This is a genomic window from Nocardiopsis sp. JB363, from assembly GCF_900143625.1.
In the GTDB taxonomy this organism is placed as follows: domain Bacteria; phylum Actinomycetota; class Actinomycetes; order Streptosporangiales; family Streptosporangiaceae; genus Nocardiopsis.
Window position 1 is genome coordinate 1 of record NZ_FRFF01000043.1, and the last position, 48,514, is coordinate 48,514.

Below are 48,514 nucleotides of genomic sequence, written 5' to 3' on the forward strand. Positions count from 1 at the left end.
CCCCGCCCAACAACCCCAAGGAACACGACCTCAGGCGCACCACCACAGGCCTACGAGACGCCCGACAACCCCAAGGACTCCCTCCTCAGGCGCCCCACGCACTCCACACAGCTCCACGCGCCTACCCGCGAGGCGCCCACCCGCGAGCGCCCAACAAGCCCGACTGCCTGAGACCTGATCCGGAAGTTCCTCCGGCTCTGGGACCAAGGGCAGCGCCAGCCACCGGTGCAGCAACCGGAGCTCCCCTCGCCCCCCGAACCCTCAACCCTCCGAACCCTCAACCTTTCGTGCCCTCGCCCCTCCAAACCCTCAGCCCTCCGAACCCTCGCCCCTCCGAACCCTCAACCCTGCTCCTCCAAAGGCGGGACGTGCTCGCCTTCCGGGGTGGGGCCTGGCGGAGTACCGTCCCCGAACGGACGACCGCCCAGCTCCTCCCGACGGTGCGGGGTGAGCCAGCCCTGGGGGTCCGGGCCGACGGCCACGATCCCGGTGGGGTTGATGGCGGTGTGCACCGCGTAGTAGTGGACCCGGATGTGCTCCAGGTTGGTGGTGTCGCCGAACCCGGGGGTCTGGAACAGGTCGCGGGCGTAGGCCCACAGGGCCGGGTATTCGATGAGTTTGCGCCGATTGCACTTGAAGTGGCCGTGATAGGCGGCGTCGAAGCGCACCAGGGTGGCCCACAGGCGCAGGTCGGCCAGGGTGATGTGATCGCCGACCAGGTAGCGGCGTTCGGTCAGGCGTTCCTCCAGGGCGTCCAGACGGGCGAACACACCTTGTACCGCCGCGTCGTAGCGCTTCTGGTCGGGGGCGAAACCGGAGCGGTAGACACCGTTGTTGAGGTCCTGGTACACCTCGGCGCTGACCGTGTCGATCTCCTCGCGCAGCTCCTCCGGGTACAACGGTGGCGCGCCGGCGCGGGCCAGGCCGCCCCACTCGGTGGCCATGTCCACACTGATCTGGTCGTAGTCGTTGGAGACCAGGTGGCCGGATGCGACGTCCACGAGCCCGGGCACACTCACGCCGCCGTCGTAGGCGGGATCGCGAGCGAGGTAGGCCTCGCGCAGGGCGTGGATGCCCAGCACCGGGTCCTTGTCGTCGGGGCTGCCGGTGCGTTCGGTGAACACCCAGTGCGGGTCGCCTTCGATGATCTCCTGCACCGGGTCGGTGATGGCCAGCGAGACCACCTGTTCCAGTCCCATGAGACGGCGGGTCATCACCACCCGGTGCGCCCAGGGGCAGGCCCGGTTGATCACCAGCCGGTACCGCCCTGGTTCGGCGGTGCGTCCGAAGCGCCCGTCGGAGGTGACCCGGTCGGCGAAGGCCGCGGCGTCGCGCTTGATCTCCTCGGTCGGCATTCGGTTGGCCCGCATGTCACACCCTCCGTGTTCTGGGAACCTGTCTCTCCCCCGATCCTAGATCGACCCCACGCCGCGAGGCCGGTTGTCCACAGGCCGAATTCGTGTGGGTTCACTCGCGTAGGGCGGCCACGGACTCGATCTCCACCAGTTGGTCCTGGTAACCCAGGACCGTGACGCCCAGCAGGGTGCTGGGAACGTCGTGCTCACCGAAGGCGTCCCGGACCACTTCCCAGGCCGTCACCAGATCCTCCTGGGACGTGGAGGCGACCAGTACCCGGGTGCTGACCACGTCGGTCAGTGCGGCGCCGGCGTCCGCGAGGGCGGTCTTCAGGTTGGCCACGCACACCGCGGCCTGCCCGGCGTAATCGCCCACGGCGGCGGTGGTGCCGTCATCGTTCAGCGGGCACGCGCCGGCGGTGAAGACCAGGCGCACCCCCGGCGGGACCGTGGCGGCGTAGGCGTACTCCGCGACGTCGGACAGGGCGGCGGAGCGGATGAGGGTGACGGCGCTGTTCATCGGGTTCCTTCGTGGTGGTGGTGGGGGGGGAATCGTCGGACACCGGGCACACTAGCGCCGGCCCGAAGGTCCCCCCAACGGGTTTTCGCGGCGGGCCGGTCGCACGGCAAGGTTCTGGCAAATCACAAGGACAGCGGCAAAGAGGACGTTTCGCCCCCCGCGTCGAACGAGCAGGGGACCCATAAGCCGGATGGAGGGAATCTCATGGCCTACGCGACCACGAACCCCTACACGAACGAGACCTTGGCGACGTTCCAAGGCATCGGGGACGAGGAACTGGACCAGGCCGTCCACACCGCGCAGAGGACCTTCGAGTCCTGGCGCACCAAGTCCTTCGACGAGCGCAAGGAGGTGGTCGGACGCGCCGCGAGCATCCTGCGCGAGCGGCCCGACGAGTTCGCTCGTCTCCTCACCTTGGAGATGGGCAAGCTGTACAGCGAGAGCATGGGCGAGGTCGACCTGGCCGCCTCGATCCTCGACTACTACGCGGACAACGCCGAGGAGTTCCTCGCCCCCGAGCGGGTGGCCACCGAACACCCGGACGCGGGAGAGGCCGTCGTCGTCAGCGACCCGATCGGGGTGCTGCTCGGGGTCCAACCATGGAATTTCCCCTACTACCAACTGGCCCGGTTCGCGGGCCCCAACCTCATGGCGGGGAACGTGGTGATGGTCAAGCACGCGTCGATCGTCCCGCAGTCCGCCGCGGCCTTCGAGCGGCTCTTCCGCGAGGCCGGCGCGCCGGAGGGCGCCTACACCAACGTCTACGCGAGCAAGGATCAGGTGAGTCGGACGATCCGGGACTCCCGGATCCGCGGGGTCGCGCTCACCGGCAGCGAGGGCGCGGGCGCCAGTGTCGCGGCGCACGCGGGCGAGGAGTTGAAGAAGAGCACCCTGGAACTCGGCGGCAGCGACGCCCTGATCGTGCTCGCCGACGCCGACCTCGACCTGAGCGTCGAGCGGGCACTCTGGGGCCGGCTCAACAACGCCGGTCAGAGCTGCGTCGCCGCCAAGCGGATCATCGTCGTGGAAGAGGTCGCGGACGAGTTCCTGCGGCGGTTCAGCGAGGGGTTCGCCCGGCTCAAGGCGGGTGACCCGTTCGACTCCGACACGACCCTGCCGCCGCTGTCCTCGCAGAGCGCCGCCGACGACCTCGACGCGCTGGTGGACGAGGCCGTCGACCACGGCGCCTTGATGATCACCCCGGGCGATCCCGTGCCGGAGGAGGGCGCGTTCGTCCAGCCCAGGATCCTCACCGGCGTCTCCCGGGACAACCCGGTCTACGACAAGGAGTTCTTCGGCCCCGTCGCCCTCTTCTTCCGCGCGGCGGACGAGGACGAGGCGGTGCGGATCGCCAACGACTCCACCTTCGGGCTGGGAGGGTCGGTGTTCACCGAGGACACCGCCCATGGTGTGGAGGTCGCCAAGAGGATCGAGACCGGGATGGTCTTCGTGAACCACCCGACCTGGACCAGGCCGGACCTTCCATTCGGTGGCACCAAGAGGTCCGGCTACGGGCAGGAACTCTCCGAGGCGGGGATCCAGGAGTTCGTCAACAAGAAGCTGATCAACGTGATGCCGACCGGTTAGGGAGCGCGTCCCTCACCTGACGGGCGACGGCACGCCCGGCCCGGTTGGCGCCGATGGTGCTGGCCTGTGGTCCGTAACCGGCCATGAACAAACCCGGTCTACGGACCGCTCGGCCGTCCTCCACCCACAGCCCTCCCTCGGGTTCACGCAGGCGCAACGGGGCCAGGTGGGAGAGTTCGGCGCGGAAACCGGTGGCCCAGATGATGGCGTCCACCGGTTCGAACGTGCCGTCCGCCCAGCGCACTCCGTCGGGTTCGATCGCGGTGAACATCGGCCGCTCCACCAGCAGGCCGCGGTCGCGACCGGCCAGGTTGGCGGGGGTCGCGGGCAGCCCGGTACCGCTGATGATGCTGGGCAGCCGCCGCCCCGCCCGCGCCGCCTCGTCGGCGGCCCGTACCGCGTTGATCGGGCCCTGGGGATCGTTCACGAAGGTGACCGGTCGCCGGGTGGTCCAGACCGTGCTCGCGGCGACCCCCTCCAGTTCGCGCAGGAATCCCACCGCGGAGGTGCCGCCGCCCACCACCAGGACGCGTTTGCCGGCGAAGTCCTCGGCGGACCGGTACTCGGGGGTGGAGACCTGGATTCCGCGGAAGTCCACGGCGCCCGCGAAGTAGGGCCGGAACGGGCGCGCCCAGGTGCCACTGGCGTTGACCACGACCCGCGAGACGACCTCGCCCCGGTCGGTCACGACCCGGAACCCCTCGTCGTGGTCGTGTACCCCTCGTACCCGGACCGGGCGGACCACCCGCAGATCGAAGGCGTCCTCGTAGCGGCGGTAGTAGTCGCGGACCACGTCGCGGGCGGGGCGTTCGGGGTCGGCGGTCTCGAAGCTCAGCTCCAGTTCCCGCATGCCGGGCAGGTCGTCGACCTTGTGGGCGTCGTCCAACCGCAGCGCCTCCCAGCGGAACTGCCAGGCCCCGCCGGCGTCCGGGCCCCGGTCCAGGATCACGAAGTCGACCCCGGGTTCCAGTCCGAGCCGGCGCAGGTGCCAGGCCGCCGAGAGCCCGGCCTGCCCGGCGCCGATGACGACCACGTCGGTCTCCTCGGGCAACCCCACCACGTCCGTCATCGTCTCTCCAGTCCTCATGCCGGCCTTCGAGCATGCCAGGCGTCGACCAACAGCGCCTCGACACCCTCCCGTTCCGGTGCGCGCGGGTTGGGGTAGGGCCGCGCGGTGGCGAGCTCGGCGGCCCGCGCCAGGTCTGCCTCGGCCATGCCGAGGTCGCGCAGCGATGTGGGGCCCCCGACGCTCACGACGAGGTCGTGGACGCCGCGCGCGGCGTCGTCGGTCCCCATCGCCTCCGCGACGCGGCGCATCACCTCGGGAGCGGCGGGCGCGTTGTAGGCCATCACGTGCGGCAGGACGACCGTGTGGGTCGCGGCGTGCGGCATCGCGAACGACCCGCCCAGGGTGTGGCAGAGCTTGTGGTGCAGTCCCATGCCGACGGCTTCGAGGCACGTCCCGGCGAGCCAGGCCGCGCGCAGCAGGTCCCCTCGGGCCGCCACGTCGGCCGGCGAGCCGGCGACCACGGGAAGGGCCCGGGTGATCAGCGTGATCGCCTCCAGCGCCTTCTCCTCGGTCGCCGGGTCGACCTCCGGTGCGTACAGGGCCTCCACGGCGTGCGCCATGGCGTTGACCGCGCTGGTCACCGACACCGCCACCGGCAGGTCCAGGGTGAGGTCGACGTCGTAGACCACCGTGTCCGGAAGGATCTCCGGTCCGGATCGGGTGGTCTTGCGTCCGTCCACGGTCTCTCCGAGAACGGACGTGACCTCGGATCCGGCGTAGGTGGTGGGGACGATGACCTGCGGCAGCCCGGCGCGTACCGCCAGGGCCTTGGCGAGTCCGGTCGTCGATCCGCCACCGATGGCGACCAGGCAGTCGACGGAGTGCTCGCGCACGAGTCGAAGCGCGCGCTCGGTCACCTCGACCGGGGTGTGCGGAGCCGCCCCCGCGAACTCCGCAGCCAGAAGCGGACCGAGGGCCGCACGCATCCGGTCCACCGCACGCCCCGAGGGTGAGGAGAGCAGGAGCGCCCGGGACGCACCAAGCCGCTCGACCTCCTCCCCCACCCTGTTCACCGCGCCCGCGCCGAAGACCACCATGGAGCTCACACCTTCTGTGCTTCGGGGTTGTTCTCGGCGGGCAGGTTCAGCTGCGGAAGCGCTCTCTGGATCTGCTCGCGTCGGGGCTCCAGCCACGGCGGTAGCTTCAGGGCACGGCCGAGTTCGAGCAGGGGCTCATCGACGTCGAAACCGATGTCGTCGGTGGCGATCTCGAACAGGGTGCCGCCCGGTTCCCGGAAGTAGATCGAGTGGAAGTACTCCCGGTCCAGGATCTCGGTGACGTTCATGCCCTTGTCGATGAGCTCGTCCCGCCACGCGCGCTGGGTGGCGTCGTCGGGCACCCGCCAGGCGACATGGTGGACCGTGCCGCCCGCGACCAGGCCCTGTGGAGCGTTCGGGGTGACCAGGACGTCGACCAGGGTGCCCGGGCCACCGTCACCGGCCGCGAAGCGGAGTTTGTCACCGTGTTCGCCGATGTAGCGCAGGCCCAGACCGTCGGTCAGCATGTCGACGGAGGCGTCCTCCTTCGCGACCTGCATGGTCACCGAGTGGAGCCCGCGGATCGCGTATTCGGCGGGAACCAACGGGGTGTCCCACGGGTTGCGCGGGTCTCCCTGAGGGTGCGCGACCAGGGACAGGCGCAGCCCATCGGGGTCGAGGAAGGTCAGGGCCTCCTCCTCGCCGGGGATTCCGCTCCGTGTGCTCTCGACGCCGACCTTCTTCAGGTGCTCCTCCCACCAGCCCAGGGAGAGCTCGGGGTTGGAGAAGGACGTGGTGGTGGCCTGCCCGGTGCCATGGCGGCCGGGGGTCACCCCCTCCCAGGGAAAGAGGGTCATGAGCGTGCCGGGTGTTCCCTCGGCGTCACCGTAGTAGAGGTGGTAGACGCCGGGATCGTCGAAGTTCACGGTGGTCTTGACCAGGCGCAGACCCAGCGTTCGCGCGTAGAAGTCGACGTTGCGCCGGGGGCTCCCCCCGATCGCGGTCACGTGGTGCAGCCCGTCGGTCTTGATCGCCATGCCCTCACTCCTCAGATTGCCTCGCTAAGATGAATCTATCTCAGAAATTTCTTCCTAGCAAGACATTTGCACAGGAGTCACCTCTGCGCACTCGTGAAAACACGAAAGGGCCCACCTCATGGTGAGCCCTTCGTCGAACCGCTATTTCGCTGTCGGGACGGCGGGATTTGAACCCACGACCCCTTGACCCCCAGTCAAGTGCGCTACCAAACTGCGCTACGTCCCGGCCGTCGGACCGGCACCGTCTCCGGTGCGGCCAACGGAGTCGACTCTATCGCATCCCCCGGACCGTTCACGCCACCCGCCAAGCTGCGCAAGATCGGTCAAGCGCATCCGAGGGCCGGGTGAACATACTGGGCACATGACCGACCCCACCACCGGGCGCGACCGGCTGCGTGAGCTGCTCGACGCCGTCCTGGACGAGGACAACGCCCGCCTGAGCGACATGGCCGGGCAGGCACACGCCTCACCGTTCCACTTCAGCCGCACCTTCGCCCGTGACACCGGAGAATCACCCGTGGCGCTGCGCCGCAGGGTGTTGTTGGAGAGGGCCGCCTGGCAGATCGGCCAGGGCAGCGGTGTCACCGACGCCGCGTTCGCCGCCGGATACGAGTCCGTCGAGGGGTTCACCCGCGCGTTCGCACGCGCGTTCGGTCACCCGCCCAGCGCCACCACGGCCGGCAGTGGCCGGTGGCTGACCGCACCCAACGGGGTCCACTTCCATCCGCCGTTCCACCTGTGGGTGGAGGAGAACCCGAAGGGACGACCCGGCATGGACCTCACCACCTTCCAGGTGCACCACGACATCGACGACACGGCACTGCTCATCGACCTGGCCGCCGGCCTGTCCGAGGAGGAGTACCGGAAGGTGCGCTCCCCCGGTCGGACCGTACTGATCTGGGACGGGCCGGAGGAGTCGATCGCGCAAGGGCTGGAGTGCCTGGTGCGGTCCAAGGAGATGTGGCTGGCCTCCATCGAGGGGGCCGACTTCCCCGAACACGGGGACGACGACCCGGCGTCGCTGCGGGAACGGCACCGTGAGGCGGGGGCACGGTGGATCGCCACCATCGGTGACATCGGCCGCCGGGGCGCCTGGAGCGACCGGTTGATCGACGCGCTGTGCGATCCACCGGAGAGCTTCGTCCTGGGCAGCGTGGTCGTGCACGTGCTCACCTTCGCCGCGCACCGGAGGCAGTCGGCACGGCACATGCTGCGCGAGGCGGGCGTGGAGGTGGGCCACGGGGATCCCATCGAATGGCTACAGGACCGATACGGAGGAACGACATGACCAGGACCGTCTACGAGACCGCCACCAGCTTGGACGGGTTCATCGCCGACCAGGACAACTCTTTGGAGTGGCTGTTCGCGGTGGAGGGCGCTCAGGAAGGTGAGGCGATCGACTCCACCGCCGAGTTCATCAACGGCGCGGGCGCGATCCTCACCGGGGCGACCACCTACGAGTGGATCCTCCAGGAACAGGGGCACAAGCCCTGGCCGTACCAGACCCCCACCTGGGTGCTGACCCATCGCGACCTGCCCCGGGTCGAGGGGGACCTGCGGTTCCTCAGCGCCGACACCGACGAGGAACTGCGCGCACTGCACGAGGAGATGGTGAGGACCGCCGACGGCAAGGACATCTGGGTGGTCGGCGGTGGACGCGTCGCCGCCGAATTGGCCAGGTTGGGGCTGCTCGACGAGGTACGGGTGTCGGTGGCCCCGGTCAGTCTGGGCGGCGGAGCACCCCTGTTGGACGGCCGGGTCCGGCTGCGACCATTGTCGGCCCGGCTCGCGGGCGCGTTCGCCTGCCTGAACTACGCGGTGATCAAGGACTGACCTCTAAGGTGCGTCCAGCAGGGTCGCCGCCTCCGCCACCTGCTCCTCGTCCAGCACGGGGATCCCGTGTTCGCGAAGCAGGTGCGCGGTGACCCCCTCCCCCGGGACCTTGCGCCCGGCGAAGGTGCCGTCGTAGACCACGCGCGAACCACAGGAGGGGCTGGACTGCTTGAGCAGCGCCACGGCCACACCGTGCGCCTGCGCGGTGGCCAGCGCCGCGCGGGCGCCGGAGACGAAGTGGTCGGTCACGTCCACGCCCTCGGGGGTGAGGATGCGGGCGCGACCGGCGAGGACGTCGGCGGCGTCGGCGCCCGGTTCGATCTCGGCCGGTGGCCGGGGCACGGGCAGCCCGCCGGCGATCTCGGGGCAGTGCACGACCAGACGCCCCTCGCCGCGCCAGCGTTCGACCGTGGTGTCGTCCACCGGTTTGGCCCGCCCGTCATAGCGGACCCTGCGGCCCATCAGACAGGCGCTCACCAGCACTTTGCGCATACGACCACGCTACCGGGCCGTCGGCACGTCCACGTCCCACGCTTTGGTCACTCATGGTGCTTACCTGGGTGCTTCAGGTGAGCACTTGGAGGGGAAGACGTGAGCGAGACACCATCCGAGAGCGGGGCGGACCCCAAGGGAACCCGGGTACTGGAGACCGACCACCGCACCACGCGCAAGGCCGTCACCGCCGCGGCCATCGGCAACGCGACCGAGTGGTTCGACTTCGGTGTCTACAGCTATCTGGCCACCACGATCGGTCTGGTGTTCTATCCGTCGCAGTCGGGCGGAGTCCAGTTGATCGCCACCTTCACCACCTTCGCCGCGGCGTTCCTCGTCCGACCGCTCGGCGGCATGTTCTTCGGCCCGCTCGGCGACCGTGTCGGCCGTAAGCGGGTACTCGCCTTCACCATGCTGCTCATGGCGGTGAGCACCTTCGCGATCGGGCTCATCCCCTCGGCCGAGACGATCGGCGTCGCCGCCCCGATCCTGCTTCTGGTCGCACGCATGTCCCAGGGCTTCTCCACCGGCGGCGAATACGGTGGCGCGACCACCTTCATCGCGGAGTACTCGCCCGACAAACGTCGAGGGTTCCTGGCCTCCTGGCTGGAGTTCGGCACCATCAGCGGCTACGTCGCCGGCGCCTCCATCGTCACGCTGATGACGATGGCCTTGGGCGACCAGGCCATGCTGGAGTGGGGTTGGCGGGTCCCGTTCCTGTTGGCGCTTCCGCTGGGCGCCATCGGCCTCTACCTGCGCGTCAAACTGGAGGACACCCCGATCTTCGAGGGCTCGACCGAAGGCTTCGCCAAGGATTCCGCCGGTGGGCGCCGCAAGGGTCAGCTCCGTGAGACCTTCGTCGGACAGTGGCGCGCCATGGTGCTGTGCATGGGGCTGATCCTGGTCTTCAACGTCAACAACTACATGGTGACGGCCTACCTGCCCACCTACCTGGAGACCGAACTCGGCTATGGCGCCTCCACGGGGCTGGTGGTCACCCTGGGCGGCATGGTGTTCATCCTCGCCACGGTCGCTCTGGTCGGGCATCTCAGCGACCGGGTGGGCCGCAGGCCGGTGTTGTTCTCCGGAAGCCTGCTCTCGATCGTGCTGTCGTTGCCGGCCTTCTGGCTGATGCAACAGGGCAACCTGTGGGCGGTCGCCTTCGGCGTGGTGGTCCTGGCGATCACCCTGGTGCACTTCTCCGGCGCGGGGCCCGGTGCCCTACCGGCGTTCTTCCCCACCAAGGTCCGCTATGGCGCACTGGCCGTCAGCTTCAACGTCTCGGTGGCGCTGTTCGGTGGTACCACCCCGCTGGTCTCCGAGTCGCTCATCCAGGCCACCGGCAACCTCTACGCCCCCGCGTGGCTGCTCATGGCCGCGGGCGTGGTGGGCGTCCTCGTGGTGTGGCGGATGCGGGAGAGCGCCGGCCGGCCGTTGCCGGGCGCACCGGCCATCCCGGTTCCGAGTCCACGGAGGAGCGGGGAGTCGGGCCCGAGGGTGCGTAACAGTAACGTCCGTCGGCTGCCCTCGGACTCCTGACCGAAAAACGAGGAGAGGGCTCCCCGCCTTCGGGGAGCCCTCCTTCGTTCACGCTCGGACCATCAGCGGCGGCCGCCGCCGGACTTGCGGTCGGGGCGCACACTGCCCTTGGAGGCACGACCCGGGGCCATGCCCTTCTTCTCCCGGATGCGCATGCTGATGTGCACCGGGGTGCCCTGGAAACCGAAGTCCTCGCGCAGACGCCGCTCGATGAAGCGGCGGTAGTTGTCCTCCAGGAACCCGGTCGTGAACAGGATGAAGTGCGGCGGACGCGAGCCCGCCTGGGTCCCGAACAGGATCTTGGGCTGCTTGCCACCGCGCGCCGGCGGCGGGGTGGCCGCCACCAACTCCTTCAGCCAGTTGTTGAGCTGACCAGTGGTGATGCGCTGGTTCCATCCCTGAAGGCTGGTCTCGATCGCCGGAACCAACCGCTCCATGTGGCGACCGGTGGTCGCGGAGATGTTCACCCGGGGCGCCCACGCCACCCGCGACAGCTGCCGGTCGATCTCCTTCTCCAGGTAGGTCCGGCGCTCATCGTCCAGGATGTCCCACTTGTTGAAGGCCAGGACCAGACCGCGCCCGGCCTCGACGACCTGCTCGATCACCCGGATGTCCTGCTCGGCGAGCGGCTCGCTGACGTCCATCAGCACCACCGCCACCTCGGCCCGCTCCAGGGCGCTGCCGGTGCGCATGGTCGCGTAGTAGTCGGCGCCCTGCAGCGCGCGGAACCGGCGACGGATACCTGCGGTGTCGATGAACTTCCAGGTCTGACCGCCCAGCTCGATGAGTTCGTCGACCGCGTCACGGGTGGTACCCGCGACGGAGTCCACGACCACCCGGTCCTCACCGGCCACCCGGTTGAGCAGGCTGGACTTGCCGACGTTGGGCCGACCCAACAGGGCCACCCGAGGCGGACCGTCCTCGCCGTCGCTCTCGTCGTCGCCCTGGGGCGTCTCTGGGAAGGCCTCCACCACGGCGTCGAGCAGGTCGCCGGTACCGCGACCGTGCAGGGCACTGATCGGGAACGGCTGCCCCACACCGAGGTTCCACAGGTTGAGGGCGTCGGCCTCCTGCTGACCACCGTCGACCTTGTTGGCGGCCAGGATCACGGGACGCTTGGTGGCGCGCAGTACCCGGGTGACGGCCGCGTCGGCGTCGGTGATGCCGACCGTGGCGTCCACCACGAACATGATCACGTCGGCGGTCTGCGCCGCGTACTCGGCCTGGCGGGCGACCATGGCGGCCAGCCCACTGACGCTGGTCTCCCAGCCACCGGTGTCCACCAGGGTGAATCGGCGGTTCTGCCACTCGGCGTCGTAGGCGACCCGGTCGCGGGTCACGCCCGGGACGTCCTCGACCACGGCCGCGCGGCGACCGATGATCCGGTTCACCAGACTGGACTTACCGACGTTGGGTCGACCGACCACCGCCACGACGGGCAGGACCGACTCGGTGTCCTCGGACTCGTGTCCTACATCGGACACGTCGAACTCACTCATTGCTCACTACTCCCGGTTCGAGGTCCTCGCGCGCCCAGGATGCGTGCCGCGAGGATGCTGAAGGATTCGACGCGATCGCCACGTGAATCACTGCGGGCGCCCCTGGTGAGGCGCCCGTACTGCCACAGGGGGCAACCCCCGTGGTGGGTTCGATGTTCCCCCGAAGGGGAGGGTGTGACCGGCGCTACCCGACCTTGGCCTCGTCGGCCAGCTGGACCACCAGGGCGACGACCTCGACCAGGGTCAGGCCGGTGGTGTCGAGCTCGGTGGCGTCGGCGGTCTGGGTCAACGGCGAGTGGGCGCGGCTGGAGTCCAGCTTGTCGCGGCGGACCAGGTCGGCCTGGGTGGCGGCGATGTCGCCGGTCCGGACCTCCTTGCTGCGCCGCTGCGCGCGGGTCTCGGCGCTGGCGGTGATGAACAGCTTCACCGGGGCGTCGGGGGCGACCACCGTGGTGATGTCCCGGCCCTCGACGACGATGCCGGTCGACTCCGCCCTGGCCGTCTCGATGACCTCGCGCTGGGTGCGCACCAGCAGTGCGCGCGCCTCGGGCACCGCCGAGACCGCACTGACGTTGGTGGTGACGTCCTTGCCGCGGATGTCGGTGGCCACGTCACGACCGTCGACCGCCACCGTGGGCGCGTCCGGGTCGGTTCCCATGGAGATCACGGGACGCTCGACGTTGGCGGCCACCGCGGCGGCGTCGTGCACGTCCACCCCGTGGTGCAGCATCCACCAGGTCAGGGCCCGGTACATGGCCCCGGTGTCGAGGTAGCGCAGCCCACGCGCCTTGGCCACACCCTTGGCCGTGCTCGACTTGCCCGACCCGGAGGGACCGTCGATGGCGATGACGATTCCTGTGCCCTGCGCACTCACTACTGCTGTCTCCCTCGACCGATCCACTGCTTGCCGACGCCCCAGCCTACCTTCGCGCGGCTCGCCCCCGGACCATGCGCCGGGTGGTCTCACACCCCCGGGTGGACCGACCATCCGTCGGCCGACAGCGCCTCGGCGAGGGTGTCCACCGCCTCGGGCAGCACGTACAACTCGGCCACACCCAGCGGCAGGCCCGGACTGTGTTCGATCCGCACGTCCTCGATGTTGACCCCGGCGGTGGCGGCCGCCGCGAACAGGCGACCCAACGAGCCGGGTTCGTCGGGGATGACCACGGGGATGACGGTGTACTCCGGGCGACGGACCGAACCGTGCTTGCCGGGGAGGCGACCGTGCCCGGAACGGCCGCGCTCCAACAGGTCCCGGACCGGTTCGATCGGTGCGCCGTCCGCGTCGTCGGCGGCGTCGATGACGGCCCGCGCGCGCAGCGCCTCGGCGGTGGCCGCCAGGTCCGCGGCCACCTCGCCCAGCACCCGCGCCACCGGGGCGGCGTTGTGCGTGAGGATCTCCTCCCACATGAGGGGGTCCCCACCGGCGATGCGGGTGACGTCGCGTACGCCCTGCCCGGCCAACGCCAACGCGGTCTCGTCCCCGCCCAGCAGCCGCGCGGCCACCGCTGAAGAGGCCACGTGCGGAACGTGCGAGACCAGCGCCACCGCCCGGTCGTGCGCGTCACCGTCCAACACCAGCGGGTCTGCGCCGCAGAGCCGGGCCAGTTCGATCACCGCCGCCACCGATCCGGGGTCGGCCTTGCCGGTGGGACACAGCGCCCAGGAGCGGCCCAGGAACAGGTCGGCACGGGCCGCGCCGGGTCCGTGCTTCTCCCGCCCGCCCATGGGGTGCCCGGGCACGAACGTGGCCATGTCACAGCCCGACCGTTCGGCCTCGCGCAACACGCTCGCCTTCACGCTGGCCACGTCGGTGTACACCTGGGCCAGTCCGCGGTTCTGGGCGTCGCGCAACACCGAGGGGATGACGGCCGGAGGGGCGGCGATCACCGCGAGGTCCGCCGGGGCGGTCTCCGTCGCCTCGTCCAAAGGGCGTCCGGCGCCCAGATCACAGGCCAGGCGAAGGGACGCCGCGTCGGGGTCGGACAGCGTGACGTCGACACCGCGCCCACGGAGGGCCAACGCGATCGACGTACCGATCAGACCGGTGCCGACCACGATCACCCGACGTAGGTCGGTCCGCCGTTCCCCGGCCGTGCCGATGCTCACTCGCCTGTCCCCCGACTTCGACTTCGTCCCGAAAACCCCAGGGTACGGCCTCGCGCCTACTGGGCGATGTCCAAGCGCAACGCCTGGGCGCCGCGAAGATAGACGTGCTGGACCTCCGAGCGGGGAAGGTCGGTCTCCACGTGCGCCATGAGCCGCACCACCCGAGGCAGGGCGTGCGGCACGGCGATCTCGGTGGCGCACATCAGCGGCACATCGGCGAACCCGAGACCACGCGCCGCCAACGCCGGGAACTCACTGGTGAGATCGGGTGTGGCGGTGAACACCACACTGATCACGTCGTCCGTGGTGAGATCGTTGCGCCGCATCACCTCCGAGACCAACTCGGTCGTGGCCTCCAACACCTGCTCACGTTCGTCCGCGTCGACCTGCACCGCTCCACGGATGGCCCGTACCGCCACGTTCTTCCCGCCTCGTCCTCGTGCCCGCGCCGCCCGCGTACACGGGTCCGTGTACGCGTGACGGCGGCCACCCCGGTTCGGGGCGACCGCCGTCAACTGTATCGACAGCGCTCGGTTACAGCGCCGCCTCCTTGTACAGTGCGCCGACCTCACGCTGGCTGAGCGCGCGCATGGTGCCCAGCTTGAGGGTGTTCAGGTCGATCGGACCGACCTGGGTGCGAGCCAGGTCCGCGACCGGGTGACCCACGGCCTCCATGAGACGACGCACGATGTGCTTGCGCCCCTCGTGCAGGCGGATCTCCACCATGGCCTGGTGGTCGTCGTTGTCGACCACACGGAAGGAGTGGACCTGTACGGGGCCGTCCTCCAGGTCCACGCCCTTCTCCAGCTCGCGCACCACCCGGTGCGGCACCGGACCGGCCACCTTGGCCACGTAGGTCTTGATGACCTTGTAGCGCGGGTGCGTGAGCCGGTTGGCGAGTTCCCCGTCGTTGGTCAGCAGGATGAGACCCTCGGTCTCGGTGTCCAGCCGACCGACGTGGAAGATGCGCTCGGAGGTCTGACCGGCGTAGTCGGCCAGGGTCGGGCGCCCCTGCGGGTCCCACATGGTGCTGACCACGCCACGGGGCTTGTTCAGCGCGAAGTAGAGCTTGTCCGGGGCGGTGACCACACGCATGTCGTCCACGCGGATCTCGGAGGCATCCGGGTCCACGCGCGCACCGAACCTGCGGACGATCTCCCCGTCGACGCTGACGCGACCGGCGGCGATCATCTCCTCGCTGGCGCGGCGGCTGGCGACACCGGCCGCGGCGAGCGCCTTCTGTAGGCGGATGCCATCGGGCACGTCGGTGTAGGAGTCACGGTCACCGGTGGGACGGTCATCGTCGCGCGGGTCGTAGTCGGCGCGCAGCGCGTTGAGGCGCTCACGGGCCGCCTTGGAGAGCTCGTTCTCGCTCTTGCCCCCGACGGCCGGGGCGGGGCCACGGTGGTCGGGGCGCCCGCCGGACCGGTTGTCGCGGCGCGGACGGTCGTCACGTCGGTCCTGGGAACGGCCACCGCCGCCACGCCGGTCGTCGCGCCGGTCCCGGTCGTTCCGGAACCCGCCACGGTCGTCGCGGCGCTCGAAGGAACGACCACCACGGTCGTCCCGACGGTCGTCACGAGCCTGAGGACGACGATCGTCACGGCCACGGAAACCACCGCGGTCGCGGTCGTCCCGACGCGGACGGTCATCACGGTCGTAGCGTCCGCCACCACCACGGTCATCACGAGCCTGGGGACGACGGTCGTCACGGTCATAACGGCCACCGCCGCCACGCCGATCATCGCGGCGTTCGAAGGAACGACCACCACGGTCATCGCGACGGTCATCACGGGCCTGAGGACGACGGTCGTCACGGCCACGGAAACCACCGCGGTCGCGGTCGTCCCGACGCGGACGGTCATCACGGTCGTAGCGCCCGCCACCACCGCCACCGCCGCGGTCGTCACGGCGGTCCCGGTCGCCCCGGAACCCGCCACGGTCACGGTCTCGGTCGTCGCGCTGGAAACGTCCGCCGCCCCGGCGGTCGTCGCGACGGTCACGGTCGTAGCGTCCGCCACCTCGGCGGTCGTCTTGTTGCTGGGGGCGGCGGCCTCGGCCACCGCGGTCGTCATGGTCGCCGCGCTCACCGCGCGGGGCGTGTCCGTCGCGCCGCTCACCGCGGGGACGTTCGTTATCAGTTGTGCTCACCGGTGTCGTCAAGACCTTCGATGTCGTCGGGGAGGAACGGCGCCAGATCAGGCAGCTCGTCGAGGCCGCGAAGGCCCAACCGTTCCAGGAAATAGGAAGTCGTCCGGTACAACATGGCACCGGACTCGGGGTCGTGACCGGCCTCTTCGATCAGGCCCCTCAGTACGAGGGTACGCATGACTCCGTCGCAGTTGACCCCGCGTACGGCGGAGACCCTGCCCCGGGAGACCGGTTGTCGGTAGGCGACCACCGCCATCGTCTCGAGTGCGGCCTGGGTCAGGCGCACTTCCTGCCCTTCCTTGAGGAAGTGCTCGACGATGTCGGCGCTTTCGGGGCGCGTGTAAACACGCCATCCCTCGGCCACCGCCCGTAGGTCGAAACCACGGCCCTGGTCGGTGTATTCCCGGGACAGGTCCTCAAGGGTTCGGGTGACGATGTCGAGGGGGACGTCCAAGGCGCGCGCCAGGTCGAACTCGGACACCGGCTGGTCGATGACCATCAGGACGGCCTCCAGGTCACGGCGCAGCGTGGGCGGCGCCTTCTCCTGGTGGGCGGTGTGTTCCGCGGTCATGTGCCCTCCCCCGTGTCGGCGGTGTGTTCCGCCTCGTCGTAGTCGCTGTCCACCTCGACCTCGCCTCCGCCGCCGGTCCAGGTGACAAGAAGCTCACCGAGCGGTTCGGGTTGGTCGAACCCCACGTTGGAGGCCCGGTACAGCTCCAGCAGTGCCAGGAAGCGCGCGACGATCTCGAAGGTACCGGTACAGGCGACCGTCAGCTGCGCGAACGTGAGGCGCCCGTGCTCGCGCAGTTCCGTGACCATCAGTTCACCCTGTTCCTTGACCGAGGTCTTGGTCTGGTGGATGTGGGTGACGGGGACGCTCGGCGGTTCCTTGGGAGTGAAGACCATCCCGGCCAGGGCCGCGAACTCCTCGGGGCCGAGTTTGAACAGCACGTCCGGGCGCATGCCGGCGAACCGTTCCTCCAACGGCACCGCACGGGCGTAACGGCGCCCTTGGGAGGCCAACCGCTCGCGCAGGTAGGAGGCGACCTCCTTGTAGGCGCGGTACTGCAACAACCGGGCGAACAGCAGGTCACGGGCCTCCAGCAACGCCAGGTCCGCTTCGTCCTCCACGTCGCCGCGCGGCAGCAGCCGGGCCGCCTTCAGGTCCAGCAGCGTGGCGGCCACCAGTAGGAAGTTGCTGGCCTGGTCCAGGTCCCACGCGTCCCCGTGGGCGCGGATGTGCGCGATGAACTCGTCGGTGACCTTGGACAGCGACACCTCGGTGATGTCGAGCTTGTGCTTCGAGATAAGCCCGAGGAGCAGGTCGAAGGGCCCCTCGAAGTTGTCCAGGTGCACCTGGAAGGCGTTCTCGTCGACCTCGTCGACGTCCGCTGCGGGCGGGGCCGTCCCCTTTCGGTCAGCCGCCATGGTCGGCCCACGTCGTTTCGCACATGCGACAAGGGTGCCACCAGCGCGGACCCTCCGGTGACAGGACGGGCCCGGGCCGCCCGCTCCCCCAGCGTTCGACCCGGGTCCTGCGTGTCATTCCTCGTTCAGCCGACGTACCAGCATGCTGCTCGATCCGTGCTCCTCGAAGTCGGCGAGCAGTACCGCCACCGCTTCACGGACGAGTCGGCCCCGGTCGGCCGACAGGCCGTGTTCGGCCCGCAGCGACAGCCTGGTCTGTTCCAGGGCCAGCAGTTCGGGTCCGGAGACATAGACGGTGATCTTCTCGTCGTGGCGCTGGCGACCGCTGGGCTTGGGCGCCCGGCGGTCGTTCTTGGAACCGCGCCCGGTCTCCTTGGACCTGTCGGCGTCGTCGGATCCGTTGGCCTTGCGCGCGGTGCGCTTCGACGAGCCCTCGGCCGCTTCGTGTCGTGTCTGTTCCGGTACCTGGTGCCGGTCGTCGGTCTCCGGCTGTTCCGGCGCGGGACCGGTGGGGCGGAAGAACATCTCGTCCGCCCCTGGTAGCGTCACGCGCCGTGAACGCTGAGAGGCCACCTCGCCAGCACCTCCTTGGCCAGAGCCCGGTAGGCATTGGCCCCGGCCGAGGACGAGTCGAACCTGGTGATGGGTTCGCCCGCCACGGTGGCGTCCGGGAAGCGCACGGTGCGGTTGATCACCGTTCCGTAGACCTTGTCGCCGAACCCGTCCACGATCGTGGAGAGCACCTCGCGTGCGTGCAGGGTGCGCGGGTCGTACATGGTCCCGAGGAAACCGTCGATGACGAGGTCCTCGTTGAGACGCTCCTGGACCTTCTGGATGGTGTCCATCAGCAACGCCACACCGCGCAAAGCGAAGAACTCGCACTCCAGTGGCACGATGACACCGTCGGCGGCGGTCAGCGCGTTCACGGTGAGCAGGCCCAGCGACGGCTGGCAGTCGATCAGGATGACGTCGTAGTCGTTGATGACCGGGCGCAGTACGCGCCCCAGCATCTGCTCGCGGGCCACCTCGCCGACCAGCTGCACCTCGGCGGCCGACAGGTCGATGTTGCTCGGAATGAGGTCCAGACCCTCGATGTCCGTCTTGAGCAGTACGTCCTCGACCGCCACGTCCCGCTGCATGAGCAGGTTGTACACGGTCAGGTCCAGCTCACGCGGATCCAGGCGGCCCAGCCCCACCGACAGCGCGCCCTGCGGGTCGAAGTCGACCAGCAGCACCCGCCTGCCGTACTCGGCGATGGCGGCGCCGAGGTTGATGGTGGTGGTGGTCTTACCGACCCCACCCTTCTGATTACAGAGTGCTACAATCCGTGCCGGGCCGTGTTCGTCCAACGGCTCGGGCTCCGGATATGTGCGCACCGGTCTCTTGGTGTGCAGATCGGCCCCCGTGTTGCGTGTCGTCCCCCACGGGTTGTTCACCGGGTCGGCGAGTTTCCCCTCGCCGACGGGTGCGGTGTTCGCCGCCTCGTCGTACTCCGACCAGTTCACAACCCTTGACCTCCCCTACGGACCGGCCACGGCCCGTGGGACGCTTGATGTCTCCCACGACTGGCCGCCGTCGGAAACTCAATATGTCGACAGCAACGTACCTTCGTGCGGCGACTCTAGAACGGCGACACGGCGCACTTCAACATGATCCGATGAGTATTCGTCGCCGTGCGTATCCAGGAGGTCCGACCGCACGTATCCTTCCTTCTCGTAGAAGAAGGGTACACACCAGGCACCCTCCTCTCACCCCGAACGACGGGCCTTCCGGCCCCACCTGCCCCGATCCTCCGCCTCGCCGGCGATCACCGTCGCGCCCTCGGATGGCTGGAGGCGTACACCTCCCGCAGCCGCTCCACCGTCACCAGTGTGTACACCTGGGTCGTGGTGACCGAACTGTGCCCCAGCAGCTCCTGCACCACCCGGATGTCGGCGCCGCCGTCGAGCAGGTGCGTGGCGAAGGAATGGCGCAGGGTGTGCGGAGAGATCCCCTCGACCCCGGCCCGCTCGGCCACCGCCGACAACAGCGCCCACCCGCCCTGTCGGGTCAGCCGCCCCCCGCGCGCGTTGACGAACAGTGCCGGACCACCACGGCCGGAAGCGGCCAAGGTCGGCCGTGCCCTGGTCAGGTACCCGCCCAGAGCGCGCCGAGCGTGCGAGCCGAGGGGCACCAGACGTTCGCGCCCGCCCTTGCCACGGAAACGCACCAGCCCGACCTGTGAGCTCTCCCTCACCGCCTCGGCCACATCGTCCGCGTCCAGCCCCACCGCCTCCGACACCCGGGCTCCGGTGCCGTAGAGCAGCTCCAACAGGGCCCGGTCGCGCAGAGCCAGCAGATCCGATCGGGCATCGGAGGCCGGGGCCTCCTCCGGCCCGGACGCCGCCAACAACCGCTCGACCGTGTCCAGGGGGATCGCCTTGGGCAGACGCATCGGCGACGCGGGCGGCGCCACCTCCGCGGCCGGGTCGGTGGCCGCCCATCCCTCGCGCACCGCGAACCTGTGCAGCCCGCGCACCGCCGCCAGTGTGCGCCCGGCCGAGGCGGCACCCAACGGAGCGTGCTCCTCGTCCCCCTCGCGCAGCGCCGTGAGGAAACAGCCCACCTGCCCCGAGGTCACCCCGCCCAGGTCGGCCACACCGAAGGCGTCCAGGTACTCCACGTACCGACGCAGGTCACGCCGGTACGCGGACAGGGTGTTGACGGCCAGCGCCCGCTCGGCGCTCAGATGATCCAGGAAGGCGGCGCGGGCCCGTCCCAGCGGCCCACCCGCGAGTTCGTCCTCAAGGTCACCCGGGCGATCGGTCAACGAACCTCCCCGACTCAGTGCTCGCCGGCCACGGGCAGCGACGCGAACCCGTCACCCGCCGCCGCGTGCGCCGCGAGGATCCCGATGACCGTCGCACCGTTGTGCAGCCGTCCGGAGAGCACGGCGCGCACCGCCTCCTCCAACGGCAGCCACTCGGCGGCCAGGTCGGTCTCCTCGTGCTCGCGCACGAAGTCGATCTCCTCCTCTGGCACCTCGGACAGGTCCCGGGCGAGGAAGAGATGGATGCGTTCGTTGGAGAACCCGGTGCTGGGGAAGAAGTCCGGCAACCGGTGCCAGGTGGCGGCACGCAGGCCCGCCTCCTCCACCAGCTCACGGCGGGCGGTGGCCAGCGGCCCCTCCCCAGCCACGTCCAGCACACCGGCGGGCAGCTCCCACAGGGTGTGTCCGACGGCATGCCGGTACTGGCGCTGCAACAGCACCCGACCACGCTCGTCCAGGGCCAGGATCGCCGCCGCACCCGGATGGTCCATGTAGTCGCGGGCCGCCACGGTACGTCCCTCACCGTTGGCGCCGGGCATCTCCACCCAGTCCGTGCGCATCCCGCACTTGGCTCCGCGGAATCGCTCCTCGGAGCGTTCCACCGGCCACGACTCGGGGGCGTCCGCGACCCTCGCGTACGCCCCCGTCGTCTCTTCTGCGACCCGGTCGGTCATTCGGCCCCTCTCACGGCTCGGGCCCCACCGACCGACCGCCTCAGGACTCCTTGTACTCCAGCGCGGCGGAGATCAGCCCGCGGAAGAGCGGATTGGCGTTGGTCGGGCGGGACCGCAGCTCCGGGTGCGCCTGCGTCGCGATGAAGAACGGGTGGACGTCCCGGGGCAGTTCCACGTACTCCACCAGCTTGCCATCAGGGGAGAGTCCGGAGAACACCAGGCCCGCCTCCTCCAGCTTGGGCCGGTAGGAGTTGTTGACCTCGAACCGGTGACGGTGACGCTCGGAGACCTGCGCCTGCCCCTCGTACAGGTCACGGGCCAGGGTGCCCTCGCCCAAGGCGGCCGGGTACAGGCCCAGCCGCATCGTGCCGCCCATGTCACGGTCACCGGCGACCACGTCCTCCTGGTCCGCCATGGTGGCGATGACCGGGTCGACGGCCTTGTCGTCGAACTCCAGGCTGTTGGCGCCCTCCAGCCCGAGCACGTTGCGGGCGAACTCGATGACCATGCCCTGCAGGCCCAGGCAGATGCCCAGCAGCGGGATCCCGTTCTCACGGGCGTAGCGGATGGCGCCGAGCTTGCCCTCGATGCCGCGCACCCCGAAACCGCCGGGGATGAGGACGCCGTCGGCTCCGTCGAGCTCGGCCGCCGCACCCGAGGGGCTGGCGCAGTTGTCGCTCGCGACCCAGCGGATGTTCACCCGGGTGTCGGTGGCGAAACCACCGGCGCGCAGCGCCTCGCTGACCGACAGGTAGGCGTCGGGCAGGTCGATGTACTTGCCCACCATGGCGACGGTGACCTCGTGGTCGGGCTGGTGGACGCGGCGCAGCAGTTCGTCCCACTCCGTCCAGTCCACGTCCCGGAAGGGCATGCCCAGGCGGCGCACGACGTAGGCGTCCAGGCCCTCGCGGTGCAGCACCTTGGGAATGTCGTAGATGGAGGGGGCGTCGGGGGTGGAGACCACACCGGCCTCGTCCACGTCGCACATGAGGCTGATCTTGGCCTTGAGGCTCTGGGTGATGGGCCGGTCCGAACGGCACACGATGGCGTCGGGCTGGATACCGATGCTGCGCAGCGCCGCGACCGAGTGCTGGGTCGGCTTGGTCTTCATCTCGCCGGCGGGGCCCAGGAACGGGATGAGGGACACGTGCAGGAAGAAGCAGTTCTCCCGGCCGATCTCGTGGCGGATCTGACGGACCGCTTCGAGGAAGGGCTGCGACTCGATGTCGCCGACCGTGCCACCGATCTCGGTGATGACGATGTCGACGTCGGGTGCGTCCATCGCGTAGATGCGCGACTTGATCTCGTTGGTGATGTGCGGGATGACCTGCACGGTGTCACCGAGGTAGGCGCCCTGCCGTTCCTTGGCGATGACGCTGGAGTAGATCTGACCGGTGGTGACGTTGGCGGACGCGGACAGCTCCACGTCCAGGAAACGCTCGTAGTGGCCAACGTCCAGGTCGGTCTCGGCACCGTCGTCGGTGACGAAGACCTCGCCGTGCTGGAAGGGGTTCATCGTCCCCGGGTCGACGTTGAGGTAGGGGTCCAGCTTCTGCATGGTGACCCGCAGGCCTCGCGACTTCAGGAGTCGACCCAGGCTGGAGGCGGTGAGGCCCTTACCAAGACTGGAGGCGACGCCGCCAGTAACGAAAAGGTGCTTGGTACTCGCGGCGGATGCCAAAGTGTTGCTCCCGTGGTGTGAGTGGCTACGGCGGGCTCAAACGAGCCGAGCGGCCGTGCGGCGGTCCGGGTCCGAGCGGCGGCCATGCCGTTCCAACACGTCGGACTCCACGGGGCACCAGAATAACAGGCCCCCCGTTCGCCCACACCGGGCAACCTACCCCCACCGCGCCCGGTTCGCCGCACCCACCCGGACGCTCTCCCCCAAAGACCGCTGCGGCGGCACTTTCGCGCTTCGCCACCACCGGAGTGGTGGCGAAGGCAACACCGATCAGGTGGGAAAGTTGCCGGCGCGACCCAGGTAGGCGGGCGGGGACTTGTCGAGCCGCTCTCCCATCCAGTCACCCAGGGCCGCGGCCTCCGACAGGCTCACCCCGGTGCGCAGGCCACTGCGGTGCAGCAGGTAGAGCAGGTCCTCGGTGCCGATGTTGCCGGTGGCGGCCGGGGCGAAGGGGCACCCACCGAAGCCGCCGAGGCTGGAGTCCAGCACCCGCACACCCTCCTCGACCGCCGCCAGCGCGTTGGCGTAACCGGTGTTACGGGTGTTGTGGAAGTGACAGCGCAGGGTCCGCCCGGGCGCGGCCTCGGCGGTCAGCCGCAGTAGTTCCCGGACCTGGGCGGGGACACCCACGCCGATGGTGTCGGCCAGCGCGATCTCCACCGCGCTCGTCTCGGCGATCCGGCGCACCACCTCGGCGACCCGCTCGGGGGCGACCTCGCCGTCGAAGGGGCAGCCGAAGGCGGTGGAGACGGTGACGCTCAACGGCACCCCGGTGCCCTGGAGGGCCTGGTCCATGTCGACCAGGGCGTCGAGCATCTCCTCGACCGTGCACCCCTGGTTGCGCACACAGAACCCGTCGGTGGCCGGCACCGCGACGTTGACCTCCGAAACCCCGGCCGACAGGGCCCGGTCCAGGCCGCGCCGATTGAGCGCCAACCCGATGAAGGACACCCCCGGCTCCCGCCGGACCCCGGCCATGATCTCCTCGGCCCCGGCCATCTGCGGCACCCGCTTGGGGTTGACGAAGCTGACGGCCTCGATCCGCCGCACCCCGGCGGCGACCGCCCGGTCGATCAGCTCGATCCGGTCCTCGACCGACAACACGGTGGACTCGTTCTGCAGGCCGTCTCGCGGCCCCACCTCGATGATCTCCACGTGCTCGCCGCCCTCGGGCCCACGGTCGTTCGCGGTCATCAGGTCCACCTCTCCACGCTCCGTCGCGTCCGTCGCCCCCAGGCTAGGGGAGGACGAACGTGACCCCCCTCACCGGGGCTCGGAGTGCGGCCCTTCCCGCGGATCAGCGCAGGGCGAGGGCGGGTCGGACCTCCCAGGTGGTCCACACCGGGCGATAGCCCATGCGGTGCCAGAACGGCCCCGACAGCGGATTCATCGCCGCGTAGTTGAGCACCGACACACCCACCCCGTGGCTGTCCAGCGCTTGGTGGGCCTGACTGACCAGAGCGGTGCCGATTCCGTGACCGCGCTCGGCGGCGGTCACCACCCCGTAGCCGATGTGGGCGATCGGGCGGGCCCTCACCAAGGACTTGGCCCAACGGGAGCGTTCGGGTGGCGAGACCCACAGCAGACCGACGGCGCGGCCGCGACGCTCGGCCAACCAGATCCACGAACGCGACCGGTTCAGCGCACGCGCCGCCACCTTGCGGGTCTGCTCGGCGGTGTCGGGTTGGAGGAACACCCCACCGAAGTTCTGTTCGTAGCGGTGCTCCTCCATCAGCAGGCCCACCACCTGGGTCAGGTCACTGATGTCGGCGAGCCGGATGGCCACGTCGCGCGGGGGCAACGACGGCGGCACTCCGCGTCGGCGCCGGCGGGCCGCGAGCACGGTGTAGGGCTGGAGGCCGTGACGTTGCAGCGGGATGATGCCGCTGACGTCGCGGGCGGGCCAGCTGACCAGGGCCGCCGACTCCGATCCGGTACCGGTGGGCAGGTCTTCCAGCTGGTCGCGCCAACTGGTGAGCAGTGAGTCCAGGGCACGGGCGGGCTCGGGCCCACCGACGATGGGTGTGAGCCAGTGCTGGTCGGGCACGCCCCAGATCCGGCCGACCTCCCCCGGCTGGTACCAGGTGTAGTGCATGCTGCCGGCGGCGACGGGGAGACCGTCCTCGTCGCTGACGGTCAGAAGTGGATAGGAATCAGGGGCGAACCCCACGGGTTCGGGCAACAGGGGGTCGGATTCCGCCCATCGCTGTACGGCCGAACGCACCAACGGGTCGAGTCCGACGTCGCCCCCGGGCGACTCATCATGTCGCACCCGTGCGACATAACCGCTCATCCACCCCTCCCCTAGCGGGTTCTTCCCAAGTGAACACCCACGATCCTGGCGCGGATCGATCCGCGGTCGCCCTCGCGCCGCGTCGCGTCTCGGTCGTCGTAGCCACATCGCGGACATACCGGCGTCATAAGGGACCAGAACGACCGTACCGCCTCATCGCGGCACCGGCACACGGAATCGACGAAATGGGCGGCGATCCGGCCTCTCCCGCCCCGGAACCGTCCTTCTCGTACTCCCATACCGCGCGCGGGAGGACGGGGTCCACGGTAACGGATCGAAGGTCACTCTCCGGTGGCGGGTCGGTGTATCGATCGATACGAAGTCGCCCGTGACACAGGGGCTCCCGTCGAAGGTCAGTCCTCGGTGTCGCCCGCCGCGTTGACGGTGGTGTTGCGCCCCTGGTTGATCACCTCGGGATCGCCTTCGGCGAAAGTGATCTCGTTGTCCACTCCCACCAGCACGATCTTCTCGGCGCTGCCGACCTCGACCACGGAACCCCGCCCCGTGGCGCGCACCACCCCGCAGGCACCGGCCAGGACGACGGTGGCGCGGTCGGCGGAGACCACGACCTCCCGCTCATCGCAGTCCCCGCGCACGTCGGCCTCGTCGTCGACCACCAGGATCACCTCGTCGTCGATGACATTGCCCTCGGGTTCGGTCGCGGTCTCCTGGCCCTGCTCGGCTCCTGGCGAGGGGGCGGTCTCCTCGGGGGCCGCCCGGCCCATGCCGCACCCGGCCAGTAGGGAGCCCAGCAGCACCACACCCCCCATACCTCTGAGCACACGACCGAGCATGGAACTCCCCCACCAGAAAACGGCAATCACGACATACCTCTTGAGCAAGGCCCAAGACTATGTCACGCGAAGGTAACTGCGCGACCCAAGCGTTCTGCGATCGTTTCCGATTCGATACACATCAGGTGGGATTTCCGGGCCGCACAGGCGTTGTCACTTCACCCCGGCCGCGTCCATGCCGCGAAGCTCACGCTTCAACTCACCGATCTCATCGCGCAACCTCGCCGCCAACTCGAAATGCAGATCCATGGCGGCCTGGTGCATCTGCTCACCGAGCTGCTCGACGAGAGCGGCCAGTTCGGCCCGCGGCATGTTCGCCACATCGGCCTTCTCGCCCAACGCGGGCACCGGCGCCTTCGCGGACTTGCCGCCCTGGCGGTACCCGGTCGCCATGAGCTCCTCGGTGTCCACGTCCTCCCGGTTGAGGGTGTCGAGGATGTCCGCGATCTGCTTGCGCAGCGGGGTCGGGTCGATGCCGTGCTCGGCGTTGTACGCCAACTGCTTCTCCCGACGACGGTCGGTCTCGTCGAGCGCCGCACGCATGGAGTCGGTCACGTTGTCGGCGTACATGTGCACCTGACCGGCCACGTTACGAGCAGCACGACCGATGGTCTGGATCAACGAGGTCTCCGAACGCAGGAAACCCTCCTTGTCCGCGTCCAGGATCGCCACCAGCGACACCTCCGGCAGGTCCAGCCCCTCACGCAGCAGGTTGATGCCGACCAGCACGTCGAACTCACCCACGCGCAGCTCGCGCAACAGCTCCACACGCCGCAGTGTGTCCACCTCGCTGTGCAGGTACCGGACCCGGATCCCCAGCTCCGCGAAGTAGTCGGTGAGGTCCTCGGCCATCTTCTTGGTCAACGTGGTCACCAGCACCCGCTCGGAGCGTTCGGCCCGCTCCCGGATCTCGTGCACCAGGTCGTCGATCTGCCCCTCGGTCTCCTTGACCAGTACCTGAGGGTCCACCAGCCCGGTCGGACGGATCACCTGCTCGACGACCTCGCCACCGCCCTGGCGCAGCTCGTACTTGCCCGGCGTCGCCGACAGGTACACCGACTGGTCGATCCGCTCGGTGAACTCCTCCCACCTCAACGGCCGGTTGTCCATCGCCGAGGGCAACCGGAACCCGTGGTCCACCAGGGTGCGCTTGCGAGCCGCGTCGCCCTCGTACATCGCACCGATCTGCGGGACCGTCACGTGCGACTCGTCCAGGACCAGCAGGAAGTCCTCGGGGAAGTAGTCCAGCAAGGTGTTGGGGGCGCTGCCCGGCTCACGATCGTCGAAGTGCCGCGAGTAGTTCTCGATCCCCGAACAGGTCCCCAGCTGGCGCATCATCTCCAGGTCGTGGGTGGTGCGCATGCGCAGCCGCTGTGCCTCCAGCAGCTTGCCCTGCCCCTCCAACTCGGCGAGGCGCTCCCCCAGCTCCGTCTCGATCGTGCCGATGGCGCGCTCGGTCCGCTCCTCACCGGCCACGTAGTGCGACGCGGGGAAGATGAACATCTCCTCGCTCTCCCCCAACACCTCACCGGTGAGCGGGTGCAGCGTCATCAACCGCTCGATCTCGTCACCGAACATCTCGATGCGGATCGCCAGCTCCTCGTAGACCGGGATGATCTCGATGGTGTCCCCGCGCACCCGGAACGTGCCCCGCGTGAAGGCGGTGTCGTTGCGCGAGTACTGCATCTCCACCAGCCGGCGCAGCAGATCGTCCCGGTCGACCTCCATGCCGACCGCCAACTGCGCCATCCGGTCCACGTACTCCTGCGGCGTGCCCAGACCGTAGATGCACGACACCGACGCCACCACGATGGTGTCGCGCCGGGTGAGCAACGAGTTGGTCGCCGAATGCCGCAACCGCTCCACCTCGTCGTTGATCGACGAGTCCTTCTCGATGTAGGTGTCGCTCTGCGGAACGTAGGCCTCGGGTTGGTAGTAGTCGTAATACGAGACGAAGTACTCGATCGCGTTGTTCGGCATCATCTGCCGCAACTCGTTGGCGAACTGCGCGGCCAGGGTCTTGTTCGGCTGCATCACCAGAGTGGGCCGCTGGAGCTGCTCCACCGTCCACGCCACCGTCGCCGTCTTACCGGTACCGGTCGCGCCCAGAAGCACCGTGTGCTCCCGCCCGTCCCGTACCCGTTCACTGATCTCCTCGATCGCGCGCGGCTGGTCGCCCGCGGGGGTCATCTCCGAGACGACCTCGAACGGGGCCTCACTGCGTTTGATGTCGCTGACCGGTCTCACTAGCCCTCAATCTCCCGTCGAACCACGGATCGACCTTCCGTCCCCTCATCCCAACGCTACAGACGGCCTCGGACATCCCTGGCCGAACGGAACCGCCGAGTTACCATCAAGAGAGCGATAAGTGCCCCGAAAAGTGAGGTACGCGCCGTGTCCCACCCCTCCAGACCCACTTTCGATCCGGCACTCCCCGACAGGACCATCGAACGGCTGCGCGCCCACACCGACCGGCTCATCCCCGCCGCCAAGGGTCCGCCGCGCCGCCCCACCTGGCGTGAGAGCGCCCTGGGCCTGCTCCTGGGAGGCACCTCCGCCGCCGCCCTCGCCCTCCTCGTGGACTCCCTCCTCGTCCCCCTGACGCTCCTGTTGTGTCTGGGCGGGACCATCCTCCTACTCGGACTGGTCTCCCGTCGGGGCAGCATCACCGACGACTGGCCCGACCTGATCATGCACGCGTTCTGGGCGCTGCCCACCTCGCTCGCCGGGGTCCTCGGCGCGCACTGGATCGCCTCCGAGGTGCTGGGCACCGCCCTGCCGGGCGACCCGGCCCTGGCCGCGCTCTACCTCACCGCCGGCGCGGCAGGCAGCGCCGCCATCATGCGCCCGGGCATGCATGCCCGCCTGGCCGCCGAACACCACGACTCGTACGTGCTGCCCGAGGACTTCGGTCGTCCCTCCTCCTTCGCCACCCGCCGGGAGGAACCCGAGTCGCACCTGTTCGCGCGCCTGCAACAGGCCACCGACCGGGTCGAGGAGGGTCGCCACGTCCTCGGCCATTCCTTCGACGCCTCCCACACCCTGCCCCTGTTACGCCAGGAGGAGTGGCGGCTGTCCCAGGAGCTGCTCCGGCTGCGCTCCCTGCGCCGCGAACTCGTCCAACGACGCAAGGACGCCGTCTCTGACCAGGTCACCCGCGCCCTGGCTCCACAGAACGAGGCCGTCGCCCGCGCCCACAGGGCGCTCTCGCACCGGGTCGACGAACTCGCCGCCTACGGCGAACGCGTCCACGCCGCCGTCATCGCCCACCACGAATGGGAACAGTGCCAGGAGATCGCCGACCGGGCCGCCGACTACGCCGACCTGGCTCTCACCTCCGGGCAGGACCCCGCCCCCACCGAGGAACTCGACTCCAGCCTGCTGAGCGTGCGCGCCGCGCACAGCGTGCGGGAGGAACTGGTCCGCGAAGCCGTGACGGCCGGCACCACGCTGTCCGACGCCCTGGACAAGGACCCCGAAGCCTAGAGGTCACGCGGCCCGGAAGGCCGCCTGCACGGTCTCGCCGATCCGTCGTTGAATCGGATCGGCGCCGGCACCGAACAGCTGTTCGTCGACGCTACCGACCGCTTTCATCGCCTCGCCCAGGACCCGCCGCCCCTCGTCGGTGAGCGTGATCCTGGACGCGGCACCGGCACGGGCCGTGTCGTCCTGTACCAGGCCGGCGGTCTTGAGCGCCTTCACCGCGGTGTGCGTGCTCTGGACCGTGATGCCCGACATCCGGGCCAGGTCACTGAACGAAGCGCCCGGAACACCCGCGATGTGCCCGAGCAGCCCGAGCCGACCCACCGTCAGCCCGAGTTCCGAGAGGGCATCGCTCAGCTCCGACTCGATCGTCCGGGCCAGTGTGAGCAGCAGCACCGACGTGCTCGTCACAGGGGCGCCGGGCCACACTTCTTCGTCCGCCATGGCCTCATTCTCCTCCAGGGGAAACCCCGGTCGTCTCCGATGAGCGGCGCACTGTTATCCTTCAGCATGCCTGAAGGTGGGGGGATGGCCAACGCGCCGGCCCCGGTTTTCGGCCCCGCCCCTCTCTACCGAACGGAACTCGTGTCCATGCTCGAAATCATCCAGTCGTGTCTCCTGACCGCTCACCTGTTCGGCATGGCCGCGATCGTCGGCACGTTCTTCGTGCAGATGCGCCGAAGCACCGGCTTCGCCACCGGCCTCATGCTCGGAGGAGCGATCGTCCAGGTCGCCACCGGCATGGCAATGGTCGGCGTCGGCTACGCGACGGGCACCGAGGTGAACCACGTCAAGATCGCCGTGAAGCTCGGTATCGGGGTCACCGTGCTCGTCACGGCCCTCCTGGCCGCACGCGCTCGGAGCCGCGAAGGCAGGGTCAAGCCCCTGTTCCACACCGCGGGAGGACTGGCGACCGTGAACGTCCTGGTCGCCGCGCTCTGGCAGTGATCCCTACCTGAGTCAGGGCGCGCGTTCCAGGAGCTCACGCCACAGTTCGGCGACACGGTCGGACAGGTCCTCGCGGGTTCCGGAGTTGTCCACGACGAAGTCGGCGGCGGCCAGGCGCGTCTCACGGTCGGCTTGGGCGGCCATGCGTGCCCGCACCTGCTCACGCGGCATACCGCGGTCACCGGACACCCGCTCCACCCGCACCTCGTCGGGGGTGTCGACCACGACCACCACGTCGTAGAGGGACTCCAGACCGTTCTCCACCAGCAGCGGGACGTCGTAGACCACGACCTCGGCGTCGGAGGCCACGGCCTCCTCCATCAACCGGCCGCTGCGCTCGCCGACCTTCGGGTGGACGATGGCGTTGAGTCTGGCCAGCCGGGCCTCGTCGGCGAACACCAGCTCACCCAGCCTGGGTCGGTCCAGACGACCGTCGGGGGTGAGCACCCCTTCCCCGAACTCGGCGATGATCTCGGACAGCCCGGGCGTTCCCGGTTCCACCACCTCGCGGGCGATGGCGTCGGCGTCGACGACCACCGCCCCGTAGCCGGCCAACGCGGCCGAGACCGCGCTCTTGCCCGAACCGATCCCGCCGGTGAGTCCCACTTTCAGCATGCGCCAAACCCTAGAGGTCGAACCGCGCCGTCGTCACACCGACCCCGCCGTCACCTGCTCCAATTCCTTGCGCATGTGCACCATCACCCGGTGGTCGGCGACGCGCTCCCGGTGTGTCTCGGCGAACCCCAGCCTCCGGTACAGACGCTGCTCGGTGGTGTTCTGCGCCCCCGCGAACAAGGTCAACGCCGCCAACCCCGGGCGACGGCTCCGCAGGTCCTCCTCCAGCCGCTCCATCAACGCCCGGGCGATCCCGCGCCCGCGAACGTCGGGGGCCACGACCAGCCGGCTCACGATCCCGGTCGTGTCGGTGGTCACCGCGCGCACCGCACCCACCAGGCGGTGCCCCACCACCGCCTTGAGCACCAAGGCGTCGCCCGAGGCCAACAGTCCCTCGATCCGGGACAGCCCCTCGGTGAGCGGCAGGATGAACGGGTCGCCGTAGGTCTGTGCCTCGTCGACGTAGGCGGCACGCTGAAGGGTGAACAGCTCCCCCGCGTCCGCCACGGTGACCGGGTGGATGTCGAACAAAATCGCCTCCTCGGACACGGCGAGGGGCCGCCCCCACGAAGTGGGGACGGCCCCTCGAACAACCGTCACTCGGGCAGAAGCCCGGCGGAAGAGGCCTAGGCCTCGCCGCCCGCGAGCTTCTCGCGCAGAGCGGCCAGGGCCTCGTCGGAGGCCAGGGCACCGCTGCTGGAGTCGGAGGTGCCGGCGGAACCGGTGCTCGGGGCACTGTCGCCGTCGGTGTACTCCTCCTCTTCCTCCGGAGCAGGAGCGTTGGCGGCGTCGGCCTCGGCCGCGAGCGCCTCCTCGACCTGCTTGCGGTGAGCCTCGAAGCGAGCCTGCGCCTCGGCGTAGCTGCGCTCCCAGTCGTCCCGCTGAGCCTCGAAGCCCTCAAGCCATTCGCCGGACTCGGAGTCGAAGCCCTCGGGGTACTTGTAGTTCCCCTGCTCGTCGTAGTCCGCGGCCATGCCGTACAGGGTGGGGTCGAAGTCCACCTGGTCGGGCGAGACGGCCTCGTTGGCCTGCTTCAGCGAGAGGCTGATGCGACGACGCTCCAGGTCGATGTCGATGATCTTGACGAAGATCTCGGTACCGACCTGAACGACCTGCTCGGGCACCTCCACGTGGCGCTCGGCCAGCTCGGAGATGTGGACCAGGCCCTCGATGCCCTCTTCGACACGCACGAACGCACCGAACGGAACCAGCTTGGTGACCTTGCCGGGAACGACCTGGCCGATCTGGTGGGTCCGGGCGAACTGCTGCCACGGGTCTTCCTGGGTCGCCTTGAGCGACAGGGAGACGCGCTCGCGCTCCATGTCCACGTCGAGAACCTCGACGGTGACCTCCTGGCCGACCTCGACAACCTCGCTCGGGTGGTCGATGTGCTTCCAGGAAAGCTCGGAGACGTGAACCAGACCGTCGACGCCGCCCAGGTCCACGAAGGCACCGAAGTTGACGATCGAAGAGACGACGCCCTTGCGGATCTGGCCCTTCTGCAGGGTGTTGAGGAACGTCTGGCGAACCTCGGACTGAGTCTGCTCAAGCCAGGCACGGCGGGACAGGACCACGTTGTTGCGGTTCTTGTCCAGCTCGATGATCTTGGCTTCGAGCTCACGGCCCACGTAGGGCTGGAGGTCACGGACTCGGCGCATCTCGACCAGGGAGGCCGGCAGGAAGCCGCGGAGGCCGATGTCGAGGATGAGACCACCCTTGACGACCTCGATGACGGTGCCGGTGACGACGCCGTCCTCTTCCTTGATCTTCTCGATCGTGCCCCAGGCCCGCTCGTACTGAGCGCGCTTCTTGGACAGGATCAGACGGCCTTCCTTGTCCTCCTTCTGGAGAACGAGGGCTTCGACCTGGTCGCCGACGGCAACTACTTCACCGGGGTCGACGTCGTGCTTGATCGACAGTTCCCGAGAGGGGATGACACCCTCGGTCTTGTAGCCGATGTCGAGCAAGACCTCGTCTCGATCGACCTTCACGATGGTGCCCTCGACAATGTCACCGTCGTTGAAGTACTTGATGGTCTCGTCGATCGCCGCGAGGAAGGCTTCCTCGGACCCGATGTCGTTGACCGCTACCTGGGGTGTCGAGGTGGCCTCGGTGCTGCTCGTCATTTGTGGGTGGACTCCGGATACGGACAGGTTCAGTAGATGGGCACGCCGCGGGGTTCGGGCTGTTCGATCCGTCGTCCAGATGTGGGAGAACAGGGCCACATGTACGGAACGAGCCGTCCGTGACCGCCGACTACCTGGTCCAGAGTGGTGACCGATGCGGTGCAACCCTTCGCCCCCAACGGGGACGACAGACGGCACGCACGAAACCCACAGCACTCTGGCCAGAATATGAGACAAGGGCGTCCTGGTCAATCGGAACCCGGGACCGCCAACCCGACGAAGGGCATATTGGCGGCAACCTACCCGAGCACACCGGTCAAGATCAACCGGACGACGTCGCATGTCCGACGGTGCTTACCGGCACGTAACCTCCTGGCCGCCATGCGCTCGCGCACCGGTCCGGGATGAGCGGGAAATCACTCCATCGGAGGCCGTGAACGTGCCCGTTTGACCTCGCCCCGTCGTCGTTTGGCGTCCACTCGACGCCGTTTGGCGCCCTTGGAGGTCTTGCGCCTGCGCCGCTCCGGTGGCGGAGGCTCGATCGCCTCCGCCAGGACCGCCGCCAGTTTCTCCCGGGCCTCCAGCCGGTTGCGCACCTGCGACCGGTGGGTCTGCGCCGACACCGTCAGCACCCCCGCCACCAGCCGCCCCTGCAAACGCTCCAACGCCCGGTCCCGCCGGGTCTCCCCCAGTGCCCGACAGGACGCGACGTCCAGCGACAACGACACCCGGGTATCGGAGGTGTTGACGTGCTGTCCTCCCGGTCCCGAGGATCGGGAGAACCGCCACGTCAACGCGTCGGATGGAACGGTCACGGGCCCTACGGCCAGACCTCTCGTGGTCTCGTCCTGCCCCGTCACCGTTCTCATCCCCTCCATCGCCACGCCCTAATGCGCGGCGTCATGCCAGTTCTGTCCGTTTCCGACCGAAACACCCATCGGAACACGCAGATCATAAGCCGAGCCCATCTCGTGCGTCACGAGGTTTTCCACCGCCTCGCGCTCACCCGGGGCGATCTCCACCACGAGTTCGTCGTGCACCTGCAACAGCACACGGGAGTCGTACCCTCCCTCGGTGAGCGCCGCGTCCACCTGCAACATCGCCACCTTGATGATGTCGGCCGCCGAACCCTGGATGGGCGCGTTCAACGCCATCCGCTCGGCCATCTCCCGACGCTGGCGGTTGTCGCTGGTCAGGTCCGGCAGGTACCGGCGCCGGCCCATGATCGTCTCCGTGTAGCCGACCTTGCGGGCCTGATCCACCACCTCGTTCAGGTAGTCGCGCACCCCACCGAAACTGGCGAAGTAGTCGTCCATCAGCCTCTTGGCCTCGTCCGGAGCGATCCCCAACTGCTGGGACAGCCCATAGGCGCTCAACCCGTAGGCCAACCCGTAGCTCATCGCCTTGATCTTGGAACGCGCCTCACCGTCGACCTCTTCCACCGCGATGTCGAACACCTGCGACGCCATCTGCGCGTGGAAGTCGTAACCGCTGTCGAACGCGTCGATCAGCGCCTGCTCCCCGGACAGGTGCGCCATGATCCGCAGCTCGATCTGGCTGTAGTCGGCGGTCAACAGCTCCTCGTAGCCTCCGCCGACCACGAACGCCCGCCGGATCCGCCGGCCCACGTCCGTACGCACCGGGATGTTCTGCAGGTTGGGATCGGTGGAGCTGAGCCGCCCGGTCGCCGCCACCATCTGGTTGAACGTGGTGTGGATGCGGTCGTCGTCGGCCACGGTCTTGATCAGACCCTCGACCGTGGTGCGCAACTTGGTCTGGTCCCGGTGGTGCAACAGCACCCCCGGCAGCTCGTTGTCGGTCTGTGTGGCCAGCCACGCCAGCGCGTCGGCGTCGGTGGTGTACCCGGTCTTGATCTTCTTCGTCTTCGGCAGTTCCAGGTCCTCGAACAGCACCTGCTGCAACTGCTTGGGCGAACCCAGGTTGAACTCACGGCCCACGATCTCGTGCGCCCGCTCCATCGCGGCGCGCCCCGCCGAGGCGAACTCTCCCTGCAACTCCTCCAGGTAGGGACGGTCCGCGGCGATCCCGGCCCGCTCCATCCGCGCCAGCACGTCCACCAACGGCAGCTCCACCTCGCGCAGCAGGTGCGCCCCGCCGCGCTTGTCCAGCTCCGCGGCGAGCACCACCGCCAGGTCCCGGGTGGCCGCGGCACGCACCGACAGCACACGGCCACGCCCGACGCCCTCGCCCTCATCGTTCAGGTCCAGGGCCAGCTGGTCACCGTCGGTGTCCTCCTCCAGCTCCCGCCCCAGGTACTTGCGGGTCAGGTCGCTCAGGTCGAACCGGCGCTGACCGGGCTGGGCCAGGTAGGCGGCCAGCGCGGTGTCGCTCACCACCCCGCCCAGAGACCACCCGTGCGCGCCCAGGGCCAGCAGGGCGCCCTTGTACTCGTGCACCACCTTGGGGCGGTCGGCGTCGGCGAGGAACGCCCCGAGCGCCTCGGTGTCGGCCGCGTCCAGCAGAGTGGGGTCCACGTACAGAGAGGCCCCACCGGCCACGGTCACCGACAGCGCGTCCACCCGACCGGTCCCCCGGCCCCAGGTGCCCTCCAAGGCCAACCCGGCCGGGGCCTGGGCGGTCACATCGTCGACGGCGGCGTGCTCGGTGAGCCAAGCCGCCACCTCGCCGGTACCGGCGACGGTCACCTCGACCTCGAAGCCCTCACCGGCGCCCTCGATGTCCGCGCCCTCAGCCGACTCGGCGGTGCGCACCACCGAGTACAGGCGATCACGCAGGTTGGAGGCGAACTCCAGGTTGTCGAAGAGCGCGTCGACACCGGCCCGGTCCGTCTCACCCAGCCCCAGTGCGCCCACCTCGACGTCCAGCGGCACATCGGTGACCAGCTTGTTGAGTCGCTGGTTGCGCAGCACGTCGGCCACGTGGTCGCGGAAGTTCTGCCCGGCCTTGCCGGTGACCTCGTCGGCCCGCTCCACCAAGTCCTCCAGGGACCCGAACTTACTGATCCACTTCGCGGCGGTCTTGGGCCCCACCCCGGGTACTCCCGGAAGGTTGTCGGCCTTCTCCCCCACCAACGCCGCCAGGTCCCGGTAGCGCTCGGGTGAGACCCCGTACTTGTCCTGTACCGCCTCCGGGTTCATCCGACGCAGGTCCGACAGGCTCTTACCCGGGTACAGCACCGTGCAGTTCTCGGTGATCAGTTGGAAGGCGTCCCGGTCCCCCGAGGCGATCAACACCTCCATGCCCGCCTCGCCGCCCTGATGGGCGAGCGTGGCGATCACGTCGTCGGCCTCGAACCCGGGCGCCGACAGGTTGGCCACACCGATCAGCCGCATCAGGTCCTGCGTCAACGGCACCTGGGACGGGAACTCCGGCGGGGTCTCCGAACGGCCCCCCTTGTACCCGTCGTACTCCTCGTCCCGGAAGGTGGGGCCCGACAGGTCCCACGCCACCGCGACATGCGTGGGCTCCTCATCACGCATCAACTTCACCAACATGGAGGCGAACCCGTACACGGCGTTGGTCGATTGCCCGGTACTGGTACCGAAGTTCTCCACCGGCAACGCGAAGAACGCACGGAAGGCCATCGAATGGCCGTCCAGAAGCAGCAGTCGGGGGCGCCCGCCATCGGCCTGGGCTGTCTGTTCGGGGGTCTCTCGATTGGTCACCACAGGAGAAATCTTAGGATGCGCTGGGGACACTCCGTGGCCATCGCCGCGGGAACACCGCCTCCCACCCCGGCACTTCGCCCGGGTAGGAGGCCACCTGACCGGATCGGAAGGCATCACACTATGAGCACGCAGGCTCAGGATCTCAAGGAAATGTTGGAGTCCGGAGCACTCACCGGCGGCCTGGGCGCGACCATGGGCATCGAGATCACCGAAGCCTCACCCGAACGCGTCGTCGGCCGCATGCCCGTCGAGGGCAACCGCCAACCCTTCGGTCTACTGCACGGCGGAGCCTCGTGCGTCCTCGCCGAATCCCTCGGCTCCATCGGTTCCACCATCCACGCCCATCAGTTCGGACGCATCGCCGTGGGCATCGAGATCAACGCGACCCACCACCGCTCCGCCACCGACGGGCACGTCACCGGTGTCGCCACCCCCGTCCACCTCGGCCGCACCCTCGCCACCTGGGACATCACCATCACCGATGACGCCGACCGGAAAGTGTGCACGTCCCGACTGACCTGCATGCTCCGCGAAGCACCCCAGGGCTGAACCACCGAGGCACCCCGAACACAAGTCGCACTTCACAGGCGAACCAAGGCGTACTGCACACGGCCCGGCCGTCGCACCACCCGGTCACCCGACCGAAGCGGTTCGACGGTCGGGCCACGCCATGCCGACACGTCATGACAGATTGCAGCCGAGTGACCGTCCTCGGTCACATTCGTCCAATAACCAGGACCAAGAGCCCTTACGTTGACCACAGGTTCATAACGGCATGAAGGCGAGTCGGACGCAACGCCCCCCTCCCGCTTCCCGAGACGGAACTTCCATGATTAAGCTCCACTAACGCTCCTGATTAAGTCATGCCACACATCGCGGACTTCAGGACGCATCTGCACCATCGGCACGGCTGCGCCACGCAGACCGTGCACCGCCGGTTGAACGGAGCGACCACGATCATGGCAAGCAAGAAGGTCCTAGGACTCACTGCCGCGACCGCGGCCCTAGTGCTGGGGCTGACCGCGTGTGGCAATGGTGACGACGGCGGAGACGGAGGAGACTCCGCGGGTGAGGAATTCACCTACGGCATCCTCTACCCGCAGACCGGTGCCCTCGCCTTCCTCGGCCCGCCGCAGATCACCGCGGCCGAGTACGCGATCTCCGAGATCAACGCCGCCGGCGGCATCCTCGGCACCGAGGTCCCCGACATCGTCGAAGGCGACGAGGCGGCCGACGGAGCCCAGGCCAACGAGGCCGCCAACAGCCTCGTCAACAGCGAGGTCAACGCCGTCCTCGGCGCCGCCGCCTCCGGCATGACCCAGGCGGTCTACGACACCGTCACCGGCGCCGAGATCGTCCAGTGCTCGGGCTCCAACACCGCGCCCGACCTCAGCGACATCGACGACAACGGCTACTTCTTCCGCACCGCCCCCAGCGACCTGATGTCCGGGCCCGTCATGGCCCGCCAGATCGTCGACAACAACCAGACCAGCGTCGCCATCGTCGCCCGCGCCGACGACTACGGCAACGGCTACCTCGAGGCCGTCCAGAACGAACTCGAAGCCCTCGGCGCCGAGGTCGCGCTCACCGAGACCTACGACCCCGACGCCACCAACTTCGACAGCGTCATCAACGCCGTCGACAACGAAGACCCCGACGCCGTCGCCCTCATCTCCTTCGAAGAGGGCGCCCAGGTCATCGCCGAACTCCTCGAAAGCGGCGTCGAAGGCGACCAGCTCTACATCACCGACGGCCTCAACAGCCCCGATCTGGGCACCACCGTCAACGAGGACGACCCGTCCATCGTCGACGGCATCACCGGCATCGCACCCGGCGCGGACAACCCCGAGTTCAACGAAGGCCTCAGCGAGTTCGACTCGGAGCTGGACGTCCTCCAGTTCGCCCCGCAGGTCTTCGACTGCGTCACCGCCATCGCCCTGGCCGCCGAGTCCGCCGACTCGGTCGACCCGAGCGTCTACGTCGAACACCTGCCCGAGATCAGCCGCCCCGAAGGCACCGAATGCACCTCCTTCGAGGAGTGCCGCGACCTGCTCAACGAGGACGAGGACATCGACTACCAGGGCACCAGCGGCAACATCGACTTCGACGACAACGGAGACCCCACCTCCGCCACCTTCGAAATCTTCGGCTTCGACGGTGAGACCCACGAGGTCTCGGGCTACGAGGAGTACTCCCTCGACGAGTAGACCCGACACCGGACACCACGTCCCGGAGTAGCCGAGTCATCGACGCACACGCAACACCGCGCCGACCCGGCTCCACGGCCGCTGCCCCCACGCCGCCACCCGCTTCCCGAACGGACCGACCGATGACCACCAACACGCGCCCCGTCCTGGCCCTCACCGCCACCGCGCTCGCCGCCGCCCTCGCCCTCACCTCCTGCTCCGACTCCACCAACGCCGAGGACAGCGCCTTCACCTACGGCCTGCTCTACCCGCAGACCGGCTCCCTCGCCTTCCTCGGCCCGCCACAACTCTCCGCCGTCGAATACGCCATATCCCAGATCAACGACGCCGGCGGCATACTCGGCGACCAGGTCCCCCCACCCATCCAAGCCGACGAGGCCGGCGACAACGCCCAGGCCAACGAAGCCGCCAACAGCCTCGTCAACGACAACGTCAACGCCGTCATCGGCGCCGCCGCCTCCGCCATGACCCAAGCCACCTACGACACCATCACCGGCTCCCAGATCGTCCAGTGCTCGGGCTCCAACACCGCACCCGAACTCAGCGACATCAACGACGGCGGCTACTTCTTCCGCACCGCCCCCAGCGACCTCATGGCCGGCCCCGTCCTCGCCCAACAGATGGTCGAGGACGGCCACACCTCCGTCGCCATCGTCGCCCGCGCCGACGACTACGGAACCGGCTACCTCACCGCCGTAGAGAACGAACTCGACTCCCTCGGCATCGACGTCCTCGTCAGCGAGACCTACGACCCCGACAGCACCAACTTCGGCGCCGTCATCGACGGGGTCTACCGGGCCGATGCCGACGCCATCGCCCTCATCTCCTTCGAGGAGGGCACCCAACTCATGGCCGCCCTCATCGAAAGCGAGGTCCGGAGCACCTTCTACCTCACCGACGGTCTCAACGACCCCGGCCTCGGCGAGACCGTCGCGGACAACCGCCCCCGCGCCATCGACGGCACCACCGGAGTCGCACCCAGCGCCGACAACCCCGAGTTCAACGAAGGCCTCCGCGAGTTCGACCCCGAACTCGAAGCCTTCCAGTTCACCCCACAGATCTTCGACTGCGTCACCGCCGTCGCCCTGGCCGCCGAGTCCGCGGGGTCCCCCGACCCGACCGTCTACGTCGAACACCTGCCCGAGATCAGCCGCCCCGAAGGCACCGAATGCACCACCTTCGCCGAATGCCGCGACCTGCTCGACCAAGACCAGAGCATCGACTACCAGGGCACCAGCGGCAACATCGACTTCGACGACAACGGAGACCCCACCTCCGCCACCTTCGAGCTCTTCCACTTCGGTGAGGACGGCTACGAGATCCTCGGCTACACCGACTACTCGCTCCAGGACTGAACCCGCGCACCACGAACACGACAGAGGGGGTGGGGCCGCGGCCCCACCCCCTCTTCACGCGGGCCCCAAGACCCGCCGAGTCACGCCTTCGCGAGCGTTCCCAGGTACAGCTCGATCACGTTCGGGTCGTTCAACAGATCCCGACCCGTACCCGTGTACGCGTTCCGACCCTGGTCCAACACGTACCCGCGGTCACAGATCTGCAGGCAACGCCGCGCGTTCTGCTCCACCATGACCACCGAGACACCCGTGGAGTTGACCTCCTTGACCCGCTGGAAGACCTCCTCCTGGTAGATCGGTGACAACCCCGCCGTCGGCTCGTCCAACAACAGCACCGACGGGTTCATCATCAAAGCCCGACCCATCGCCACCATCTGACGCTCACCGCCCGACAGCGAACCCGCCTTGGCCCGACGCCGCTTCCCCAACAACGGGAACAGCTCCGAGACCACGGCGAACCGCTCGGCGTACGACCGTGGCCGCAGGAAGGCCCCCATCTGGAGGTTCTCCTCGATCGTCAAGGAAGGGAACACGTTCCGCGTCTGCGGCACGTACCCCACACCACGCTCCACCAGAGAGTGCGCCGGCAGACCCGCGATACTCGAACCCCGCAGCGTCAAGGAACCATCACGCACCGGGATCAGCCCGAAGATCGTCTTGATCAACGTCGACTTACCCGCACCGTTCGGACCGATGATCGCCACGACCTCACCTTCGGTGAGAGTCAGGGTGCACCCGTTCAGGATGTTCACCCCCGGCACGTAACCGGCCACGATCTCCCTGGCCGACAGCAGGAAGTCCTCCGGACCACCCACCTCCCCGGCCTCCGCGCCCGCCTGCTCCAGGACCGCCTCGCGGTGCTCCTGGACGGCCGCGGCGTCCTCCGCCTCCACCGGAACCTCCTCCGGCTCAGGGCGCAGCCCACCGTTCTCCTCACTCATCGCCACTCTCCCCGGCCTCGCCCTCGTCCTCCTGGGCACCCAGGTAGGCGTCGATCACCTGCTGGTCGGACCGGATGTCCGAAGGACGACCCTCCGCGATCACCCCGCCCTGCGCCAACACCACGATCCAGTCACTGATGCCCATGATCACGTCCATGTCGTGCTCGACGAACAGGACCGTCTTGCCCTCGTCCCGCAACGACGTGATGTGCCGCAACAACGACTGCACCAACGCCGGGTTCACACCCGCCATCGGCTCGTCCAACATGATCATGCTCGGGTCGGTCATCAAGGCGCGCGCCATCTCCAACAGCTTGCGCTGCCCACCCGACAACGAACCCGCCATGTCCTGGCGCTTGTCGATGAGCTTGAACCGCTCCAACAGCTCCATGGCACGCTCGGTGTTGGCCCGCTCCTGCGAACGCCACATCGGCCGCAGGAACGCACCGACCATCCGCTCGCCCAACTGGCCCTGGGCGCCCAACAACATGTTGTCGAGCACCGTCATCCGCGTCAGCGCCTTGGTCAGCTGGAAGGTCCGCACCATCCCGGCCCGCGCAACCTGATGGCCGCGCCGACCGTTGATCTGCCGGCCCTCGAACGTCCACCGGCCCGTGTCCACCCGGTCGAACCCGGTCAACAGGTTGAAGAACGTCGACTTGCCCGCACCGTTCGGACCGATCAGCGCCGTGATCGTCCCCCGCTGCACCTCCAGGTGACTCACGTCCACCGCGGTCAGGCCACCGAAGGAACGCTTCACATCGTCGGCCACCAGGATCGGGTCCGACTTCGACGACCCCGGCTCGGGCACCGCGTCCGCCATCCGGTCGACCTCGACCGCCGCGGAGGCGTCCACCTCATCACTTGACATTGATCAGCATCTCCTTGCGGTCACCGATGAGACCCTGCGGCCGGAAGACGATCAGCAACACCAACAACAGGCCCACGAAGGCCAACTGGATCGCACCGTAGTCGGGACCATCCAGGAAGGGCAGCAGACCCTCACGGCCCAACCCCTTCAGGAACCCGTCCGTGAAGTTCATCAGGAACCAGAACGCCATCGAACCGATGATCGGACCGAACACACGGCCCGCACCGCCCAACAACAGGATCACCCACAGGAAGAACGTCACCTGTGGCTTGAACTGGTCCGGCTGGATCGCCCCCTGGTGCACCGCGAGCATCGCGCCCGCCAACGCACCGATCAGACCACCCAGCACCAACGCCTGCATCTTGTACGCGAACACGTTCTTGCCGAGGCTGCGCACCGCGTCCTCGTCCTCACGGACGCCCTTGATCACCCGGCCCCAGGGGCTGTGGATCAGCAGCCACGTGAACACGGCGAACAGCGCGACCAGGCCCCACGTCACCGCCATCAACCACATCTGGTTACCGGTGAACGTCATCGCACCGAACCCGTAACGCCCACCCGCGTCGAACGGGTTCACCTCACGAAAGCCCGACGACAGGTTCTGCAGGCCGTACACACCGTTGGTCACCGGCTCGGCGAAGCCCGCCCGATACACCAGGCGCAACACCTCCGCCGCCGCGATCGTCGTGATCGCCAGATAGTCGGCGCGCAACCGCAACGTCGGGATACCGAGCAGCAACGCCAACACCAGCGCACAACCCAGACCCACCAGGAAACCGACCAGCACCGGCAGATCGAACACCGCCACGCTGATGCCCACGCCATAGGCGCCCACCAGCATGAAGCCGACCTGACCGAAGTTCAGCAGACCCGTGTAACCGAAGTGCAGGTTCAACCCCACCGCGGCCAACGCGTAGATCGCCGCGACCGGGCCGACCGCGGATCGGGCGGCCTCGGCGAGGATCATGAGAATATCCATCGTTACCTCTCCTAGCCGACCCGCTCACGCGAACCGAGCAGACCCTGAGGCCTGATCAGCAGCATGAGGATCATCAGGGCCAGAGCCCACGCGTTCATGAGCTGTGCGGGGAACCACAGGGTGGACAACATCGCCACCAGACCGACGGCCAGACCGCCGACCATCGCGCCGTAGGCCGTGCCCAGGCCACCGAGGATCACCGCGGCGAACATCAGCAGCAGCAGGCGGAAGCCCATCTCGTAGTCCACGACCTGGTTCAGGCCGAAGAGCACACCGCCCAGCGAAGCCAGACCACCGCCGAGCAGCCACACGTACAGCGTCACCCGGTCCACGTCGATACCCGACGACTCCGCCAGGTCCCGGTTGTCCGAGACCGCGCGCATCGCCTTGCCGATACGGGTGAACTGCAACAGACAAGCCACCAGCACCAGGACCACGAGGGCCACACCGATGATCACCAGGTCGCGGGGCGGCATCGACACCGGACCCAGGTGCACCAACTCCTGCACCTGGAAACCCGCGTACCGCGTCCGGTTCGCACCGAACAGCACCAGGATCACGTGCCGCAGAACCAGCGCCACACCGATCGAGACGATGAACATCTGGATCAGCGCCACGTTGCGCTTACGCAGCGGACGCCACAGGTAGCGCTCCATCGTGCCGCCCAGCACCGCCCCCATGGCCACCGCGATCACGGCCGCCAGCCACAACGGCACCTGCCAGTCGATGCCGTCACCGAGCACACCCACCAGGGTCGCCAGGGCGATACCGCCAAAGATCGCCGTCCACTGAAGGACGATCAACAAGGTCCGGCCGAGCCTGCCCTCCATGAAGGCGCCCAACAGGATCGCCACACCCAGACCGGCGAAGATCGCCAACAGGGAGTTACCCATCCCGGCCGCGCCGCTGCTGAAGAGGAGCGCCATCATCGCACCGAAGGTGACCATGTCACCGTGCGAGAAGTTGATGATCTGCGTCGTCCCGAAGATCAGCGACAGACCGATCGCGGAGACCGCGATGACCAGGCCGAAGAGGAGTCCGGCCGCGGTCAGCTGAGCGAAACGATCGCCGAAGCCGCCACTGACACCCTCGACTTCGAGCGCCTCGTCGTCGGCGGGGGCCTCTTCCTCACCCTCCGTGGCGTCGCCCCCCTCGGGGGACTCCGTCTCCGCGGGCTCCTCCGCGGCCGCACCGGCCTCGTCCAGAGCGATGATCAACGGTCGCTGCTCATCGGCCTCGACCGCTACCTCGGCCTCACCTTCGACGAGGAGAACCGTCTCGCGGACCTCGTACTCGCTGGGGATGGACTCCTGATCCACCACGACGCGGTAGTCGCCCGGTCCGGGCAACCCCACTTCCCAATTTCCATCAGAGTCGGTCGTCGCCGCTTCGATCTCGTCATCACCCTCGAAAACCGCGATCTCAATGCCTTCGACACCGAGATCCCGATCATCGGGCTGACCGATCTGACCGTGCAGCGACTCACCGCCCTGTTCGTCTGCCGTCGCCACTGCCCCGGGAATCACCAGGAATGCGGTGATCAGGGCGAGCAACACGGTCACGAGACGTGTGCGCACGCGCGCTCCTTGCGCATCTGAGGTCACGTGGTACCCGGATGTGAGCATTCGGGCACCACTGTCCTTTAGCTGTTCGGTGCGCCGAGTTTAGCCCGGTTTAGGCTGGTCATTCAGCACAGCTAAAGCCACGTGACACAACCGTCACCCCATTGTGCGCAACCGAGATCAAACCGGTACCGGATGCGAGTTGAATCTGAACAGGCGTCTAGGAATTCGCCGTGCCGCCCAGCCGTTCTGTCACTTCGTCCTACCTATGGTGACCGGATGGCCACACTTGAGACCCGATCCCCGGCACGACGAAGGGGCCGCCCCATGGGTACGGCCCCTTGCGTCGATAGTTCAGTCCGCCTAAGCGGTGAGGATCAGTCCTACTGTCCGCCGAGCGTCTCGACGACGGTCTCGGCGACCTTGCGCATGGTCAGCCGACGATCCATCGAGTTCTTCTGAATCCAGCGGAACGCCTCCGGCTCACTCATGCCGTGCCGGCTCTGCAGTAGTCCCTTGGCCTGCTCCACCAGCTTGCGCGTCTCCAACCGGTCCTGGAGGTCACCGACCTCCGCCTCCAGAGCCGACAACTCGGCGTACCGCGAGGTCGCCATCTCGATCGCCGGCACCAGGTCCGACTTACTGAAGGGTTTGACCAGGTAGGCCATGGCCCCGGCCTCACGGGCCCGCTCGACCAACTCCCTCTGGGAGAAGGCGGTCAGGATCACCACGGGGGCGATGCGCTCCGCCGCGATCCGCTCGGCGGCCGTCAACCCGTCGAGCACCGGCATCTTGATGTCGGTGATCACCAGGTCGGGCTTGAGCTCTCGGGCAAGCCTGATGGCGGCCTCGCCGTCACCGGCCTCACCCACGACGGCATAGCCGTCCTCCTCGAGCATCTCCTTGAGATCCAGGCGGATCAGGGCCTCGTCTTCCGCGATCACCACACGGCTCTGCGTACTCGTCACGTGCACAAGGTTACAGAGATCCGCTAGTATGCTGTGCGTCGGCCCCGGCAAGACCGGTCAATCGTGATCCCACTGTTGACCGAACACCTCGGAAGCCAGCAAAATCAAGCAGACGCCAAGATGCCCGGCTTATGCAGCTTGCCCCGGTATTCCAACCGGCAGAGAAGGCGCCCTCAAAAGGCGCACAGTGTGGGTTCGAATCCCACCCGGGGTACAAGAGCCATCCTGATGGATGGCTCTTTTTGCTGTTCAGGGCACACCCCAGCCAAAAATGTCCGAAGCGTGAGCGAGCATTCACCCTATGCACTCACGCGAGACCGTCGACAAAGCCCTGAGACTGCGCAGCCTCGGCTGGACCCAGCAGCACATCGCCTTCGCCTGTGGAGTCTCCCAGAGAGCGGTCAGTCACTGGGTGAACGGACGTCGCCGCAACCTCGCCTCCGAGCACAAGCGAGTCTCGTACTGCCCACGGTGTTCGGAAGCCTCCATCCACGAAGAGGCCTACGCGTACCTCTTGGGCGCCTACTTCGGGGACGGTCACCTCACCGAGAACAAAAACCGGCTCGGCCTCTACACGCTATGGATCTATTACGACAACAAATATCCACAGCTGATCTCCTACTGTCAGGCCGCGATCGAGGCGGTGTTCCCAGTCAAGGCGTGCACGGTCGATCGCTCCGGTTGCACCGCGATCAAGGCCTGTTCGAAGCACTGGACCTGCATCCTTCCCCAGCACGGCCCCGGAAAGAAGCACGAGCGGCCCATGGTCCTGGAGCCCTGGCAGCAACGCATCGTGGACGAGCATCCCGAAGCGCTGATACGTGGACTCATACACTCCGACGGCTGCCGGGTCGTCAACCGAATACGCAAGAAATGCCCGGCGGGTGAGGTGGAGTACTACGAGTATCCGCGCTACCACTTCACCAACACGTCGAAGGGCATCATCGACATCTGCACCCGGACCCTGGACCGGTTGGGTATCGCCTGGAAGATCCACGTGAACAAGCTGGAACCCGTGCACAGGGACACCCACGTCGTATCGATCTCACGGAAGGAGGCCGTGGCCAGGATGGACGCCTTCGTGGGGCCCAAGCACTAAAGGTGCGGGGCCGTTCCGGTGGGCTGGGGTTGCCCTGCCGGAACGGCCCCGGAGCCCCGAAGGGCGAGTCGTGCCCGAAGCGTGTGGGGACTCCGCTCAGGCACACACGGCCGGACCACGGAAAGGGGGATATCCGGGGCACGACCTACTCAGAAACCCCCGTAGGAGGAGGGTCGGGGGTTCCTTCACCACCATTTTTAGCGGACCCAGCTCCTGTGAGCAGAATCAGAATTCCGCAGGATTTTCGTCGAGCCCGGCCCCGGCAACGGAAGGGGCCGTCCCGGTGGGAGGTGCGCCGGCCGGGACGGCCCCTGTGCCCCGAGGGGCGTCGTGGCGCGCGAAACCCCATGAGGTCAGGTTTCGGCCACGTATGACCGAGCTGCGGGGAGGGGGTCCCGCGAGCTCGGCCCAGGAGCCCCCTCAGGAGGAGATGAGGGGGTTCCTTCACGATCATTCTTAGGGGATCCGGGGCCCTCGTGTGGGGGAAACAGGGATTCTGTGCGGCACGGATTCCGACCGAGGTCCGATTGCCGTCCGGAACGTCCCGACTTGCGGCTTCTTCGCTGCGCACGGGGTTTCGGTGGCGGGTTCAGGTGGAGCGCAGGTGGTCGCGGAGGGCTCTGGCGACACGACCCATGAGGGCCTCGGCTTCGGGTTGGTGGCGGGCGGGGACCTGCGAGGCGGTGAGGGCGGCGATGGCGTAGGCCTCGCCGTTCGTGTGTTCGACGACGCCGATCTCGTGACGGTGGTTGAGGACGGTGCCGGTCTTGGACGCCCAGGTGGTGGCGTCGCTCATGAAGTCGGGGGCGAGGCGGTGGCGGATGAGGTTGTCGGCCATGAGCGCGCGGACGCCTTGGGCGACGTCGGGGTGGACGTGGGTGGGTTTCCAGAGGGCATGGAGGAGGTCGACGTGGGCGCGGGCGGAGCCGGAGTTGGCGGTGGTGACGTCGAGTTGGGGGATGTGGTGGCCACGTCCGTCGGTTCCGGCCTGGATGGCGAGGGTGTGGGCGAGGTGGGTCTCGTCGGGGGCGAGGCGTTCGGCCGGGGTGGCGTTGAGGGTGCCGATGCGGTGGCGGACGGTGATGCCGCGGATGTGGTGCTCGTGGAGCAGGCGGGTGACGTGGGTGGGCGGGGTGAGGTCGAAGAGGGCGTCGGCGGCGATGTTGTCGCTGAGGCAGGTGCTGAGGTGGAGGAGGTCTTCGATGGCGATGGTGACGGGGTGACGGAACTTGCTGATGCCGAAGGGGCCGGTGCCGGGTGGTCCGGTGTCGGTGTGGGTGGGGGCGATGTGGACGGGGGTGGCGCCGTCGAGTTCGTGCCGGTGGATGCGGTGGAGGGTGGCGAGGGCGAGGGGGACTTTGACGAGGGAGGCGGTGGCGTATTCGGTGTCGGGTTCGATGCCGATCTCGTGGCCGGTGTGGAGGTCGCGGACGAGGAAGGAGCCGTGGAGTCCGGCTTCGTGGAGTTCGGCGCGTAGGCGGTGGGTGATCACGGGTGTGCGGCTCCGAGGCAGCGGGCGATGTGCGGGTGGAGGTGGGTGCGCAGGATGTCGGCTTGTTCTCCGGTGGCGGTGTGGTCGCGGGTGGGGTGGATTTCTCCGATGGGACGCCAGTGGAGGTCGAGTTGTTCGGCTTGGTGCGGGGTGCAGAGGAGGAGGTCGTGGGTGGTGAGGACTTCGGCGGTGGCGGTGGTGAGGCTGGTGGCGACGGTGATCTGGGTGGGGTGGAGTCCGAGGGCGTGGCCGGTGCGGGTGAGGGGGTCTCGGGTGTGGGGTGTGTCGTCTTCGGGTTGGATCCAGACGCGTCGGCGCGGGGTGGTGTGGGTGCGGCCGGCGCGGAGGGTTTCGAGGTAGTGGGTGTGGGC

44 protein-coding genes, 2 tRNA genes and 1 pseudogene are annotated in these 48,514 nt (G+C 68.4%); 11 read left to right on the top strand and 36 right to left on the bottom strand.

Annotation, left to right across the window (positions count from 1 at the left end; genetic code table 11):
• Nucleotides 1-341 precede the first annotated feature (341 nt).
• Nucleotides 342-1,370, bottom strand: coding sequence for a glutathione S-transferase family protein (locus BQ8420_RS06630; RefSeq protein WP_087096936.1), 1,029 nt, complete (start codon nucleotides 1,368-1,370; stop codon nucleotides 342-344).
• Between the two features lie 97 nt (nucleotides 1,371-1,467).
• Complete coding sequence (locus BQ8420_RS06635; RefSeq protein WP_087096937.1) at nucleotides 1,468-1,875, bottom strand: RidA family protein; 408 nt, start codon at nucleotides 1,873-1,875, stop codon at nucleotides 1,468-1,470.
• 204 nt (nucleotides 1,876-2,079) lie between these two features.
• Here BQ8420_RS06635 and BQ8420_RS06640 point away from each other — a divergent pair, with 204 nt between their 5' ends.
• Nucleotides 2,080-3,462, top strand: coding sequence for an NAD-dependent succinate-semialdehyde dehydrogenase (locus BQ8420_RS06640; RefSeq protein ID WP_087096938.1), 1,383 nt, complete (start codon nucleotides 2,080-2,082; stop codon nucleotides 3,460-3,462).
• Here BQ8420_RS06640 and BQ8420_RS06645 read toward each other — a convergent pair.
• The 4 genes from BQ8420_RS06645 to BQ8420_RS06660 all read right to left on the bottom strand — a co-directional run bounded on the left by BQ8420_RS06645 (nucleotide 3,440) and on the right by BQ8420_RS06660 (nucleotide 6,771).
• Nucleotides 3,440-4,531, bottom strand: a complete 1,092-nt coding sequence (locus BQ8420_RS06645; RefSeq protein ID WP_087096939.1) for an FAD-dependent oxidoreductase — start codon at nucleotides 4,529-4,531, stop codon at nucleotides 3,440-3,442. The two genes, BQ8420_RS06640 and BQ8420_RS06645, sit on opposite strands and share 23 nt — an antisense overlap.
• 14 nt (nucleotides 4,532-4,545) lie before the next feature.
• Nucleotides 4,546-5,568, bottom strand: a complete 1,023-nt coding sequence (locus BQ8420_RS06650; RefSeq protein ID WP_087096940.1) for a maleylacetate reductase — start codon at nucleotides 5,566-5,568, stop codon at nucleotides 4,546-4,548.
• 5 nt (nucleotides 5,569-5,573) lie between these two features.
• Complete coding sequence (locus BQ8420_RS06655; protein WP_087096941.1) at nucleotides 5,574-6,545, bottom strand: ring-cleaving dioxygenase; 972 nt, start codon at nucleotides 6,543-6,545, stop codon at nucleotides 5,574-5,576.
• Between the two features lie 152 nt (nucleotides 6,546-6,697).
• Nucleotides 6,698-6,771, bottom strand: a tRNA-Pro gene (locus BQ8420_RS06660).
• A gap of 135 nt (nucleotides 6,772-6,906) precedes the next feature.
• Here BQ8420_RS06660 and BQ8420_RS06665 point away from each other — a divergent pair.
• On the top strand, nucleotides 6,907-7,833 hold the full coding sequence (locus tag BQ8420_RS06665; protein ID WP_087096942.1) for a helix-turn-helix domain-containing protein: 927 nt from the start codon (nucleotides 6,907-6,909) through the stop codon (nucleotides 7,831-7,833).
• Nucleotides 7,830-8,378 carry a dihydrofolate reductase family protein gene (locus BQ8420_RS06670; RefSeq protein ID WP_087096943.1) on the top strand — a complete coding sequence of 183 codons (549 nt, stop codon included), beginning with the start codon at nucleotides 7,830-7,832 and terminating at the stop codon, nucleotides 8,376-8,378. The genes BQ8420_RS06665 and BQ8420_RS06670 overlap by 4 nt, the downstream gene beginning before the upstream one ends.
• A gap of 3 nt (nucleotides 8,379-8,381) precedes the next feature.
• On the opposite strand, the gene BQ8420_RS06675 is transcribed toward BQ8420_RS06670, so the two are convergent.
• Nucleotides 8,382-8,870, bottom strand: coding sequence for a DUF523 domain-containing protein (locus BQ8420_RS06675; protein ID WP_087096944.1), 489 nt, complete (start codon nucleotides 8,868-8,870; stop codon nucleotides 8,382-8,384).
• Between the two features lie 99 nt (nucleotides 8,871-8,969).
• Here BQ8420_RS06675 and BQ8420_RS06680 point away from each other — a divergent pair, with 99 nt between their 5' ends.
• Nucleotides 8,970-10,409 carry an MFS transporter gene (locus BQ8420_RS06680; protein WP_087096945.1) on the top strand — a complete coding sequence of 480 codons (1,440 nt, stop codon included), beginning with the start codon at nucleotides 8,970-8,972 and terminating at the stop codon, nucleotides 10,407-10,409.
• 62 nt (nucleotides 10,410-10,471) lie between these two features.
• Here the strand turns inward: BQ8420_RS06680 and der are convergent, their stop codons facing one another.
• From der to uvrB, 16 genes are all read right to left on the bottom strand, one after another.
• Nucleotides 10,472-11,908, bottom strand: a complete 1,437-nt coding sequence (gene der, locus BQ8420_RS06685) for a ribosome biogenesis GTPase Der (protein ID WP_087096946.1) — start codon at nucleotides 11,906-11,908, stop codon at nucleotides 10,472-10,474.
• A gap of 184 nt (nucleotides 11,909-12,092) precedes the next feature.
• Nucleotides 12,093-12,782 (bottom strand): (d)CMP kinase, encoded by a 690-nt coding sequence (gene cmk, locus BQ8420_RS06690; protein WP_087096947.1) that lies wholly within the window; start codon nucleotides 12,780-12,782, stop codon nucleotides 12,093-12,095.
• 89 nt (nucleotides 12,783-12,871) lie between these two features.
• On the bottom strand, nucleotides 12,872-14,017 hold the full coding sequence (locus BQ8420_RS06695; protein ID WP_087096948.1) for a prephenate dehydrogenase: 1,146 nt from the start codon (nucleotides 14,015-14,017) through the stop codon (nucleotides 12,872-12,874).
• Nucleotides 14,018-14,073: 56 nt separating this feature from the next.
• Complete coding sequence (gene aroH / locus BQ8420_RS06700; protein ID WP_087096949.1) at nucleotides 14,074-14,436, bottom strand: chorismate mutase; 363 nt, start codon at nucleotides 14,434-14,436, stop codon at nucleotides 14,074-14,076.
• Between the two features lie 115 nt (nucleotides 14,437-14,551).
• On the bottom strand, nucleotides 14,552-16,168 hold the full coding sequence (locus BQ8420_RS06705) for a pseudouridine synthase (protein WP_087096950.1): 1,617 nt from the start codon (nucleotides 16,166-16,168) through the stop codon (nucleotides 14,552-14,554).
• Nucleotides 16,155-16,739, bottom strand: coding sequence for an SMC-Scp complex subunit ScpB (scpB, locus tag BQ8420_RS06710; RefSeq protein ID WP_087096951.1), 585 nt, complete (start codon nucleotides 16,737-16,739; stop codon nucleotides 16,155-16,157). The genes BQ8420_RS06705 and scpB overlap by 14 nt, the downstream gene beginning before the upstream one ends.
• The gene (locus tag BQ8420_RS06715; RefSeq protein ID WP_087096952.1) at nucleotides 16,736-17,596 is read right to left on the bottom strand and encodes a ScpA family protein; all 861 of its coding nucleotides are present in this window, start codon (nucleotides 17,594-17,596) and stop codon (nucleotides 16,736-16,738) included. Before BQ8420_RS06715 ends, scpB begins: the two co-directional genes overlap by 4 nt.
• A gap of 114 nt (nucleotides 17,597-17,710) precedes the next feature.
• Complete coding sequence (locus tag BQ8420_RS06720; protein WP_369825475.1) at nucleotides 17,711-18,169, bottom strand: hypothetical protein; 459 nt, start codon at nucleotides 18,167-18,169, stop codon at nucleotides 17,711-17,713.
• Nucleotides 18,142-19,101: a ParA family protein gene (locus BQ8420_RS06725; protein WP_087096953.1), complete on the bottom strand. Its 960-nt coding sequence runs from the start codon at nucleotides 19,099-19,101 to the stop codon at nucleotides 18,142-18,144. Before BQ8420_RS06725 ends, BQ8420_RS06720 begins: the two co-directional genes overlap by 28 nt.
• A 302-nt stretch (nucleotides 19,102-19,403) precedes the next feature.
• Nucleotides 19,404-20,405 carry a site-specific tyrosine recombinase XerD gene (locus tag BQ8420_RS06730; RefSeq protein WP_200815837.1) on the bottom strand — a complete coding sequence of 334 codons (1,002 nt, stop codon included), beginning with the start codon at nucleotides 20,403-20,405 and terminating at the stop codon, nucleotides 19,404-19,406.
• A 14-nt stretch (nucleotides 20,406-20,419) separates the two neighbouring features.
• The gene (locus tag BQ8420_RS06735) at nucleotides 20,420-21,079 is read right to left on the bottom strand and encodes an NUDIX hydrolase (RefSeq protein WP_087096955.1); all 660 of its coding nucleotides are present in this window, start codon (nucleotides 21,077-21,079) and stop codon (nucleotides 20,420-20,422) included.
• A 40-nt stretch (nucleotides 21,080-21,119) separates the two neighbouring features.
• Entirely contained in the window at nucleotides 21,120-22,760 is a 1,641-nt protein-coding gene (locus BQ8420_RS06740) for a CTP synthase (RefSeq protein ID WP_087096956.1), read from the bottom strand.
• A gap of 270 nt (nucleotides 22,761-23,030) precedes the next feature.
• Entirely contained in the window at nucleotides 23,031-23,954 is a 924-nt protein-coding gene (locus BQ8420_RS06745; RefSeq protein ID WP_087096979.1) for a hydroxymethylglutaryl-CoA lyase, read from the bottom strand.
• A gap of 103 nt (nucleotides 23,955-24,057) precedes the next feature.
• Nucleotides 24,058-25,053, bottom strand: a complete 996-nt coding sequence (locus BQ8420_RS06750; protein ID WP_087096957.1) for a GNAT family N-acetyltransferase — start codon at nucleotides 25,051-25,053, stop codon at nucleotides 24,058-24,060.
• 353 nt (nucleotides 25,054-25,406) lie between these two features.
• Nucleotides 25,407-25,835 (bottom strand): DUF3060 domain-containing protein, encoded by a 429-nt coding sequence (locus BQ8420_RS06755; protein WP_369825476.1) that lies wholly within the window; start codon nucleotides 25,833-25,835, stop codon nucleotides 25,407-25,409.
• Between the two features lie 165 nt (nucleotides 25,836-26,000).
• The gene (gene uvrB / locus BQ8420_RS06760) at nucleotides 26,001-28,094 is read right to left on the bottom strand and encodes an excinuclease ABC subunit UvrB (protein ID WP_087096959.1); all 2,094 of its coding nucleotides are present in this window, start codon (nucleotides 28,092-28,094) and stop codon (nucleotides 26,001-26,003) included.
• Between the two features lie 147 nt (nucleotides 28,095-28,241).
• On the opposite strand from uvrB, the gene BQ8420_RS06765 reads away from it, so the two are divergent.
• Nucleotides 28,242-29,333: a hypothetical protein gene (locus tag BQ8420_RS06765; protein WP_087096960.1), complete on the top strand. Its 1,092-nt coding sequence runs from the start codon at nucleotides 28,242-28,244 to the stop codon at nucleotides 29,331-29,333.
• A 3-nt stretch (nucleotides 29,334-29,336) separates the two neighbouring features.
• Here BQ8420_RS06765 and BQ8420_RS06770 read toward each other — a convergent pair whose 3' ends face one another.
• The gene (locus BQ8420_RS06770) at nucleotides 29,337-29,774 is read right to left on the bottom strand and encodes a MarR family winged helix-turn-helix transcriptional regulator (RefSeq protein WP_087096961.1); all 438 of its coding nucleotides are present in this window, start codon (nucleotides 29,772-29,774) and stop codon (nucleotides 29,337-29,339) included.
• Between the two features lie 84 nt (nucleotides 29,775-29,858).
• Between BQ8420_RS06770 and BQ8420_RS06775 the strand changes: the two genes are divergently transcribed.
• A complete protein-coding gene (locus BQ8420_RS06775; protein WP_087096962.1) occupies nucleotides 29,859-30,278 on the top strand; it encodes a hypothetical protein in 420 nt (139 codons plus the stop codon).
• A gap of 12 nt (nucleotides 30,279-30,290) precedes the next feature.
• Here BQ8420_RS06775 and coaE read toward each other — a convergent pair whose 3' ends face one another.
• From coaE to polA, 5 genes are all read right to left on the bottom strand, one after another.
• Nucleotides 30,291-30,893, bottom strand: coding sequence for a dephospho-CoA kinase (gene coaE, locus BQ8420_RS06780; RefSeq protein ID WP_087096963.1), 603 nt, complete (start codon nucleotides 30,891-30,893; stop codon nucleotides 30,291-30,293).
• A gap of 33 nt (nucleotides 30,894-30,926) precedes the next feature.
• Nucleotides 30,927-31,424, bottom strand: coding sequence for a GNAT family N-acetyltransferase (locus BQ8420_RS06785; RefSeq protein ID WP_087096964.1), 498 nt, complete (start codon nucleotides 31,422-31,424; stop codon nucleotides 30,927-30,929).
• A gap of 95 nt (nucleotides 31,425-31,519) precedes the next feature.
• Nucleotides 31,520-33,019, bottom strand: coding sequence for a 30S ribosomal protein S1 (rpsA, locus tag BQ8420_RS06790; protein WP_087096965.1), 1,500 nt, complete (start codon nucleotides 33,017-33,019; stop codon nucleotides 31,520-31,522).
• Nucleotides 33,020-33,435: 416 nt separating this feature from the next.
• Nucleotides 33,436-33,888: an alternative ribosome rescue aminoacyl-tRNA hydrolase ArfB gene (arfB, locus tag BQ8420_RS06795; RefSeq protein WP_369825477.1), complete on the bottom strand. Its 453-nt coding sequence runs from the start codon at nucleotides 33,886-33,888 to the stop codon at nucleotides 33,436-33,438.
• Between the two features lie 18 nt (nucleotides 33,889-33,906).
• Nucleotides 33,907-36,669 carry a DNA polymerase I gene (gene polA / locus BQ8420_RS06800; protein ID WP_087096967.1) on the bottom strand — a complete coding sequence of 921 codons (2,763 nt, stop codon included), beginning with the start codon at nucleotides 36,667-36,669 and terminating at the stop codon, nucleotides 33,907-33,909.
• 120 nt (nucleotides 36,670-36,789) lie between these two features.
• Between polA and BQ8420_RS06805 the strand changes: the two genes are divergently transcribed.
• The 3 genes from BQ8420_RS06805 (at nucleotide 36,790) to BQ8420_RS06815 (ending at nucleotide 40,231) form a co-directional block, all read left to right on the top strand.
• Nucleotides 36,790-37,218 (top strand): PaaI family thioesterase, encoded by a 429-nt coding sequence (locus tag BQ8420_RS06805; RefSeq protein ID WP_087096968.1) that lies wholly within the window; start codon nucleotides 36,790-36,792, stop codon nucleotides 37,216-37,218.
• 410 nt (nucleotides 37,219-37,628) lie between these two features.
• Complete coding sequence (locus BQ8420_RS06810) at nucleotides 37,629-38,876, top strand: ABC transporter substrate-binding protein (protein ID WP_235005972.1); 1,248 nt, start codon at nucleotides 37,629-37,631, stop codon at nucleotides 38,874-38,876.
• A gap of 122 nt (nucleotides 38,877-38,998) precedes the next feature.
• Nucleotides 38,999-40,231, top strand: coding sequence for an ABC transporter substrate-binding protein (locus BQ8420_RS06815; protein ID WP_087096970.1), 1,233 nt, complete (start codon nucleotides 38,999-39,001; stop codon nucleotides 40,229-40,231).
• A gap of 80 nt (nucleotides 40,232-40,311) precedes the next feature.
• Here the strand turns inward: BQ8420_RS06815 and BQ8420_RS06820 are convergent, their stop codons facing one another.
• The 5 genes from BQ8420_RS06820 to BQ8420_RS06840 all read right to left on the bottom strand — a co-directional run bounded on the left by BQ8420_RS06820 (nucleotide 40,312) and on the right by BQ8420_RS06840 (nucleotide 45,531).
• Nucleotides 40,312-41,172, bottom strand: coding sequence for an ABC transporter ATP-binding protein (locus tag BQ8420_RS06820; RefSeq protein WP_087096971.1), 861 nt, complete (start codon nucleotides 41,170-41,172; stop codon nucleotides 40,312-40,314).
• Nucleotides 41,165-42,043, bottom strand: a complete 879-nt coding sequence (locus tag BQ8420_RS06825) for an ABC transporter ATP-binding protein (protein WP_087096972.1) — start codon at nucleotides 42,041-42,043, stop codon at nucleotides 41,165-41,167. The genes BQ8420_RS06820 and BQ8420_RS06825 overlap by 8 nt, the downstream gene beginning before the upstream one ends.
• Nucleotides 42,033-43,022 (bottom strand): branched-chain amino acid ABC transporter permease, encoded by a 990-nt coding sequence (locus BQ8420_RS06830; protein ID WP_087096973.1) that lies wholly within the window; start codon nucleotides 43,020-43,022, stop codon nucleotides 42,033-42,035. Before BQ8420_RS06830 ends, BQ8420_RS06825 begins: the two co-directional genes overlap by 11 nt.
• An 11-nt stretch (nucleotides 43,023-43,033) precedes the next feature.
• Nucleotides 43,034-44,599 carry a branched-chain amino acid ABC transporter permease gene (locus BQ8420_RS06835; protein ID WP_087096974.1) on the bottom strand — a complete coding sequence of 522 codons (1,566 nt, stop codon included), beginning with the start codon at nucleotides 44,597-44,599 and terminating at the stop codon, nucleotides 43,034-43,036.
• 368 nt (nucleotides 44,600-44,967) lie between these two features.
• The gene (locus BQ8420_RS06840; protein WP_087096975.1) at nucleotides 44,968-45,531 is read right to left on the bottom strand and encodes an ANTAR domain-containing response regulator; all 564 of its coding nucleotides are present in this window, start codon (nucleotides 45,529-45,531) and stop codon (nucleotides 44,968-44,970) included.
• 161 nt (nucleotides 45,532-45,692) lie between these two features.
• Between BQ8420_RS06840 and BQ8420_RS06845 the strand changes: the two genes are divergently transcribed.
• Both BQ8420_RS06845 and BQ8420_RS06850 read left to right on the top strand, forming a co-directional pair.
• Nucleotides 45,693-45,766, top strand: a tRNA-Leu gene (locus BQ8420_RS06845).
• An 87-nt stretch (nucleotides 45,767-45,853) separates the two neighbouring features.
• Nucleotides 45,854-46,651, top strand: a complete 798-nt coding sequence (locus BQ8420_RS06850; protein ID WP_087096976.1) for a helix-turn-helix domain-containing protein — start codon at nucleotides 45,854-45,856, stop codon at nucleotides 46,649-46,651.
• Between the two features lie 589 nt (nucleotides 46,652-47,240).
• On the opposite strand, the gene BQ8420_RS06855 is transcribed toward BQ8420_RS06850, so the two are convergent.
• Nucleotides 47,241-48,143 (bottom strand): serine hydrolase, encoded by a 903-nt coding sequence (locus BQ8420_RS06855; protein WP_087096977.1) that lies wholly within the window; start codon nucleotides 48,141-48,143, stop codon nucleotides 47,241-47,243.
• A pseudogene (locus tag BQ8420_RS06860) lies at nucleotides 48,140-48,514 on the bottom strand (LysR family transcriptional regulator); the annotation flags it as partial. The gene BQ8420_RS06855 and the pseudogene BQ8420_RS06860, both read right to left, overlap by 4 nt.

Coding starts and splice junctions, on each gene's coding strand:
- BQ8420_RS06630 (WP_087096936.1), bottom strand. CDS start 1,370: ATGCGGGCCAACCGAATGCCGACCGAGGAGATCAAGCGCGACGCCGCG.
- BQ8420_RS06635 (WP_087096937.1), bottom strand. CDS start 1,875: ATGAACAGCGCCGTCACCCTCATCCGCTCCGCCGCCCTGTCCGACGTC.
- BQ8420_RS06640 (WP_087096938.1), top strand. CDS start 2,080: ATGGCCTACGCGACCACGAACCCCTACACGAACGAGACCTTGGCGACG.
- BQ8420_RS06645 (WP_087096939.1), bottom strand. CDS start 4,531: ATGACGGACGTGGTGGGGTTGCCCGAGGAGACCGACGTGGTCGTCATC.
- BQ8420_RS06650 (WP_087096940.1), bottom strand. CDS start 5,568: ATGGTGGTCTTCGGCGCGGGCGCGGTGAACAGGGTGGGGGAGGAGGTC.
- BQ8420_RS06655 (WP_087096941.1), bottom strand. CDS start 6,545: ATGGCGATCAAGACCGACGGGCTGCACCACGTGACCGCGATCGGGGGG.
- BQ8420_RS06665 (WP_087096942.1), top strand. CDS start 6,907: ATGACCGACCCCACCACCGGGCGCGACCGGCTGCGTGAGCTGCTCGAC.
- BQ8420_RS06670 (WP_087096943.1), top strand. CDS start 7,830: ATGACCAGGACCGTCTACGAGACCGCCACCAGCTTGGACGGGTTCATC.
- BQ8420_RS06675 (WP_087096944.1), bottom strand. CDS start 8,870: ATGCGCAAAGTGCTGGTGAGCGCCTGTCTGATGGGCCGCAGGGTCCGC.
- der (WP_087096946.1), bottom strand. CDS start 11,908: ATGAGTGAGTTCGACGTGTCCGATGTAGGACACGAGTCCGAGGACACC.
- scpB (WP_087096951.1), bottom strand. CDS start 16,739: ATGACCGCGGAACACACCGCCCACCAGGAGAAGGCGCCGCCCACGCTG.
- BQ8420_RS06715 (WP_087096952.1), bottom strand. CDS start 17,596: ATGGCGGCTGACCGAAAGGGGACGGCCCCGCCCGCAGCGGACGTCGAC.
- BQ8420_RS06735 (WP_087096955.1), bottom strand. CDS start 21,079: ATGACCGACCGGGTCGCAGAAGAGACGACGGGGGCGTACGCGAGGGTC.
- BQ8420_RS06745 (WP_087096979.1), bottom strand. CDS start 23,954: ATGACCGCGAACGACCGTGGGCCCGAGGGCGGCGAGCACGTGGAGATC.
- BQ8420_RS06750 (WP_087096957.1), bottom strand. CDS start 25,053: ATGAGCGGTTATGTCGCACGGGTGCGACATGATGAGTCGCCCGGGGGC.
- BQ8420_RS06770 (WP_087096961.1), bottom strand. CDS start 29,774: ATGGCGGACGAAGAAGTGTGGCCCGGCGCCCCTGTGACGAGCACGTCG.
- BQ8420_RS06775 (WP_087096962.1), top strand. CDS start 29,859: ATGGCCAACGCGCCGGCCCCGGTTTTCGGCCCCGCCCCTCTCTACCGA.
- coaE (WP_087096963.1), bottom strand. CDS start 30,893: ATGCTGAAAGTGGGACTCACCGGCGGGATCGGTTCGGGCAAGAGCGCG.
- rpsA (WP_087096965.1), bottom strand. CDS start 33,019: ATGACGAGCAGCACCGAGGCCACCTCGACACCCCAGGTAGCGGTCAAC.
- arfB (WP_369825477.1), bottom strand. CDS start 33,888: ATGAGAACGGTGACGGGGCAGGACGAGACCACGAGAGGTCTGGCCGTA.
- BQ8420_RS06805 (WP_087096968.1), top strand. CDS start 36,790: ATGAGCACGCAGGCTCAGGATCTCAAGGAAATGTTGGAGTCCGGAGCA.
- BQ8420_RS06810 (WP_235005972.1), top strand. CDS start 37,629: ATGGCAAGCAAGAAGGTCCTAGGACTCACTGCCGCGACCGCGGCCCTA.
- BQ8420_RS06815 (WP_087096970.1), top strand. CDS start 38,999: ATGACCACCAACACGCGCCCCGTCCTGGCCCTCACCGCCACCGCGCTC.
- BQ8420_RS06820 (WP_087096971.1), bottom strand. CDS start 41,172: ATGAGTGAGGAGAACGGTGGGCTGCGCCCTGAGCCGGAGGAGGTTCCG.
- BQ8420_RS06825 (WP_087096972.1), bottom strand. CDS start 42,043: ATGTCAAGTGATGAGGTGGACGCCTCCGCGGCGGTCGAGGTCGACCGG.
- BQ8420_RS06830 (WP_087096973.1), bottom strand. CDS start 43,022: ATGGATATTCTCATGATCCTCGCCGAGGCCGCCCGATCCGCGGTCGGC.
- BQ8420_RS06850 (WP_087096976.1), top strand. CDS start 45,854: ATGCACTCACGCGAGACCGTCGACAAAGCCCTGAGACTGCGCAGCCTC.